We start from the raw sequence: 57,671 nt of genomic DNA on the forward strand, positions 1-57,671 counted from the left end.
CGAACACGGAAGTTAAGCTTTTCAGCGCCGATGGTAGTAGGGGGCTTCCCCCTGTGAGAGTAGGTCGTCGCCGGGCAATTGTTTGAAGTACTCATTCTTTGATGAGTGCTTTTTTATTTATTATTGAATTAATTGGTGAAGATAGGTTTGAAAATGATGATTTAGTGAACATATTTAGTAAGTAGGTTTTTTACATAGGGGGAATGGATATGGGCGAGGCTGTTGGTATGATTTTGACTATCTTTGTTATTAATATATTATACGTGTCGTTGAATACGATTCGGTTGTTAATGACGATGAAGGGATATCGCTATCGTGCTGCTATTGTGAGCGTATTTGAAATTGTGGTGTATATTGTAGCGCTTGGGATGGTAATGAGTAACTTGAATGATATTGCAAATATTGCCGCGTATGCACTTGGTTTTGGTGTTGGTATTGTTGTGGGTATGAAAATTGAGGAGAGGCTTGCGCTTGGTTATATTACGGTGAACGTGATTACGAAAGATTATAACTTGGATTTAGCGAATCAGATTAGAAATGCTGGATATGGTGTGACTAGTTGGCTTGCAAGTGGGCGTGATGGGGAGCGGATGATGCTTGAGATATTGACGCCGCGCAAAAATGAGAATAAATTATACCAGCGTATTATCGCAATTGATGATAAAGCTTTTATTGTTTCTTCGGAGCCAAAGCAAATTTATGGCGGATTCTGGGTGAAACAAGTGCGTGGTGGTGTTAAGAAAAAGTGACTTTCTTCTGGAAGTTGCTTTTTCTTTGGCTGAAATTTGTTTTAAACACGAACATTAATCAATGTATGGATTATATCGTTCGATTTTATGGTTGACTTTGTTGGTGGCTATTGTTAGAATGAACAGGTAGGAATAAATGAAATGATGAGGAGTGGGACGTTCGATGTCTGCACAAATTGGTGTCATTATGGGAAGTACTTCTGATTGGGAAACGATGAGAAAAGCGTGCGAAATATTGGACGAGTTGGAGATAGCTTACGAGAAAAAGGTTGTTTCGGCGCATCGTACCCCGGATTTAATGTTTACATATGCAGAAACTGCGAGAAGTCGTGGTATTAAAGTGATTATTGCGGGTGCTGGAGGTGCTGCTCATTTGCCAGGAATGGTGGCTGCGAAAACAACTTTGCCAGTTATTGGTGTCCCGGTGAAGTCTAAAGCGTTAAATGGACTGGATTCATTATTATCGATTGTTCAGATGCCTGGTGGTGTCCCGGTCGCTACTGTCGCAATAGGTGAGGCGGGTGCGGTAAATGCTGGATTGCTTGCTGCACAAATTTTATCGGTAGAAAATGAGGTAATTGCTAGCCGTTTGGAAAATAGACGTGATACACTAGAAGAAAATGTACTAGAAAGTAGTGATTCTCTTGAGTAAAACGTATTTATTACCAAACAGCACGATCGGAATTATTGGCGGTGGTCAATTAGGTAGAATGATGGCTTTGGCTGCTAAGGAAATGGGTTATAAGGTTATTGTATTAGATCCTACGGTGGATGCTCCTTGTGCGCAAGTCGCTGATGAGCAAATTGTAGCAAATTATACGGATTTAAATGCTTTGAAGGAATTGGCAGAGAAAAGTGATGTCGTGACATATGAGTTTGAAAATGTAGATAATGACGCGCTTCATTCGATTGAAAATAGTGTTAGAATTCCGCAAGGTTCGGAGTTGTTGTCGATTACGCAAGACCGAATTTTGGAAAAGGCGTATTTGGAGTCGCTTAATATTAACTTGGCGCCGTATGCGGTTATTGTGGATCGGGATGATATTGAACAGCATATTAATAGTCTTGGGTATCCAGCGGTTCTTAAAACGACGCAGGGTGGCTATGATGGTAAGGGTCAGTATGTAATTCAGAGTGAAGAGGATATTGATAAGGCTGTGGAGTTGTTGCGCTTTGGGACGTGTGTTCTGGAGGCCTGGATCCCGTTTGAGCGCGAGGTTTCGGTGATTGTTGCTAGAAACTCGGAAGGGCAAATTGAGACTTTCCCTGTGGCTGAAAATGATCATAAAAACAATATTTTACACACGACGGTTGTGCCGGCAGCGCTTGATGAGGAGTCGATTCATGAGGCGGAAGCTATTGCTGTGAAGTTGGCGGAATATCTTCATTTGGAGGGTGTTCTGGCAGTGGAAATGTTTGTGACGGGTTCTGGGGCGATTTATGTGAACGAGTTGGCACCTAGACCGCATAATTCAGGGCATTATACGATAGAAGCTTGTAATATTTCGCAGTTTACGCAACATATTCGGGCAATTGCGGGCTTGCCGCTACTGAAACCGGAGTTATTGCGTCCTGCGATGATGGTCAATATTTTAGGGCAACATGTGGATGGTGTCAATGAGGTTTTAGCGGAGCATCCGGATTGGTTTGTTCATTATTATGGGAAACAAGAGGCGAAGATTGATCGCAAAATGGGCCACATTACGGTGCTTAGTGATAATCCGCTTGTGGAAGTTGAAAAAATGCGCGCGACGCAAATTTGGAGATAATTGGGGGATTTGAGAAACGATGATTGAGAGATATACGAGAGAAGAGATGGGCAATATTTGGACGGAGCAAAATCGTTTTCAGGCGTGGCTGGAGGTTGAGATTCTAGCTTGTGAGGCTTGGGCGGAGCTTGGTGAGATTCCGAAAGAGGATGTAGCGAAGATTCGTGAGAACGCGACGTTTGATGTGGCGCGTATTCAGGAGATTGAGTTAGAGACGCGTCATGATGTTGTGGCGTTTACGCGAAGTGTATCGGAATCGCTTGGTGAGGAACGCAAGTGGGTGCATTACGGTTTGACGTCGACGGATGTTGTGGACACGGCTAACTCGTATATTTTGAAGCAGGCAAATGAGATTTTACGTGCGGATTTGGAACGCTTTATTGAAATTTTGGCGAATAAGGCGAAGGAATATAAACATACGGTTTGTATGGGGCGGACGCATGGTGTGCACGCGGAACCGACGACGTTTGGCTTGAAGTTGGCGCTTTGGCATGAGGAAATGAAGCGCAATTTGGAACGGTTTAATCGTGCGGCTGACGGTGTGGAATTTGGAAAAATTTCGGGAGCTGTTGGGACATATGCGAACATTGATCCGTTTGTGGAGGAATATGTTTGTGAAAAGTTAGGTACGACGCCAGCTCCGATTTCGACGCAGACGTTGCAACGGGATCGTCATGCGGATTATATGGCGACGCTTGCTTTGATTGCGACTTCTGTGGAGAAATTTGCCGTGGAAGTGCGTGCTTTGCAAAAAAGTGAGGTCCGCGAAGTGGAGGAATTTTTCGCGAAGGGGCAAAAAGGGTCTTCAGCGATGCCGCATAAGCGCAATCCGATTGGCTCGGAGAATGTGACGGGGCTCGCTCGTGTGATTCGTGGGCATATGGTGACGGCGTATGAGAATGTGCCGCTTTGGCATGAACGTGATATTTCGCATTCGTCAGCGGAGCGTATTATTTTGCCGGACGCGACAATTTTGCTTGATTATATTTTGAATCGTTTTGGTAATATCGTGAAGAATTTGACGGTCTTCCCTGAAAATATGAAACGTAATATGGACCGTACGTTAGGGCTGATTTATTCGCAACGTGTGTTGTTGACGTTGATTGATAAAGGAATGGCTCGTGAGGAAGCGTATGATACGGTGCAACCTAAGGCGATGGAAGCTTGGGAGACGCAAGTACCGTTTAGAACACTTGTTGAGGCGGAGCCTAAGATTACGGATCGTCTTTCTAAAGAGGAAATTGATGACTGCTTTGATTATAATTATCATTTAAAACAAGTAGATATGATTTTTAACCGCTTAGGGCTGTAAGGAAGGCATCATGAAAAACTATGGAGAATTGGCTAGCTTCATGGTTTTTCATGCTTGATTTCAATCAAAAAGGAGACGATCAAATCGTGGCAAATTTATTGTATGAGGGCAAGGCGAAACGGTTGTTTAGTACGGAGCAGGACGGCGTGTTGCGCGTGGCTTATAAAGACGATGCGACAGCGCTGAATGGTGAGCGTAAGGAGAGTTTTGCGAGTAAGGGGCGTTTGAATAATGAAATAACGTCGCGGATTTTTACTTATCTGAATGATGCGGGAATTAAGAGTCATTTTGTGGAGCAGATTTCGGATACGGAGCAGTTGGTGCGTTCTGTGGAAATTATTCCGCTGGAAGTTGTGGTTCGGAATGTGATTGCGGGAAGTCTTGCGAAACGTCTTGGGGTTCCTGAGGGTACGCCGACAAAGCAGCCGATTGTGGAGTTTTATTATAAGGAAGATGCGTTAAATGATCCGTTTATTAATGATGCGCATGTGCTTTATTTGGAAGCGGCGACTGAGGATGAGATTGCGATTTTGAAGGCGTCTGCGCTTGCTGTGAATGATGCTTTAAAAGAAATGTTTGCGAAAATGAATATTACGTTGATTGATTTCAAGTTGGAATTTGGGCGTGATAAGGACGGTAACATTTTGCTTGCGGATGAGATTTCGCCTGATACGTGCCGATTATGGGATCGGGATACGAATGCGAAGCTGGATAAGGATGTCTTTCGTCGGAATATTGGCAATTTAACTGCAGTTTATGAAGAAGTTTTGAAAAGATTAAAGGAGGTTGTTTGAATGTATAATGTGAAGGTGTTTGTGACGTTGAAGAAAAGTGTGCTTGATCCTCAAGGGGCTGCGGTGATGGGATCGCTGAAAAGCTTGAATTATGGTGAGGTTGAGGACGTGCGTATCGGAAAATACATGGAGCTTCAAGTGGCAAAATCGGATCGTGACATTCACGCGGTCTTAGACGAGATGTGCGATAAGTTATTGACAAACCCAGTGATGGAAGATTATCGCTATGAAATCGAGGAGGCGTAAGGATGAAATTTGCAGTCATTCAATTTCCTGGTTCGAATTGTGATTTAGATATGTTGCACGCGATTCGCGATGTGCTTGGTGAGGAAGCGGAATATGTGTGGCATGCGGAGAATTCTTTGGAAGGATTTGATGCGGTGCTTCTTCCTGGGGGCTTCTCGTATGGAGATTATTTGCGGACGGGAGCTATTGCGAAATTTGCGAATATTATGCCTGAGGTTGTGCGATTTGCGGAGAGCGGGAAACCGGTGCTTGGTGTTTGTAATGGTTTTCAGATTTTGGCGGAGAGCGGCTTGCTTCCAGGAGCTTTGATTCGGAATACGAATTTGCATTTTGTTTGTAAGACAGTCGGTTTGCGTGTGGAAAATGCGGAGACGATGTTTACTTCGGAATATGTGGCAAATCAGGAGATTCAGATTCCTGTGGCGCACGGGGAAGGAAATTATTACTGTGATGAGGCGACGCTTGCGGAGTTGCGGGATAATGGACAGATTGTGTTTACGTATGCGACGGAAAACCCAAATGGGAGTATTGCAAATATTGCTGGGATTACGAATAAGGCTGGTAATGTGCTCGGCATGATGCCACATCCAGAGCGTGCTGTGGAGGATGTTGTTGGCGGAACGGCTGGGCTTGGCGTTTTTAAATCGATGTTGAAGGCTTGGAAGGAGGAACAAGTGCATGCTTAATGTGAATCAGGAACCATCCGCGGAGCAAATTAAGGAGCAGAAAATTTACGAAACAATGGGGCTTAGTGACAGTGAGTACGAACTTGTTTGCGATATTTTAAAAAGAAAGCCGAACTATACGGAGACGGGTTTGTTTTCAGTGATGTGGTCGGAACATTGTAGTTATAAAAATTCCAAACCAGTATTGCGCAAGTTCCCGACGGAAGGTCCGCAGGTGTTGCAAGGTCCTGGTGAGGGTGCTGGTATCGTGGATATTGGTGATGGGCTTGGTGTCGCGTTTAAAGTAGAAAGTCATAATCATCCGTCTTACGTGGAACCGTATCAAGGGGCTGCGACGGGTGTTGGTGGCATTATCCGTGATGTGTTCTCGATGGGCGCGCGTCCGATTGCGATGCTGAATTCGCTTCGTTTTGGCGAGATTGACAATCCGCATACGAAATATTTAGTGAATGAAGTCGTGGCGGGGATTGCTGGATATGGAAACTCGATTGGGATTCCAACGGTCGGCGGCGAAGTGCAGTTTGATCCGTGTTATGCGAAAAATCCGCTAGTCAACGCGATGTGTGTTGGTTTAATTGCAAAAGAGGATATTCAAAAAGGCCAGGCGGTCGGTGTTGGGAATCCGGTAATGTATGTCGGTGCAAAAACTGGACGCGACGGGATTCACGGGGCTACTTTTGCTTCGGTGGAATTTAGTGAAGAAGGCGAACAGCAACGTTCTGCCGTACAAGTCGGTGACCCTTTTATGGAGAAATTATTGCTTGAGGCTTGTCTTGATTTGATTCGTGACCATTCGGATATTTTGATTGGTATTCAGGATATGGGAGCGGCGGGTCTAGTAAGCTCAAGTTCGGAAATGGCTTCTAAAGCTGGTTCTGGTTTGGAATTGATTATGGATGATGTGCCGCAACGGGAAACGCATATGTCGGCATACGAAATGTTGCTTTCAGAATCGCAAGAGCGGATGTTGCTTTGTGTGAAAAAAGGACATGAAGATGAGATTAAGGCATTGTTTGAGCGTTACGGTTTAGAGGCTGTGACGATCGGAACAGTAACGGATGACAAGATGTATAAAATTGTGCATCATGGTGAAGTGGTGGCTAATGTGCCAGTTGATGCGCTTGCTGAGGATGCGCCAGTGTATCATAAACCATCAGCAGAACCACAGAGATATCGCGATTTTCAAGCGGAAGAGGCGTTTGTGCCTGTTGTGACGGATGCTGTGGCGACTTGGAAAGCATTGCTGAAACAGCCAACGATCGCTAGTAAACGCCATATTTATGAGCAGTTTGATTATCAAGTACGGACGAACACGGCGGTGACTCCTGGTTCGGATGCGGCGGTTTTACGTGTTCGTGGGACGAATAAGGCGATTGCAATGACAACAGACTGTAACTCGCGTTATTTATACCTTGATCCGGAAAAAGGTGGCCAAATCGCGGTGGCAGAGGCAGCACGGAATATCGTGTGTTCTGGTGCGAAACCGCTGGCAATTACGGATGGTCTGAATTTTGGTAATCCGGAAAAACCAGAAATTTTCTGGGAGATTGAAAAAGCGGCAGATGGGATTAGTGCGGCTTGTCTAGAGCTTGATACGCCAGTCATTTCGGGGAATGTTTCGATGTATAATGAAACGGATGGAGAAGGTATTTATCCTACGCCAGTCATCGGAATGGTCGGACTTGTGGAAGACGTGGCGCATATTACAACGCAAGGTTTTAAAGCGGCTGGTGATGTAATCTATTTGATTGGCGACACGAAAGCAGAATTTAGTGGTTCTGAACTGCAAAAAATACAACAAGGTAAAATTAGCGGACGGGCGCCAGAACTTGATTTGCAAGTTGAAAAACGCTACCAACAGTTCTTGTTAGCAGCAATTCGTGAAGGTCTCGTTGCTTCTGCACATGATTTAGCAGAAGGTGGGCTGGCTGTTGCTTTGGCAGAATCTTGTTTTGCGAATGGACTGGGCGCGACGGTTGCTGTTCCTTTTGCAAGTGAGTTGTTGTTTAGTGAGTCGCAATCGCGTTTCTTAGTTTCTGTGAAGGCAGAGAACGTTGTGGCTTTTGAAGAATTATTTGAATTTGAGAAATTGACACGTTTAGGTGAAGTTAGCGAATCAGGAGAAATCATTGTTAAGGCCAAGGATACAGAAATTACAACCGAACTTAGTGAACTAAAACAAGTTTGGGAAGGGGCTATTCCATGTCTACTGAAATAAAAGGTTTGAACGAGGAATGTGGGATTTTTGGTATTTGGAATCATCCGAGTGCGGCGCAGATTACGTATTATGGTTTGCATAGTTTGCAACATCGCGGTCAAGAAGGCGCGGGAATCGTGTCGACAGATGGTGTGACGCTAAAAGGACATCGGAATTTAGGTTTGCTTGCAGATGTATTTAAGCACGGCGAATTAGATGATTTGGTCGGCAAGTCGGCGATTGGTCATGTTCGATATGCGACGGCTGGTGGCAAGAGTTTAAGCAACGTACAGCCATTTTTATTCCACTTTCAAAATTCGAGTCTGGCGCTGGCGCATAATGGGAATTTGATTAATGCGAAGACGCTACGCAATGAGCTAGAAGAAGAAGGCGCGATTTTTCAAACGAGTTCGGATACGGAAGTTTTGGCGCATTTGTTGAAGCGTAGCCGTACGGGTTCGCTTTTGGAGGATTTGAAGGTGGCGTTAAACCAGGTCAAGGGTGGTTTTGCGTACATGTTGTTGACGGAAAATGAGTTGATTGCAGCGCTTGATCCGAATGGTTTCCGCCCGCTTTCGATTGGTAAAATTGGTGACGCGTATGTTGTTGCTTCGGAGACGTGTGCGTTTGATACGGTTGGCGCGGAGTTTGTGCGTGATGTGGAGCCGGGTGAGCTGATTATTATTAATGATGAGGGTTTGCATATTGAAAAATTCACGGAAGATGTGAAGCATTCGATTTGTAGTATGGAATATGTGTATTTTGCACGTCCCGATTCGAATATCGCGGGAATTAATGTCCATTCGGCGCGAAAACGGATGGGGAAACGCTTGGCGCAGGAGGCCTTTGTTGAGGCGGATGTTGTGACGGGGGTTCCTGATTCGAGTATTTCAGCTGCGATTGGTTACGCGGAAGAAACGGGTATTCCGTATGAGCTTGGTTTGATTAAGAATCGTTATGTGGCGCGGACGTTTATTCAGCCATCGCAGGAATTGCGAGAGCAAGGTGTGAAAATGAAGCTCTCAGCGGTGCGCGGTGTTGTGGAAGGTAAACGGGTTGTGATGATTGATGATTCGATTGTGCGCGGGACGACGAGCCGCCGAATTGTGCAGTTATTGCGCGAGGCTGGGGCTGCGGAAGTGCATGTTCGGATTGCTTCGCCACCACTTGCTTTCCCGTGTTTTTACGGGATTGATATTCAGACGCGAAATGAGTTGATTGCAGCGAATTATTCGGTGGATGAAATTTGCCATATTATTGGCGCGGATTCATTGACGTATTTGTCGGAGGATGGACTTGTGGAAGCGGTTGGTCGGCCTTATCCGAATGAGCCTTATGGTGGGCTTTGTATGGCGTATTTTAACGGGGATTACCCGACGGAATTATTTGATTATGAGCAGGAATATTTGGCGAGTTTAGAAGCCAAGTCACGTTGAGAGGGGAATTTTGCAAATGGCAGAGAATGCGTATAGTAAGGCTGGCGTTGATGTTGAGGCGGGCTATGAGGTTGTGGAACGAATTCAAAAACATGTGGCTCGCACGAAGCGTAACGGCGTGATGGGTGCAATTGGTTCTTTTGGTGGCATGTTTGATCTGAGTGGTCTTGGTTTGCGGGAGCCTGTGCTTGTTTCGGGAACGGACGGCGTTGGGACGAAGTTATTACTTGCGATTCAAGCGGATAAGCATGACACGATTGGCGTGGACTGTGTGGCGATGTGTGTCAACGATATTCTGGCGCAAGGTGCCGAGCCGCTCTTTTTCCTAGATTATATTGCGACGGGCAAAACGGTGCCACAGAAGATGGAGCAAATCGTGAAGGGTGTTGCGGACGGCTGTGAGCTTGCGGGATGCGCACTTGTTGGCGGTGAGACTGCTGAGATGCCGGACATGTATGGTGTGGATGATTATGATTTGGCCGGCTTTACGGTTGGGGCGGTTGAGAAGGCGGACGTGATTACTGGTGAGAAGGTGGCGGCTGGTGATGTGTTGATCGGCTTGCCTTCGAGCGGGATTCACAGCAATGGCTATTCATTGGTACGCAAAATTTTCTTTAAGCAGCATGATTTTGCGTTGGACGCGGTTTTGCCGGAACTTGGGGGCAAGACGCTGGCTGAGGAATTGCTTACGCCGACGCGGATTTATGTGAAGCCTGTTTTAGAGGTATTGAAAAATGTGACGGTGCACGGGATTTCGCATGTGACGGGTGGCGGGTTTATTGAAAACCTACCTCGTGTTTTGCCGGACGACTTAGCGGTGTCGATTACGCGTGGCGCGTGGCCTAGTTTGCCGATTTTTGATGCGCTGAAGCAGTACGGTGAGCTGGATGCGGATGAAATGTACGGTATTTTCAACATGGGCATCGGCATGGTACTCGTTGTTGCGGCAGAAGACGCAGAGAAAACGCTGGACATTTTGAAAAAACAAGGCGAACAGCCATACCAAATCGGACAAGTTATTCCAAAACAAGAAGCTGCGCAAGTCATCTTTACGGGAGGCGAATGACCAATGAAAATCGCCATTTTTGCTTCAGGGTCAGGAACTAATTTTCAGGCATTAATTGACGATGCAACGATTCGGGATTCCGTGGCGTTGCTCGTCTGCGATAAGCCGGGAGCGCGTGTTTTAGAACGGGCGGAAGCCGCTGGGGTACCAGTCTTTGTTTTTTCACCAAAGACATTTGCGGATAAAGCTGCTTTTGAGCAAGAAATTGTGACGAAATTGCAGGAAACAGGGGTAGAATTTCTTGTTTTAGCTGGATATATGCGATTAATTGGTCCAACTTTACTGAGCGCGTATGAAAACAAGATTATTAATTTGCACCCGTCCTTATTACCTGCCTTTCCTGGAAAAGATGCTATCGGCCAAGCTTTTGCGGCAGACATTTCGAGAACTGGTGTCACAGCACATTTTGTTGATGCTGGCATGGACACAGGACCGATTATTAAGCAGCAAGCGATTTCGATTTCGGAGGCAGATACAATCGATTCACTCACAGCAAAGATACATAAAGTGGAACATCAATTTTATCCAGAAGTTGTAAAAGAATTATTGGGGGGACAAGCATGAAAAGAGCGTTAATTAGTGTGTCAGACAAAACAGGTGTTGTAGATTTTGCGAAATCATTAGTGGGGCTTGGTTTTGAGATTATTTCGACAGGTGGAACGAAGAAGGCGCTTGAGGACAATCAAGTACCGGTGATTGGTATTGAAGAAGTGACCGATTTTCCTGAAATGCTGGATGGTCGTGTTAAAACGCTACATCCCGCGATTCATGGCGGTTTACTTGCTCGTCGTGATGATCCTGCGCATATGCAAGCGATCGAAGCGCACAACATTGCCAAAATCGATTTGGTTTGCGTGAACTTATATCCATTCCAAGAAACGATTGCTAAACCTGATGTGAAGCTAGGTGACGCGATTGAAAACATCGATATCGGTGGTCCTTCGATGCTTCGTTCTGCTGCCAAAAATTACGCGGCGGTAACGGTTGTTGTCGATAGCGCAGACTATGCCCCTGTTTTGGTGGAACTAGAAGGCCATGGCGCGGTAACTTTTGAAACCAATCAGCGCTTAGCGGCGAAAGTTTTCCGACACACGGCAGCTTACGACGCACTCATCGCCGGCTATTTAACGGATATTGTCCAAGAAGAATTCCCTGAAAAAATAACATTGACTTACAATAAAAAACAAGATTTACGCTATGGTGAAAATCCACATCAAAAAGCAGCTTTCTACACAGAACCGCTTGGCACAGTAGCTTCTATTAGTGAAGCGAAACAATTACACGGGAAAGAACTTTCTTATAATAATATTCGCGATACAGACGCAGCATTGCGCATCGCCGCAGAATTTACAGAACCCGTTGCAGTAGCTGTGAAACACATGAATCCATGCGGCGTCGGTGTTGGCTCGACGCCAGAAGAAGCTTATTTGAAAGCATATGAAGCTGATGAAACATCGATATTTGGCGGGATTGTTGCCATTAATCGTGAAGTAGATGCAGCAACTGCTACGCACATGAGTCAAATTTTCCTAGAAATCATTATTGCGCCAAGTTTTTCAGAAGAAGCATTCGCGATTTTGTCTCAAAAGAAAAACATTCGTTTACTCACAGTTCCATTTGCGAAACCAGCTGCGGCGCTTGAAAAAACGTCTGTTCTTGGCGGCTTGTTACTACAAGAAAGTGATGCAGTAACCGAAGAAGTCGCAACATATGAAGTTGTCACCGAAGCGCAGCCAACGGACCTCGAATGGAAAGCTCTAATTGCCCAGTGGAAAGTAGTGAAACACGTGAAATCCAATGCGATTGTGGTCGGTAATGATAAACAAACGCTTGGTATTGGTGCAGGACAAATGAATCGAATTGGCTCAGCCTTGATTGCATTAAATCAAGCAGGCGAGAAAGCACAAGGCGCAGTTTTAGCATCCGATGCCTTTTTCCCAATGGACGATACTGTGGAAGCAGCGGCTAAAGCTGGTGTTAAAGCGATTATCCAACCAGGCGGATCGATCAAAGACAAAGATTCTATCGCGATGGCCAACAAATATGGCATTGCTATGGTTATCACACACGTTCGCCACTTCAAACATTAAAGGAGCGATAAATAATGAAAATTTTAGTTGTCGGCGGCGGCGGTCGCGAACATGCCATCAGCCAAAAATTGCTCGAAAGCCCAAACGTAGAAACCGTATTTTGCGCACCAGGAAACGATGGTATGCGTCAAGATAATGTGGAAGTAACACCAATTCCCGAAAACGATACTGCGGCACTTATCCAATTTGCTAAAGAAAAAGCAATCGATTGGGCAATCGTCGGTCCAGAAGTACCGCTACTTGCAGGGCTAGTGGATGCGTTCGAAGCAGCAGGAATCAAAGCGTTCGGTCCAACACAAAAAGCCGCCTTAATCGAGGGCAGCAAAGACTTCGCGAAACAATTCATGAAAAAATATCATATTCCAACAGCTGATTCAGAAACGTTCACGGACTACGATGCCGCATACAATTACTTACAACAAAAAGGCGTACCAATCGTCATCAAAGCAGACGGTTTGGCGGCAGGAAAAGGCGTTGTTGTCGCTCTAGAAATGGAAGAAGCCGTTCTCGCTCTAAAAGACATGATACAAGACAACAAATTCGGCGAGGCATCAACAAAAGTAGTCATGGAAGATTTTCTAGACGGCGAAGAATTCTCATTAATGGCATTCGTTCGCGGTGAAAAAGTGTACCCAATGGCAATTGCTCAAGATCACAAACGCGCATATGAAGGCGATAAAGGACCAAATACAGGCGGCATGGGCGCTTATTCTCCAGTACCACATATCCCACAAGCCATCGTAGACGAAGCCATCCAAAAAATTCTCCTTCCAGCCGCAAAAGGAATGGTAGCAGAAGACCGTTCTTTCTCTGGAATCTTGTATGCCGGACTTATCGTAACAGCACAAGGCCCAAAAGTAATCGAGTTCAACGCACGTTTCGGTGATCCGGAAACACAAGTCGTTTTACCACGTCTAAAATCCGATTTTGCATTGCTTATTGATGCGCTACTAAACGATACCGAACCCACAATCGAATGGGAAACAGAAGGCGTGACGCTTGGTGTAGTCCTAGCTAGCGCTGGTTATCCAGAAGCTTACGACAAAGGAAATGAAATTACTGGGCTAAAAGACGTCCAATCAAAAGTATTCCATGCCGGCACAAAACAAGATAAATCCGGCGCATTTCTTTCCAATGGTGGGCGCGTCTTACTCGTATCGGAAACAGCAAATTCCATGCAGGAAGCGCAAGAAAAAGTATACAAAGAGATGAAGAAACTTGATAATCCAAATTTCTTTTATCGTATCGATATTGGAACAAAAGCAGTGAAATAAAGAAAGTGTGGTCCGCCTCCAAACGAGAGGTGGACCACACTTTTTATTATGTTAGAAAGCGCCGCCGCCAGAGCCACCGCCGCCTCCACCACTGGAACCGCCGCTGAATCCACCACCAGAACCACTGCTACTGGAAGAACTACTAGCAAGCGCTCCGCTGAATGAACTTTCAAAAGAAGATTGGAAGCTTTGCGCGAAGTCTGCGTTCATGTTGGCATGTGTCGAACCGCTAATCAAGGCGCCACCGTAGTAATAGTAGAGCAGACCAGAATGTTGCACGACTTCTTCTTGTGTAAAGTGAATCGATGCTGCCTTCAATACCTCTTTTGTCAAACCAAGCGAAATCGAATAGGAAAGGTAATGATCCCAAATCGCGATAGAACCAACATCCGCAATGTCCATATTGCCAACATCTTTAATATAGCGCCGGAACGCATGCCATTTCGCAAATTCTTCAGCACCTTCTTGGTTTTTGACTGGAAAAGCAGTCGCCCAGAAAATAAATAAAATCGCAAAGGCAAGAATTCCAACTAAACAAGCAAAAATCGAGAAAGTTTGGCTGTAAATGCTAAAGATGAGAATGACTAAGGCTATAACGATAAGCGTGATAGTAGTCCCAATCAAAGGTTTGCTAGCTTTAGAAGCCGTTGTTTTATCGAAATAATCATACGCCTTCATATCTTTTTTTACACCAGCTTGCCAACTCCGGAAAGAGCTTGAAAAGGCGGTTTTGTTTTTCTTTGCATAGGAATTAATTTCTTTCAATGTTACTTTTTCACCATCGCCAATTTTATCGATGAGCCAAGTCATTAGACGCTTCTCATGCTCTAAAAGTTTGATTGGAGAGGGAATAGGGATTTTTGAAATCGTGTAGGTTGCTTTTTTCTTGTTGCCTGAGACGTCTGGAAGTTCTTCGATTGTTAGTTGCCGTTTGCGCACTAAATCCATAATGGTAGCCACGATATCTGAAGCGCCCAATTTAGAGAAAATCAGTTTATTCATAACAGCAGGAGACATGTCGGTCGGGATGTCATGGAAATACTTATCTTTAAAGACGGTCGTTTTTTTCTTCGTATATTTCAGATGAACAATGCTAACCGTTACTAAAGAAAGCAATAACAATAACAAACCGCCACCATAAAAAATTGTTTTGGAAAGCGTTCGTTTAAAATTAGCTTGATCGGCGAGTTTTGCTTCTTGCGCTTCAATCGATGCTTTTTTGTCAACAGCTTGGATATTTTGATTTATTGCCACAATATTTGTTGGAAAAATGACGTGTGCTTCGACAAACTGCCCTGCCTTCACGTTATCAACATCTAATTTGACCGTTTGGTTATCATGTAAAGAAACATCACCATTAAGCGGACCGTGTGCCCATGCTTGAAGCTCGCCGTCTTGCGTTGCTTTCGGAAGGATAATCGAAATCGCCACGTGATCTAAATCTACTTGCCAGTTCATCCCGACAAGCTTACGATTGAATTCCGCGGTATCATTATAATTTATAATTGCATTCTTCAATGTGTACATATACGTAAATTCCTTTTTTGCCGTTTCAGTCGGTGAAAAAACGCGAATCTTCAAGGTATCGTCTACATAGTGAGATGTGAAAGTACCTGTTTGATCCGTTTTTGCAGACACATAAGGCACACCATCGACACTTACGCGTAGGTCCGTAATATCGGGAAGCCCTGCGGTATCAATGTCCATCGTTGCCCCATTAAAAGACCCATCAAAATCATAGGTAACTTTTTCAGTAATTCGTGCGGTGCCGTCTGGTTGTATTTTCACCGTGTTTTCATAGCTTGGTATCGTGAAGGAACGCTCTGCTGAAACAATACTATGAGGCAAAACAAGAAGGAAAAATAAAAGTGAGAAGAATAAGATAATTTTAGCTTTCATGCTGGAACCCCCTTTATATATAAAATAAGTATATCATATTTGCACACCTTCTTGTTGTGTTATTCACACTAGTACGTTAAAATGGTAAAGAAGAGTCTAATAGTAAAATGGAGGTATACGCATGCAAATAGAAAAATTGCGTGGTGAAGGTCTTGATACGTTTTTTAAAGGGATCTTAGCGCTGGAGAACTTAGAAGAATGTTACGCGTTCTTCGATGATGTATGCACAGTTAATGAAATCCAATCGATGTCTCAACGCTTCCAAGTAGCCAGAATGTTACATGAAGGCAAAACGTACAATGTTATCGAAGCGGAGACAGGAGCAAGTACAGCAACTATTTCGCGTGTAAAACGCTCGCTGAATTACGGCAATGATATGTACGAAGTTGTTTTTGATCGAATGAAAGATAAATAAGGTAGAAATAGAGGCATGTTGTTGTGTCTCTATTTTTTGTTGTAACTAAGGGCAAAGCGTATCAGAGCACTTCATGCCCTAATACGCGTTTTTAAAACGGTAAAACACCAATTGCCGACAAGAAAATCAGGATGATTGCGATTGGGGCAATGTATTTTAGCGATAAGAGCCAAATGAAGAAGGTCTTTTTGCCAAGATTACTGCTTTTGGTGAATTCGTCAAGAAGCAGTTTGCGCGGTAGTCGGAAGCCAACGAATAGTGCGGTAAGCAAAGCGCCTAAAGGTAAGATAATATTAGATGCTACATAATCAATCACTTCAAAAATAGTAAAGCCAAAAATGGTAAAGTTGCTCCACGAACCAAAGCTAAGCGCCGCGGGTATTGCGATAAGTAGTGCGATTCCGCCGATAACCCATGTGGCAAACGTGCGACTTCCAAGTCGTTTAACAAACGGGGCAACAGCTGTTTCTAGCAATGATAGGCTAGATGAAAACGTTGCAATGAAGAACAATACTAAGAAGACGACGAACGCAAAGGAGCCGAAAGATAACCGATTAAAAATCGACGGTAAAACTACAAAAAGAATACCAGAATCCGCATATGGTTCTACGCCAAATGAAAATAATGCTGGGAAAATTGCTACGGCAACGAGCATTGAAATAAGCACGTTGAGCAATGCAATGAAAGCCGAAACCTTCGGAATACTAATGTCATCATTCAAATAAGACCCATATGTTACCATCAATGAAATCCCGACGCTCATTGAGAAGAAGGATTGACCAAGAATGAGAATAATCGTCTTACTATTAATAGCAGAAAAATCTGGCTTTAAGAAATGTGCAAGACCTTCTACCGCATTCGAAAGTGTTAAACTTAGTATTGTTAAAAAAATCAAAAGAATGAAAAGAATTGGAACCGTGATTTTACTAATACGTTCAATCCCTTTGTTCACGCCTTGTAGCACAATAACAATATTGAGCAAGATAAAGATAGCGGCACCAGCAATCGCAGTAGCTGAATTCGCTGTTGTTAAACCGAATTGTAGCGCGAGCTGCCCTTCATCAATATGACTCACAGCCCCAGTCAATGCCTTAATAATATAAGCAATAATCCAGCCGCCGACAATGCTATAAATCGCTAACACCAAAATCGAACCCAACACACCTAATTTTCCGACCCAATTCCAATGTGTTTTTGGTGCAAGTACTTTATATGCACTAATCGCATCTCGCTGTGAAGCCCGTCCAACAATATATTCCCCAATCAAAATAGGTAATACAACGATGAACGTAATAAGTAGAAAAATGATGAAAAAAGAGCCGCCTCCAGCTTTTGAAGCAATATAAGGCATTTTCCAAATAGCTCCAATTCCAATAACAGCCCCGACCGAAGCAAGGGTAAATCCTAATTTTGAACCCCATTGTTCTCTATTAGTATCCATGAGTGACGTCCTTTCCAGTGAATTCGACCACATTTTAGTAATATCATAGCATAGAAAAATTAGGAATGCACCAACTTGAAACAAAGTTAAAGATTTTTATAAAAGGATATTGGAAGTGATGCGGTACGCCCATAAAAATGATATAATGAGAGGTAGCGTTCAAACTATGAGGAACAAATGACAAAAGACAGATTTGTTTTTAGTGATGGAGGGGCTTCTTTGCGACATTTATTTAAGTTAGATCCTGCGAAAACACTTCCCGATGGGGCGGGAGAACGATTGATTCGCTCAGGAACGGACGGTTTTATTATTGGCGGGACAGATGGCTTGAACTTAGAAGCAACGCGGCGCTTATTTCAGGAGTTTGCCAGCTTTGATTTGCCTGTTTTTGTAGAGGTGAGCGATGAAGCGATGGCAATGCCTGGTGCGAGCCAGTATTTGATTCCGATGGTGCTTAACTCGGCGAATGTGAACTGGCTACTTGGCGCGCATCACGAGATGGTGAAAAAGTACGGTGCGTTTATTCCGTGGCCGCATGTTTTGACAGAAGGATATTGTATTTTGAATCCAGATGCAAAAGCAGCACAGCTTTCTGAGGCAAAGACCGATTTAACGGCAGATGATGTAGCGGCTTATGCGAGTATAGCGGAGAACATGTTGCGGTTGCCGATTTTTTATGTGGAGTATAGCGGGTGTTTTGGCGATCCACGAATGGTTCAGGCAGCAAAGTCAGAATTGACCAATACGAAATTATGGTATGGTGGTGGAATTCGCACGGTAGAACAAGCACGGGAAATGGCAGCTATAGCAGATGTGATTGTTGTCGGAAATATTTTGTATGAAGATTTTGAGCAGGCGTTAGCAACGGCAAAAATTGATCGATAGTTTTACTTGCTATCACGTGCTTAAAAAGTTAAAATAAGAACAAATGTTTGTATTGGCGGTGTGAGGATAAAATGCAATTAAATGCGGAAGATTTAGTAAAGGGATTGAATCCACAACAGAAGAAGGCGGTCCAAGCAACAGAAGGGCCTCTATTGATTATGGCAGGAGCCGGTAGTGGAAAAACACGGGTATTAACGCATCGAATTGCGTACTTAATGAAAGAGCGTGGCGTCAATCCGTACAATATTTTGGCGATTACGTTTACGAATAAGGCGGCACGCGAAATGAAGGCTCGGGTTGGCGGGTTGTTAGGTCCAGAGGCAGAATCGATTTGGATTTCAACCTTTCACTCGATGTGCGTACGGATTTTGCGACGCGATATTGAACGAATCGGGTACAATCGCAATTTCACGATTTTAGATGGTGGCGATCAGCTTTCTGTTGTGAAGGGCATTTTGAAAGATAAGAATGTCGATACGAAGAAGTTTGAACCACGCGGGATTTTAGCGGCGATTAGTAATGCTAAGAATGAATTGATGAATGCCGAAGAATACAAGAAAGAAGCGTTTGGTTTTTATGATCAGATGGTTGCGGATGTGTATGTTGAATACGAGAAGAAGCTGAAGAAGAACCAGTCGCTTGATTTTGATGATTTGATTATGGTGACGATTCAGTTGTTTGAACGTGTTCCAGATGTGTTGGAGTTTTATCAACGCAAGTTCCAGTATATTCACGTGGATGAGTATCAAGATACGAACCATGCGCAATATATTTTGGTGAAGTTGCTAGCGGCGCGATTCCGTAATTTATGCGTCGTTGGGGACTCGGACCAATCGATTTATGGCTGGCGTGGTGCGGATATTACGAATATCATGTCGTTTGAGAAAGATTATCCGAACGCGCAAACGATTCTTTTAGAAGAGAATTATCGTTCCACGAAGCGGATTTTGGAAGCAGCGAACCGCGTAATCGAGAACAACAGTAACCGTAAGCCGAAGAATTTATGGACGAATAACGATGAAGGTAAGAAAATTTTCTATCATAAAGCATTGACGGAAAAAGAAGAAGCTTCCTACGTTGTCGGCAAAATTCAAGAAGAAGTTGCGGCGTCTAACCGGCCGTTATCTGATTTTGCGATTTTATATCGTACAAATGCCCAATCGCGTGTCATGGAGGAATTTTTCATGAAGTCGAATATGGCGTATCAGATGGTTGGCGGCACGAAGTTCTATGATCGTAAGGAAATTAAAGATGTGTTGGCGTATTTGCGTCTGATTTCGAATAATGACGATGACATTAGCTTGGCGCGGATTATCAATGTGCCCAAACGCGGTGTCGGTGCAGGTTCGATGGATAAAATCGCCAATGTCGCAGCGGCTTATGATTTGACGGTGTTTGAAGTGTTGGATCGAATTGAAATGGTCGGCTTGTCTGCCAAAATTTCAAAGCAGTTAGTGGAGTTTCACGATTTAATTAAAGGATTCACGCAAATGCAAGATTATTTGTCGGTGACAGAGCTCGTGGAAGAAGTGCTAGAGAAATCGGGTTATCGCGACATGTTGAAAAACGAGCGGACGATTGAGGCACAGACGCGTTTAGAAAATATTGACGAGTTTCTTTCGGTGACGCAGAACTTCGAGAAGGAAAGCGAAGACAAGACGCTGATTAGCTTTTTAACTGATTTGGCGCTTGTAGCCGATGTTGATAAATTGGATGAAGAAGATAAATCGCGCGGTGCGGTGACGTTGATGACGCTCCATTCCGCGAAAGGATTAGAGTTTCCGGTTGTCTTTTTGATTGGGCTAGAAGAAGGAATTTTCCCGCATAGTCGGGCGTTATTTGAAGAAGATGAGATGGAAGAAGAGCGCAGACTTGCTTATGTTGGAATTACGCGGGCAGAGCAAGAATTATTTCTTACGAGTGCTTATTCGCGGACGCTTTACGGGCGGTCGACGGCAAACAAAGAATCGCGCTTTATCGATGAAATTCCGGATAGCTTAATTGAAATGGGACATGAAAACACATTGAAAGAAGTACCATTTGCCAAAACGGCGATGCATAGCAAATCCGTTGTTGGTTATAGCGCATCAGGAGCTGAAAAAGAAGCATGGACGGTTGGCGACAAAGCGAGCCATAAGAAGTGGGGCGTCGGAACAGTTGTTAGCGTGAAAGGGTCAGGAAGCAATATGGAACTTGATATCGCCTTCCCAAGCCCAACTGGCGTGAAACGATTACTGGCGGAATTTGCCCCAATTGAAAAAGTATAAGTAGGTGAAGTGAGAAATGGCTGAAAGAAAACGTTATGAAGAATTAAAAAAGCAGTTGGAGCAGCTTAGCTACGAATATTATGTGGCGGACAATCCGACGGCACCAGACTCGCTTTACGATCAACTTTTGCATGAATTGATTGGTTTAGAGGAGAAACATCCGGATTGGATTACACCAGATTCCCCGTCACAGCGCGTTGGTGGCGAAGTGTTGGCTGGATTTCAGAAAGTAGCGCATGAAACGCCGATGTTAAGTCTTGGCAATGCGTTTAATGAGGGCGATTTAGCCGATTTTGATCGCCGTGTTCGCGATAAAGTAGGCGACGATGTGGCGTACATGTGCGAACTGAAAATTGATGGTTTGGCAGTTTCTTTGCAATACGAAGTTGGAAAATACAAACGTGGCGCAACACGTGGCGACGGAACTGTCGGCGAAGACATTACCTCCAATTTGCGAACCATCCGCTCGATTCCGATGAACTTGCAAGAACCGTTCACCATCGAAGTGCGAGGCGAGGCGTTCATGCCAAAACAGTCATTTCAAAACTTGAACATCAAACGAGAAGAAGAAGGCTTAGAAGTTTTTGCAAATCCGCGAAATGCAGCGGCAGGCTCCTTGCGCCAATTAGACACAAAAATCGCGGCATCGCGTAACTTAGATATTTTTCTATATGCGGTTGCTGATTTTGGTGAAATGGGCGTAGCGACGCATAGTGAAGGCTTGGCTAGACTTGAAAAACTCGGTTTAAAAGTAAACAAAGAACGGCGATTATGTAATTCCTTGGAAGAAATATACGCCTACATTGAAGAATGGACAGCTGGGCGTCAAGATTTGGCGTATGACATTGACGGCATTGTCATCAAAGTCGATAGCCTAGAACAGCAGGCAACACTTGGCTTTACCGCAAAATCACCACGCTGGTCCATCGCATACAAATTTCCAGCAGAAGAAGTGGCAACGAAGCTACTAGACATCGAACTAAATATCGGTCGAACGGGCGTTGTAACTCCAACGGCTGTTCTAGAACCAGTTCGCGTCGCTGGAACTACCGTCGGACGCGCATCTTTGCATAACGAGGACCTCATTCACGAGCGCGATATCCGCATTGGCGACACGGTCCTTATCAAAAAAGCCGGCGATATCATCCCAGAAGTGATTCGGGTGGTAGAAGAAGACCGCACCGAAGCACAACAACCATATCAGATGCCGACACACTGTCCAACTTGCGAGAGTGAACTCGTTCGGCTAGAAGGCGAAGTGGCCTTGCGTTGCATCAATCCAAAATGCCCCGCACAGCTAAAAGAAGGCTTGATTCACTTCGTTTCACGGACGGCAATGAACATCGATGGCCTCGGCGAAAAAGTCGTTGTCCAGCTCTTCGAACAAAAATTAATTACCGATGTTGCCGATTTGTTTTTCCTTTCTGGCGAAAAACTGGTAGAATTAGAGAGAATGGGTGAGAAATCCGTTCAGAACTTATTAGCATCCATCGATAAAAGTCGTTCCAATTCACTAGAAAGGCTACTATTTGGCCTTGGTATCCGTCATGTCGGTGCCAAAGCTGCGAAAGTATTAGCCCAGCATTTTGAAACAATGGACGCTCTTCGCAAAGCCGACCAAGAAGCTCTAATTGAAGTTCCAGACATCGGTGAAAAAATGGCAGACTCCATCGTTGCCTATTTTGAAAACGAAGAAGTGCATGATTTGTTAGCGAAATTAGAAAAAGCCGGCGTAAACATGATTTACACAGGTCCAAAACTAGAAGCAATACCAGAAGAAGCACTTGTTTTTGCAGGTCAGAAAATCGTTCTAACGGGGAAATTAGAACATATGAAGCGTGAGGACGCGAAGGCATTAATTGAAAGCCTTGGCGGAAACGTAACGGGGAGTGTAAGTAAAAACACGGCTGTTGTTGTGGCAGGCAGTGACGCGGGCTCCAAATTGGCGAAAGCAGAGGAATTAGGCATCCCAGTATGGAGTGAGCAAAAACTAATGGAATATTTACCAAACGAAGGTGGTCAAAACAAATGAAAAAATTACTAGCAGTTTCCCTCAGCACCGCGCTTTTACTCGCAGGATGTGCCCCGAGCCTCAATTCGGACGAGCAAGTTGTGCAGAAAAAAGACACGAAACAAGCTGAAACTGGCATTATGACAAAAAATCAAATTTCCGCAGACTATTATAAAACCGTTTTGCCGTACAAAGCGAGTAAATCACGTGGTTTAGTCGTGTCCAACATTAATTCACGCTATGATATTAATGAATTAGAATCTGGTTTAATGCGCGTTTCGCAACAAAACTATTCGCCGGACAATTATTTGTTCCAAGAGGGGCAATATTTAACGACCGAAACATTGACGAAATGGCTCGATCGTTCTAGCGATAAGAACAAAGACGGATTGAACCCGAAAGACAACGGCAAAAGTGGCGATCAACGTGCCCCGATTTATTTGGCGCATATTTTAGAACAAGACTACTTGAAAGAAACCGATAAAAACACAGTTGGACTCGGCGGTATTTCCATTGCTTTAGCGATGAACTCTGTAGACTATTACCAAAAGGTGAAATACGGCGCGACTTATGAGCAAAATATTTCAGACAGCACGTTACTCGCGCAAGGTAAAGAAATGGCTGCAACCGTACTAAGCCGGATTCGCGCAACAAAAGGCTTGGACAGCGTTCCTGTAACCATCGCCATTTACAAACAAGGAAAACGTGACGGCGTTGTCCCAGGTAATTTTATCGCGATGACGACAGCGAACGGTTCGGATCTTGGCAAATGGAAAACAATTGACGAGAAGACATACGTTTTACCATCCGCTGATGCAAAATCGGACCACAAGACAGATAATACTTCTTTTGAAGACTTTAAAGCAGACATCGAGAAATACTATCCGAATTACACAGGTGTTGTTGGACGCGCCCGTTATGAAGATGGCGAAATGGCCGAATTGAACATCGATATTCCATTGCAATTTTACGGGGAAGCCGAAATTATTGGGTTTACGCAGTACGTGACGGATTTAATCGGTAAGCACCTCTCGACAAATGCTGCAATTCAGGTTAATATAACTACAACTGATGGTACCGCCGCGCTGATTACGCGTAAGGCGAACGATAATACACCGACAGCTCACATTTTTGATTGATTTTAGGAAGAAAAGTATCGTTTTAAGACACGATTCGGTACTTTTCTTCTACCAATAAGGAGGAAACATTTTGACAACTATTTCAAAAGAAACAGTAGAGAAAGTGGCTAACTTGGCGCGTTTAGAAGTAAGTGACCAAGAAGCAGAGAAATTTGCTGAACAATTAGGAAATATCATTCACATGGTAGAAAAGTTGGACGAATTAGACACAGCTAATGTGGAACCAACATCACACGCGATTGAAGTATCTAATGTGCTTCGCGAAGACGTGTCGATTCCAGGTTTACCAAGAGAAGAAGTACTAAAAAACGCGCCAGACAAACAAGACGGCATGTTCAAAGTACCAACGATTATGGAAGACTAATGTTAGAAAACTAGGAGGGAATTAATTTGGCATTATTTGAGCATTCAGTAAAAGAATTACATGAAAAGCTTGTAAAAAAAGAAATTGCACCGTACGACCTTGTCAAAGAATCATTTGACCGTATTGATGCTGTAGAAGATAAAGTGAAATCATTCATCACATTAAACCGTGATAAAGCACTAGACATTGCAGAAGAGCTAGGCGACGCTGGAATTGACCCAAATAACATGTTAGCTGGTCTACCGATTGGCATTAAAGATAACATTGTGACCAAGAATTTACGGACAACAGCAGCAAGTAAAATTTTAGAGAACTTCGACCCAATTTACGACGCGACAGTGATGCAGAAATTAAAAGCAGCGCAAGTTATTAACGTCGGAAAAGTAAACTTAGACGAATTTGCAATGGGTTCTTCAACAGAAAATTCGTATTTCCATACAACGACTAACCCTTGGAATCTGAACAAAGTACCTGGTGGATCTTCAGGTGGTAGTGCTGCGAGTGTTGCTGCTGGTGAAGTTTTATTCTCGCTAGGATCAGATACAGGTGGTTCGATTCGTCAACCTGCCGCTTTTTGTGGTGTTGTTGGGATGAAACCTACATATGGCCGCGTTTCTCGTTATGGTTTAATTGCCTTCGCGTCATCACTTGACCAAATTGGTCCGATTACGCGTACAGTCGAAGATAACGCCTACTTACTAGAAGCAATTTCTGGTGTAGATCCGCATGACTCAACGTCTATCGATCAACCAGTAGAGAACTTTGCCGCGCATTTAACGGGCGATATTAAAGGCTTGCGTATCGGTGTTCCAAAAGAATATATTGGCGAAGGCGTGGAACCAGGCGTGAAAGAAGCCGTTCTTAAAGCGTTGAAAACATTAGAAGACTTAGGCGCAACTTGGGATGAAGTATCTTTACCTCACTCCGAATACGGCGTTGCAAGTTATTATATTTTGGCATCTAGTGAAGCATCTTCGAACTTGGCTCGTTTTGATGGCGTACGCTACGGCTACCGTTCTCCAAACGCGCACACACTAGAAGAACTTTACAAGAAAACACGTGCGGAAGGATTTGGCGATGAAGTAAAACGCCGCATTATGCTTGGTACTTTTGCATTAAGCTCTGGTTATTATGATGCGTATTACAAGAAAGGCCAACAAGCACGTACTTTGATTAAACAAGATTTCGCGAATGTGTTTGCGAATTACGATGTTATTATCGGACCAAGTGCGCCAACAGTCGCTTTTGATATTGGCGGTTTGATTCACGATCCGATTACGATGTACCTTAACGACTTATTGACGATTCCAATTAACTTGGCAGGACTTCCAGCGATTTCGGTTCCTTGTGGACTTTCAGAAGGTATGCCAGTCGGCTTGCAAGTCATCGGTAACTACTTCGACGAGAAAACGATTTACCGCGTGGCGCATGCATTTGAACAAGCAACAGAATTCCATAAAGAAAAACCAAGTTTATAAGGGAGGGTGCGACATATGAATTTTGAAACAGTAATTGGGCTTGAAGTCCACGTAGAATTAAAAACCGAATCTAAAATCTTTTCGCCAGCACCTGCTCACTTTGGCGCTGAACCGAATACAAATACAAACGTGGTAGACCTCGGTATGCCAGGCGTATTGCCAGTTTTGAATAAAAAAGCAGTAGAATACGGCATGAAAGCAGCGATGGCCATCAATTGTGAAATCGCGGAACATACGAAATTCGACCGCAAAAACTATTTCTATCCAGATAATCCGAAAGCATACCAAATCTCGCAATTCGACAAACCAATCGGCGAACACGGCTGGATTGACATTGAAGTAAATGGCGAGAAAAAACGTATCGGTGTCACACGTCTTCATTTAGAAGAAGATGCTGGTAAAAATACACATACATCGCACGGCTATTCTTTAGTCGACATTAATCGTCAAGGTACGCCACTTGTAGAAATTGTATCAGAACCAGATATTCGCACAGCTGACGAAGCTTACGCATACCTTGAGAAAATCAAATCCATCATCCAATATACAGGCGTTTCCGACGTCAAAATGGAAGAAGGATCGATGCGCTGTGACGCCAACATTTCCATCCGTCCAGTAGGACAAGAAGCATTTGGTGTAAAAACCGAGCTCAAGAACTTGAATTCATTCAATAACGTCCGCAAAGGAATCGAATACGAAATTAAACGCCAAGCAGAAGTGCTAATGGCTGGCGGCATTATCGAGCAAGAAACACGCCGTTTTGAAGAAGCAACAGGTAAGACAACGTTGATGCGCATTAAAGAAGGTTCCGATGATTATCGTTATTTCCCAGAACCAGATTTAGTAGATTTATACATTGACGACGAGTGGAAAGAACGCATTCGCGCTGAAATTCCTGAACTTCCAGACAAACGTCAAGCGCGCTATGTAGCAGAACTAGGCTTGCCTGCATACGACGCGATGGTTTTAACCTTAACAAAAGAAATGTCCGATTTCTTCGAAGCAACGATTCAAGCTGGCGCAGATGCCAAACAAGCATCGAACTGGTTAATGGGCGAAGTGTCCGCCTACCTAAACGCCGAGCAACAAGAACTTGCCGATACGAAACTAACACCAGACAACTTAGCAGGCATGATTGCGCTTATCGAGAAAGGCACCATTTCATCTAAAATCGCCAAGAAAGTTTTCCGTGAGTTAATAACAAACGGTGGCGACGCAGAAGAAGTTGTCAAAGCAAAAGGACTTGTGCAAATTTCCGATGAAGGCGAACTAAGAACGATTATTTCCGGTATTCTCGATCAAAACGAGCAATCCGTAACCGACTTCAAAAACGGAAAAGACCGCGCTGTAGGTTTCCTAGTAGGCCAAGTTATGAAAGCGACGAAAGGTCAAGCAAACCCAACAATGGTTAACGAAATCCTAGTTGACGAAATGAACAAACGCTAAACAATGAAGTTATTAGAAGCGCCTAGATGGGTTTCTAATAACTTTTTAATAACGATAACAATAGCTTAGAATGGGTTTTTGCAGTAGAATTTGGTATAATGAAAGATGTTCGGTGTGAAAGCACCTATATACTCCAAGTGTTTTTTAGAGAGGACGGAGAATATACTATGCAGAAAAGAGCACGAGTCATTTATAACCCGACATCAGGAAGAGAAATTATTAAGAAAAATCTGGCTGATGTACTGACGATATTAGAAAACGCGGGATATGTAACGAGCTCCCATGCAACAACACCAGAAGAAAACGACGCAAAAAATGAAGCCCGAAAAGCAGTAGAAGACCGCTATGACCTAGTAGTAGCTGCAGGTGGCGACGGGACAATCAACGAAGTCATCAATGGTATTGCCGAGCAAGAATACCGTCCAAAAGTAGGCATCATTCCAACGGGAACCACAAACGATTTCGCCAGAGCACTCAAAATTCCCCGCGATGTCATCAAAGCAACCGAAATCATCGCAAAAGGTGAAAGTGTCGCCATGGACATCGGAAAAGCTAATGACACGTATTTCATCAATATCGGCGGTGGCGGACGCATCACAGAACTAACTTACGACGTTCCTAGCCGTTTAAAAACAATGCTTGGCCAATTAGCCTATTATCTAAAAGGCATCGAAATGCTACCATCTCTGAAAGCAACACGAGTAAGAGTGGAATACGATGATGGCGTTTTTGAAGGCGAAGCAATGTTCTTCCTTCTAGGTTTGACCAACTCCATCGGTGGATTCGAAAAAATCGCTCCAGACGCCAAACTAGACGACGGTAAATTCTCACTAATCCTCGTCAAGAAAGTTAACCTAGCAGAATTCATTCGGTTAGTAACACTAGCCTTGCGTGGCGATCATATCAAAGAACCAAACGTCATTTATGTGAAATCAGAAAAAGTAACAGTACTCTCAGACGACCAAATGTTGATAAATCTAGACGGCGAATTGGGAGGCGAAACTCCAATGACCTTCCAGAATTTAAAACAGCATATTTCCTTTTTCGCCAATGTTGCGGATATTCCAGCAGCGGATTTGAATAATAAACAAGTAGAAATGATAGATTAAGTGGTTAAAACGATAATTCGAATAGGAATTATCGTTTTTTTGTAATAAATAACGGCGATACTGTAATTTTTGTAAACAACTTGTATTAATACGTGATATAGGTTATAATAAGTGAGCAGTAGTTATTTACAAGAAAGTAGGTGTTTGCGACTTGAAGAACAGTCGTGTAAGCCGTTTTATCGTTGCCTTAGTAGCGTGCATCGTTGTTGGTGGTGCAGGTTTTCTTATATTTTGGAATGTAAACGCAGAGGAAGTTATGCCAGAGGTCGACCAGGCAAAGCTATTAGAGAGCAATAAAACATGGATAAAGACCAATACAAGCCTAACAATGGAACCGAATTTGGTCATCCCGATTAAAGGAAATAATACCGTAACGACCATCGCGTCAAACGGTGATTTAATTTTAGATACTACAAACAAAGCTGTTCTAGCGAAAATGGCTACAGTTAATGTGAAATATAAAGATATGAACCGTTTCCGAGTACGCGTATTTGCGAACAAAGTATCCACGGTGATGAACCCAGCCGCTTTCCAATACACGCATGACAATATCGATGGTTTCTTGACAAGCTATTCGATTACGAAAGGGACGCTTGATAAGTCGGCAGGACCGGCTATGAAGCTACAAACGCGTGCGAAGGAGCAGACGTTGAAAGTGAACGAGAAGCTTGAGACAGTGTATTCCAGTGGTTTAGCGGAGAAGGTAGCGCCAATGTTAGATATTGATCCAGAAGTATCCAGTCAATTTTTAGAGGACTCCTTCAATCTGACCTCAGGAGAAGTTGTAACGGCGTATCCTCGCGAACTGCACTATCAATTCAGCACAGAGAAGACATCACTTGCCTTTTTCAAATCTGATAGCGATGAAGAAATCGTCCAACCAGTTGGATTAGAATATGTAATTAAGAAATAGAAGGATGGGTATGCGCTCATCCTTTTTTTTGTTATAATAAAGAGTCGAGAGAAAGGGAGGGCTTAAACGATGGGAGCTCCAGTAAAGAAGAATGATTGCTTAGACGTTGTATTTGAAGATTTAACGCATGACGGTAATGCCGTGGCTAAAATAGATGGGTATCCGATTTTTGTACCACATGGATTACCCGATGAAATCGCCCAAATTAAAGTTTTAAAAACGAATAAGAATTACGGTTTCGGAAAAATTATCGAATTAACAAAAGAAAGTGCGGATCGTGTAACCCCACCATGTTTGGTGTATTCGCAGTGTGGCGGTTGTCAATTGCAGCACTTGAGTTACGATGGACAATTACGCATGAAGCAAAAGCAAGTAGCGCAAGTAATGAAACGTATTGGAAAACAGGATGTAGAAGTTTTGCCGACATTGGGTATGGAAAATCCGTGGAATTACCGTAATAAAGCACAAGTTCCCGTTGGCTTTGTGAACGGTCGATTAGTGGCGGGGTTTTATCAGCAGCGTTCTCACCAAATTATTGATATGAATACATGCCTGATTCAACAAGAAGAAAACAATGAAGTCATTCAGACGGCGCGTGCGATTTTTGCAAAATATCATGTCGAACCCTATGACGAGACGACAAGAAAAGGCGTGCTTCGCCATCTAATGACGCGTTTTGCGACGACGACGGGTGAATTGATGCTCGTTATTGTAACGACAAAACTTAATTTCCCGAACAAAGCAGAGATTTTGGCGGAATTGCAACAGTCGATTCCTGAGTTAACATCACTGGTGCAAAATGTGAATACTGCCAATACAAATGTCATTTTTGGTGAACAAACAGTGGTTTTGGCGGGGCGTGAATACATTATGGATACGATTCATGGCATTTCCTTTGCTATTTCGGCGCGCTCGTTTTACCAAGTTAATCCAGAACAAACGGAAATTTTATATGCGGAAGCATTGAAGTTAGCCGGTTTAACTGGCGAAGAGACGGTGATTGATGCGTATTGTGGTATTGGATCGATTTCGCTGTGCTTGGCAAAAGAGGCAAAACATGTGTATGGTGTAGAAATTGTGCCACAAGCCATTGAAGACGCCCGTGCGAATGCGAAGTTAAACAAGATGGACAATGTTACTTTTGCAGTTGGAAAAGCAGAAGAAGTGATTCCAGATTGGTTTAAACAGGGCATTAAGGCAGATGTGCTCGTTGTCGATCCACCAAGAAAAGGCTGCGATGATGCATTATTACAAACGATTTTGAAAATGAAACCGAAACGTGTGGTATATGTGTCGTGTAATCCGGCGACGTTAGCGCGTGATATGCTGGTGTTGACAGAAGGTGGATATGAGGCGAAAATGGTGCAGCCAGTAGACATGTTCCCGCAGACGACACATGTCGAGTGTGTAACGGTGCTGGAAAGAAAAAACTGCTAGAAATCGTTGGTTTTAAACACTTTTTTAATTTGTTGCTAATCTCGATGTTTCATGCCAAAGCTCATGAGAGAGAGTATATAGACGAATACATAGGAAAACGTCCCTTCATTCTTAGCCAAAGGGACGTTTTCCTATTATATCACGAGCTAGTTTAACAAAAACAAAATCAACAAGATTGTATTCCCAAGAGCAGTGACTAGAGGTCCGACGGTCTTGAATATACTCAACTTGATACCAATAATTCCATCAAATAACTGCACACAAATCATTATCGATGAGAGAACTATCAAGTATGAATCGGACTTAAATAAGAGCAGGCCAATAGCAATTAGAAACAATGAAAAGCTCCTTGAAACCGCGTATTTGGCATTTATCAAGGCTGAATTTTTTGCTTGTTTAGCTTTTATGTATGCTTCCATAGAAAACCCAAAGCTCACAGTAGCGCTGATTAGGGTAAACACCGCACATAGATAATAATAAAGCATACAGAAACCTCCATTTTCGATACAATTGCCTCTTATTTTATTAATTGCAAAACATACTCAAAGTATTCCGAACTCTGCTTATACTGCCGATTCTCTTTGGCAACCGCGGCAAGCTGCTCATAAAGCAAGAGCAACCGTTCACGATTATAAAATTGCTCAAAATAAAGTCGGCAATTATCAGCATATTTTAAAAATGAAGCTTCCTCTTTTCGTTCAAACGCAAGCTGACTCTTGTAAAAAGAGAGGACCATCTGATGCTCAATTGATAACTCTATTTGATTTAGCGTGTCTACATGTTCCTGCAATGTATCAAATGCTGACTGCCGAAAAGCAAGTTCGCAACGATTTAACATAATTTGTGCTTGAAAATAAGCTGCATTATCTGTTCCTGATAGCAATTTCTCTAAATCATCAATCGCGCGCTCAGCCTGTTCGAACTCGTTTTGACGCATTAGAATTTGAATTCGATTCGAAGCGATACTGTGACTATACATAATGGCAATTTCTCCAGTAAACTCAAGGTATTCCTTTGCCTTTTCTAAATAATAAAGCGCTTTCTGCCAGAAATTTTGGTTCGCAAAAGAAACGCTATACATCATATACAACTGCGTTAAATGATAATAAATCCCTTCATAATAGCAGCGGCCAATCGCTTGCTTCAATAATTCTTGCGATGTTTCGGCATCCCCACCATAAATTAGCGCTTCCACCTCAAACTCGAGAAGATTAATCCAAATATCTGAATGTGTATAATTGAACTTTTTTAGTTGCCGACACATTTCTAGTGCTTCTCGCTGGTTATGCTGATTACGGTATTGGCTCATTTTATAAATATATATCGCTTTTTTCAAGACTTCAGGTATCTCTTCATCCAAAAATTGCGGTAAATAAATCGCCAAGTATTGTTCATTACTCATCTGTAGACTTACATCATTTCTAGTTAATCCTACACTTGCTCGAATCAACCGACTAACAAGTTCAATCAATAAGGCTGGGTGCTCAGTGGGAAGCTGGTCAATATTGGTTGAATCACACGCGTTTAATAAAAATTGTTCGATTATCGTTTCTGCATAGTTCACCGTTTCTGCACTACAGTCTTCTGCTGCCAACAAGTACGTTTCATCCACGAATAACCGCTCTGCTAAATGGCTTGCTAAATCTTCTGGCAATGGATAACGCCCAGCTAAAATATTCGATAGATGCGTCGGTGTTATTAGCCCATTTACTAAATCTTTGCGGCTAATCCCGTGAATCTCAGATAAATAATTAATTCGCTCTTTTAACATTTGTATGCCTCCATATCTGTTTTTCCCGTATTTTTGCTCATTAATTACATCATATTCTACCTTATTTTCGGAAATTTGTACAATATCAACCAGTTTTTATACCCACTCAGTCGTTATTTCTGATGGTAATTTTGGCGTAATCATTATAAAACGTTCTTTTCGACAAAATAAAACTGGAAATTGAGGTGTTAATAAGCCCTTTTTCTTCACAGTTTTGTACTTGCTCCAAAGCATTGACCCTCCTTTTTTGCCGTGCTATCCTAAAGGTACCAGCTGGAAAACAACGATGAAGGAGAATGAACGATGAAACTATTTGGTAAAAAAAATGAGACGAAACTTGATCAATTAGACCAGGCAGAAAAAGCAGTAAACAAAGGATTAACGGGCCTATTAACGAAAGCTTTTGTCGGGAAAGAGCAGATGGACCAAATTAATTCTAGTATTCAAAACGCAAAAAATGCAACACTAGCAAGCGAAGGAGCTATTCCAGAAGTGGCGACAGCAACAGTCACTGCCATTCAAGATACGGGACAGCTAGTCAACTACGATCCTATGGTGATTCTTCAATTAAATGTGATGGAACCAGATCGTGAGCCGTATGCATACCGCATGCAAACACTTGTATCCAAATTGCAAATTCCGCGTGTTGGTGACGTCATTCGTTTAGGTGCAAACCCTGCTGATTCAAGTCAATTTGTTTACTTAGGAATATGTGGCTAAATCATGAGTAATTCTTTTAACCATCCACTTACTAAATTGCTCACTACTGTTGGGTGTATCATGCTTTTTGGTAATATGATATATACTTTTTTAATCAACGCAGAGCCGTTTCTGTACTTTAGATCGCCACTTTTTAAAATATTCACTTATGGTGGGGCTGCCTGTATTATAGCGGGTGCGTTCCTTCTTCCGATGGTGTTAAACTTTTTTTCCTTTACGGGGAGGAAAACGGCACCAATAACGAGTGGACGGCTTGTAGAAGCACGCGTTAATAAGTGGAAACTGCTCAATAAAAATAGCAATAATCAACGCGTAGCAGTGGAACTCACGATTCTGCCACCTGACCGAATGGGATATGACATAACGCATAAGCAAGAACTTAACCAAACACAAATCAGCAAATTGCAAAATGGCGCAATGATTCAAGTACTTGTTTCGGCTGCCGATCCTAATACTATTCAGATTCAATAAAGTTTCTGTTGGACAAAATCTGAGTCGAATAAAGCCTCCTATTGTAAATTAAAAACAATGGGAGGCTTTATCATTGCATAAAAAACATACATATACAAGTCAATAAATCTAAGTTAACCTTCGATAGTAAAAACTTTCACAAATTAGCCATAAATAAAGTAATAAACCTCACAATTATATGTGGTGGCTATAGTTTTTTAACTTTGTATATGTGCTAGAATAACGGTGGTAAGGAGGAAGGGAGGGCGAAAAATGTTACTTTAAATCTGCTGAAATAAAATTATTTAGAATAACTCAATAATTAGAAAAAAGGGGTATATTATGCGTAAAATAATCGGAATGTGTGTCATAATGTTAATATTAGTTGGTGTATACAGCTATAAAACAGACGTTCAAGCAGAAGAAGTTGTGACTAAAGAACTTTATACATTAGTAAGACCAGTAGCATTAGACAAGGCTGGTTTGAGTCGAGGGATTTATCATGATCGCCAAGACTTAGGAATTATCATGCCGGCAGGTGAAGAATTAGAAATTAGACAAGTAAACCCGAATTACAAGGATACCGTATCTGGCCGTTTCATCACTGCTGATTCAAAGGAAGATAGTACATTCCAGATCACTTCTTCTTGGGGGAAAATAAAGAATAATTACACAGCAGTACCATTTATTTATACAAGTTTTCGTACAGATGGTAGTAAAGAAAAACCAGTTTTAGAGTATCGTGTAACAAATAAAATGAAAAAGCTACCCATCTATCAAGCGAACAATAACGAAACTGCATTTTTCCAGCTATGGGATAGCCAAGATGCAGAATATGGGCTAGTTTTAAGCGATAAGTTTCAAATGATTGTTCCAAAGAAAGACAAGGAACTGCTACGCAAATTAAAAGACTTCAAGAACATTGATGATGTCATTTCATACTATAACCAAGTAATTACACTCTATTGCAAACTAGACGGTTTGTCCTTGGACGCAAAAGAAGACTACAATCGGGATATTGCAACTAAATTTTTCATCCGAGCGAACAAAAGTGGTGGAGGCTACATGTATTATGGCGGTGAAGAAACCGCTGAAAACAACGATAGTTTAGCTGGTTGGTTGTACAAAGGCTGGGGACCGCTTCATGAAATTGGACACGCTTACCAAGGGCCATTTATGAGTGGGGAAGTTTCCTTAGGTGAGGTATGGAATAATATTTATGCTGCTTCCTTTGAAGAACAATACATGGGAGATGACGTTTTTCAGAAAGGAACAATTTACGGCACATCACTTAAATCAAGAACAAACGAAATGATCCAATCATGGAAGGTGGCCAACTTGCCAATTTCTAAATGGAGTGGATCTTCAAAAGAGCAAACATTGATGGCGATGAAAGAAAAGGCAGGAGATGAGGCGTTTGCTTATTTCAATCAGCAGTATCGTAAATTAACAAGCCAAGCAGACTTTAACGCAGCGGATTATCCTATCTTTCAAGTGCTGAATAAGTTTTATGGTGAGAAGACCAATTTTGACTTCACACCATTTACTGACTCTATCAAAGCACCTGTATCCAACGCTCAAAAAGAACAAAATCGTAGTAAAGATTACAGACCAGTTGCATCGATTGTAGATGTGATTCCTGATAGCAAACGAGAAAGCGTCAAGCAGCAATTAAAACTTAAGACAGATGTTGCCATTGTTGATAACGACCAAATTGCATCGCTAGGTTTAAAAGGAAATGTAACAGTCAATTTCGATATTGCTGATTTTAAAGACATTAAAGGGAAACATTTGAAATTATCAGACGGAAAGAAAATCGTAAAAGATGTGATTATTACCAATCCAACGATGAAGCTAGATAACCTTCCAAATGGTGTTTATACAATTGAAGATATTGTTGGTAACACATCGAATTATAATATGAGTGAACATTATGTATTTGTAAAAGATGCTGAAAATAATTTAAAAGTTACTTTTACAAAAATAACAGGTTACAAGTTGATCGATAGAACAATTGATATTCTTGGTTGTGATTATGTACAAGCTGGGAAGTTAGTAACAGACCTTAAAAATAACAAAGTCATCGTGGATATCATTGCGGAAACACCACATCCACGTTATGAAAACAAAGTGTATTATACTATTGAAATTTTCAATGAAAAGAAAGAATCCGTGTTCAAAAAAGAAATTCAAGGTACTAATGTGACACCTGGAAGTTACCCAGTAGCAGTAAAACCAGGCTATCAAATAAAAATTGTACACGATGAGCCACAACTATTACGAGAAAATGGAGTGACTATTTCAACCACTAATAAAACATTGGTTTACACAGTCACAACAACTGGTTTAGTAAAGAACGATACAATAGGATTAGATAGAACAATTGATATTTTTGGTTGTGATTATGTACAAGCTGGGAAGTTAGTAACAGACCTTAAAAATAACAAAGTCATCGTAGATATTATTGCAGAAACACCACACTGGCGCTATGCGAATAAAGTGTATTATACCGTAGAAATTTTGAATGAAAAACAAGAATCCATTTTTAAGAAAGAAATCGAAGGTACGAATGTGACACCTGGAAGCAATCCAGTTACAGTGAAACCAGGCTATCAAATAAAAATAGTACACGATGAACCGCAATTGTTGAGAGAAAATGGAGTAAATATTCCTACTTCTAATAAAACAGTATTGTACACAGTTACAGAAATGGGACTAGTTAGGAGCGATCTAGTAGATAAATCATCTACGGTTGATAGAATTGCAAAATTAGCAAAAACAATCGATTCTAACGATGGCTACTACGAAACGCGTGGTCAAATTTTAGAAACAATCAATTTATTTCCAGAAGCACAAAAACAAGATTTATTGGAACAATATCAAGAAATTTTACAACCTTTATTAGATAAAAAAGCTGGAACAACAGACTTTATTGGAGATGATTTTCAATTTTCGCTATTAGGTCTTTCTAATAACAAATTTGCAAGTATCGACCTAGATTTAGCAAACAATAAAGCGAAACTTTGGGTACGTAATGGGCAACCACAGTTATACTTTACAAATGCCTATGCAACAATTCAATTAAAAGATGAGTTTGGAAATGTTATTTACTCACAAGACTATATTGGTAACATCAGTAATCCTGCAGATGTAAATAAGACATTTGATGTGAAACCAGGTTATTATATTTCTGTGATGCACAGAGAGGCTGATAGCCGCTTACAGATGAAAAATACAGAATCAAATGAAATTATCCCATCGCAAACGGAAAATCATTTTAAAATCACAGCTACAGGCTTACAAATCGTTAAAAAAGAGGATATTCCAAAACCAACAGAAAATCAAATAAAATATTACGGCCAACAGTACGATTTCTCATTGTACGGTTTAGGTAATAATAAATTTGCAAGCATTGGTTTGGATCTAGCAAATAAACAAGCGAAACTTTGGGTTCGTAGTGGACAACCACATGTGTATTTCCAAGATTCCTATGCGACTATTAAGATTGAGGATGCAACAGGAAATGTTATCTTTACGAAAGACTTTCTCGGTAATGTTGCGAACACGGAGCTAAATAAGACATTACCAATAGAATCAGGTTCTTTGATAACAATTATGCACCGAGAAGCAGCAGAGCGTTTGGCTATTCAAGATGTGACAACAGGATCAAAACTATTAGTTAAACAAACGGTCACATATAAAGTGACTTCGACAGGGCTGCATTTAATCGCAAGTAAATAATATGGCATAGAGTAATTTCAATGGATGGCCTTACTTCGATAGTTATTTGGAGTAAGGCCATTAAATTTGGTAATATAACTCACCCTTTATTCTTCCAAAATGCTTACTCTAGCCGTCTGTGTGCTATAATGAAAACGGATAACAAAAATCAAGGAGGAATCAACCAATGAAAAAATTATTCGATGAAACACATGAATCTGAGGCAAGGTTTTACCGCACGGTTTGGTATGGTTATGTGGAGGGAAATCTTGATGATGCGTTACAAGAGGACATTGTTTCGATTGTAAAAGCGGACTTGGCACAAAAAGCGGATAATCCGCCGACTGCAACGCATTGGGTTTTCTATGGTGGTGCGACGAATAAGGATGCGATTGGCGATACGGTTCGTGCTTCACTCATGATTCGGGAGCGAGACGGGGATTTTGTTTGCCATTATAATATGAGTGATTTTGACTTTGTGATGGCTTTTGATATGGTTGAGGCGTTTAAAGTGCGTCTAGAGAAGCAATTGAACGAATAATAGGTGAGGGAATGGATGTATGATTACAGTTAGTCAGTTATTCTGGTTTATCATTGTTGCCCTTGTGGCTCATCTGCTCGATTTCATACCGAAAGATAAAGGAAGAGGCTGGATTACAACATTTGTATTAGTTTTGCGTATTCTGTGGGCGATTTTCTTGCTGGGTATGAACGTGTGGGCAACTTTGCTTTTAGTTGTGTTCGAAATGAGTATCGTGGTAATTACTTCTATCTGTATTGCTTCTACGATGAGTCAAAAGGAACGGAGCAACGCCAGAAAGAGATTTTAAAAAAGTGGTAATTAGGACACTACATGCTTTTGTGTGGTGTTTTTTAATGTTTTGGAATATCAGGAAATGGATATATGTACATATAGGAAATGGCAAGGGGGCGTTGGGATGAGGGAGCTTCAATTTAAGGAAAAAGTGAACGGATTTCAGTTGCGGTTGCTATCGACGAACTCTGGTATGTATACGCATATTACGATTGTTGCGACGGACGCGGCAGGGCAAAATTTTGAACAAAATACGAAATATATGACGTGTCTCAATCATCCTGAGATAATGCTAAATCGGGCGATGAGGAAGTTCAATCGAAGTAATCCATACGCGATTGTTTTTGACTGGAAGAAGCAGGCGGAAATAATTTTGGATTAGCTGTATAGGACGCAAAAAATACGACGCTGTGCATCTTTATGTAGAGCGTTTTTTACTCTTCAATAAATCGATTTTCAAGCGTCGTTTCTAGGATCATCGTGCTTGTGACATCAGAAAAAGTCATCCATTCGGCAATTAGGAGTTTCATTTCGTTCGTATCTTTGACGGATGCTTTGACAAGGTAGTTGGATTTGCCGAGGACAATGTGAATGTCGGTGATGTTGGGGTATTTTTGTAGTTCGGCTTCGATTTGTGGGGCAGGCCATTTGATATTACTAATTTCACTGAAAAAGGAGATTTGGTGGCCCATTTTTTGATAGGATGGCAAAATTGTGAAATTCTTAATGATACCTTGTTCGGCGAGCTTATCGATGCGTTCTTTCACGCTTGGACGGCTGAGACATACTTTTTGTGAGAGTTCGACAATAGATATGCGAGCGTTTTCGTGAAGTAGCTTGAGTAATTGGCGATCGATTTGATCCATTGGTAGTTCCTCCTTTTTATGAGATGTGGTTCTTTTATTATATAGGAATATCTTGACTTTTTCTATTCTTTTTTTAGGGATTATGAAATTATTTCACATACTTGATGGGGTTTGAATTTAAATAAATACTGTGGTATCAATGTTTTTGGGCGGTTTTTGAAAATACGACCTACAATTTGTGAAATATAGGGGGATATTCTTTCGATTTGTTATACATATTCATGAAAACGCTTCATATTTGTATGTACAGTTTTTGGAACGGGAGTCTATAATAGAGGTGTCTTAAGATGACGCGAAATACACTGGCCGGTGTGAATAAAATAATGATAACGCTTACGTTGTGATTTTGAAGATGAGAAAAGGGGACACTTATGCTAAAAAACAGGTGGAGCAAGTTTGCTGTTTTGTATGTTGGGGCTGTTGCGGTTTCACTGAGTCAGCTGAAAGTCGTGCCGGTTATGAAGCAACTAGCGGCGGAGACGGGGATGCCGATTTCGGACATATCTTGGTTGATGTCGATTTTCACGATTTCGGGGATTTTTCTAGCGATTCCTGGGGCGACTTTGTTGACTAAGTTTGGTGCTAAGCAGTTGGCGGTGTTGCTGATGTGTTGCTTGGCGCTTGGAAATGTGATGGGAGCGCTGACGTCTAATTTTACTGGGCTGTTAATTAGTCGGGCTGTGGAAGGTATTGCGTTTTCGATGATTATTATGGTCGGGATTGTGCTGATTAATTACTGGTTTCCGGAAGAAAAAGCGGGGACGCCGATTGGGACGTTTGGTATTTTTTCGGCGGTGGGGTCGTTGATTGGCATGAATGTGACGTTGCCGATTGTCGAGCAATTAGGGCTAAGAAGTGTTTGGTGGATTTTGGCGGTAATTGCACTTGTTGCGGCTGTGTTGTTTCAAGTATTGCTGGATGGACCGCCGAAGGAAAGTGTTTCAGAGCGCAAGGCGAAAAATGTATCGCTTTTGGAGGCACTGCGAAATGGACGGACATGGTTACTCGCATTGGCGCAAGGCTGTATGGCATTTGTCTTGTTTACTTTCATCACGATTTATCCGCAGTTGTTTACTGATTTTTATGGATTATCTACAGAGAGCGCGAATTTTTATGCGAGTTTGTTTGGGCTTTTTGGGATTCCGTTTGGGGTTGTTGCGGGATATTTGGTGGATCGAACTGGGAAGCCAGAGTTGTTAACGTTTGTCGCCTATATTATGTTGACGTTTTCATGTGTTGCCGCGACGTATTTAAGCAGTGCTTTGTATGTGGTGCAACTCTTCGTTTTATCTGGAAGTGTCGGGCTTGTTTCGTGCATCATTATGATTATGGCTTCGCGGTTTGTGAAACGTAAGGAATTAATTGGTTATAGCGTTTCTTTTATTAACATGATTTACTATATCGGAATTGTTGTAGGAGCGCCGTTCGTTTTAAAAATTATTGAAAAATCGGGTTGGCAAATGGGGATGAATATGCTTTCCATCGTTGCGGGCGTTGGGACAGTATCGATTTTTGTATTGTTGCTGATGAAGCAGCCAGCGCGAGTAGGCCAGCAAGTAATGAAGGGGGAAGAATAAGAATGAGACATTTTGAAGATGGTATTGCATTTGCTAGAAAAAAAGACGAGGAGGACGTGCTTTTTGGGATGCGGAAACGTTTTTGTATTCAACCTGGCGAGCTTTATATGGACGGAAATTCGCTTGGGATGGCTTCTAAAGACGCGAAAGAATCGCTATATCATGTCATTGATCTATGGGAAAAACACGGGATTAATATTTGGGAAGTAGAAAACAGCAAGTACTTTTTATATCAAAATTTTCTTGGGGACCGTGTGGCGAAATTGATTGGGGCAAAGGCGGACGAGGTTACTATTATGACGAACACGACGGTGAACATTCATAAAGGGATTAGTACGTTTTATCATCCAACGAAGGAGCGCTATAAAATTTTGGTGGATGATTTGAATTTCCCGACGGATCGGTATGCGATTGATTCGCAAGTGAAGCTAAAAGGCTATGACCCAAAAGATGCGGTGAAAGTTGTGAAAAGTGCTGATGGGCGTTTGATTGATGAGGATGCGATTATTGAGGCAATGACGGATGATGTTTTGATTTGTTTCTTGCCAGCTGTTTTGTATCGCAGTGCGCAGTTGCTTGATATGGAACGTGTGACGGCGGAGGCGCATAAGCGGGGCATTATTATTGGCTGGGATTTGTGTCACTCGATTGGTTCTGTTCCGCATGATTTCGCTGCGATTGATCCGGATTTTGCGGTTTGGTGTAGTTATAAGTATTTGTCGGCGGGGCCTGGTGCGATTGCTGGTTTCTATATGAATTCGCGTCATTTTGATAAGGAGCCGGGGCTTACGGGTTGGTTCGGGAATAAGAATGAGACGCAGTTTCAGTTGCGACATGAGTTTGATAAAGATCCGACAGCGCATGGCTGGCAAACGGGAACGCAGCCGCTGTTTTCGATGGCACCGATGGAAGGTATTTTGAATATATATGAAGAGGCGGGGATGGAGCAGATTCGCGCGAAATCATTGGATATTACGGCGTATTTGATGTATTTAATTGAGGAGAAGTTGAGCCAGTACGGTTATTCGATTGGGAACCCGCGGGAAGATAGTAAGCGCGGCGGCCATGTCTGCTTGGAACATGAAGAGGCTTATCGTATTTGTAAGGCATTGAAAGAAAACCATGTGATTCCGGATTTCCGTGAACCAAATGTGATTCGGTTGGCGCCTGTTGCCCTCTACATTTCGTATGAGGAAGTCTACAACTTAATTGACATTTTAGCAGAAATTGTCGAAACGAAAGCTTATGAAAAAATGAGCCATGAACGGTCGCTAGTTGTCTAATTTGGAGAGGAGGAATGGGTTATGCGAATCGGGATTCCAAAAGAAATTAAAAATAATGAAAATCGAGTAGCGATTACGCCGGCTGGTGTTTTTAACTTGGTAAAACAAGGTCATGAAGTTGTTGTGGAAGCCGGGGCCGGGCTTGGTTCAAGTTTTCTGGATGAAGAATATGTGGCGGCTGGAGCGTTGATGGAGCGCGATGTGGCGCAAGTTTGGCAGGCGGATATGGTGATGAAAGTCAAGGAACCGCTAGCCGAGGAATTTATGTATTTTCGTGAAGGTCTGATTTTATTTACGTATTTACATTTGGCGGCAGAACCTGCTTTAACCGACGCATTGCTTGAAAAAGGTGTGACGGCTGTGGCGTATGAGACAATGGTTGGCGCGGACGGCTCGTTGCCGCTTTTGACACCGATGAGTGAGGTTGCGGGTCGGATGGCAGCACAAGTGGGCGCGCAGTTTTTGGAGAAGCCGAGATCTGGGAAGGGTATTTTATTATCGGGTGTGCCTGGTGTGGAACGCGGTAAAGTCGTGATTATTGGCGGCGGTGTTGCTGGTGCGAACGCGGCGAAAATTGCGATTGGACTTGGTGCCAGTGTAACGATTTTAGACATTAGTGCGAAGCGATTAGCACAATTGGACGATATTTTTGGCAATGCGATTCAAACGTTGGTTTCTTCTCCGTACACGATTGCTGAAGTTGTACAAAATGCAGATTTAGTAATTGGTGCGGTGCTGATTCCAGGTGCGAAGGCGCCAAAACTAGTGACAGAAGCGATGGTTCAATCGATGAAACCAGGCGCGGTACTTGTAGATATCGCAGTGGATCAAGGTGGTATTTTTGCAACGACAGATAAGGTGACGACGCATGATGATCCAGTTTACACGAAGTTCCGCGTAGTACATTATGCGGTTGCGAACATGCCAGGTGCGGTGCCACGAACTTCCACGATGGCGCTAACAAACGTGACCATTCCGTATGCCGCGCAAATTGCTAAACAAGGAATCACAAAGGCAGCACTCGCGAATCCGACAATCTTAACAGGCATAAACACGTATCAAAAACAAATTACCGTGGAAGCTGTTGCCAGAGATCAAGGGCAGGCGTACACACCAATTCTAGAACTACTTGAAAATGTTTCCGTATAAATGAACAGGCTAGGCGTGGATGAAAGTAAATCCATGTCTAGTTTTTATTTAGTGTCATCATTCGAAATTGTCTAAAATCTGCATTGACAAACGCCCGATTTAGCTATAAGATAAATGCAATAAAACAGAAAGGGTGAAACATCATGGTACAAATAATTAAAAAAGGCTCACCGATTTACGCGATGGACAAAAACAATCGTCCCGTTGCAACAGCAAAAGACGGAGACCGCTTAGTTTTTGAGGCGTACGATTGCTTTGAAGATCAGTTGACAGATGCATACGATGCGTTTGAAAAGCTAGATTGGAACCGCATTAATCCTGCGACAGGCCCCGTTTATGTGGAAGGCGCAGAAGTTGGCGATATTTTAGCCGTGACGATTGAAAAACTAGAAATTGGCGATACGGCGACATTATTTACAGGCCCCGATTCTGGTGTGATGGGTGATGAGTTGACAGAAAATACAATTCGTCGTCTCCCAATTGAAAACGGAGTTGTTAAATTTTCAGAAAACATAGACTTGCCGTTGAATAAAATGATTGGTGTTATCGGAACAGCGCCTGCGGGAGAGGCAGTTTCTTGTGGAACGCCAGATGCGCATGGTGGGAATATGGACTGTAAGGAAATTGGCGAAGGAACGACTTTATTTCTGCCTGTAAATGTGGCGGGGGCGTTACTTGCGATGGGTGATTGTCATGCTGCAATGGGAGACGGCGAAGTTTCCGTTTGTGGCGCTGAAGTACCTTGTGATATAACGGTTACTATTAAAGTTTTCAAAAATAGAGATTGGCCGACACCGTTCTTATTGCGCGACGGTAAGTTAAGTACGATTGCCTCGGCAAAAACGATCGACACGGCAAATATTATGGCGACGAAGCAAATGGTTCATTTCGTGGAAAGCTATACGGAATTAACGAAAGGGGAAGCGATTCATTTACTGTCACTGGCGGGAAATTTGCGAGTATGTCAAATTGTTGATCCCAATAAAACGGCACGGATGGAATTACCACTTGCCTATCTTACAAAATGGAGCGCAGAGGAGCTGAACTAATATGGCACAACCAGAAAAAGGGAGTTTGGAGTCGTTTGGCTACAAGCAAGAATTAAAAAGAACATTAACGTTAAAAGATTTAGTCATATACGGACTTATTTTTATGGTACCGATTGCCCCGTTCGGGATTTATGGAGAAGTAGTAACCGCATCGAAAGGGATGATCGTACTTACATACATGATTGGTATGGTCGCGATGTTATTTACGGCGCTCAGTTATGGCTCGATGTCACGGGCTTTCCCAATCGCGGGATCTGTTTACGCCTATGCTCAACGAGGGATTAATAAAACAGTCGGATTTTTAGCTGGTTGGATGATTTTGCTGGATTATGTCTTTGTACCAGCCGTACTTTATGTCGTATCGGCGAACTCGTTAAAAGCGATTGTGCCTGATGTGCCAGTTTGGATTTGGCTTGTTATCTTTATTTTAGTGAACAGTTGGATTAATATTCGGGGGATTGCATTTACGGCGCGCGCGAATATCGTGTTTCTTGTCGGTGAATTAATTGTCCTAGCCATTTTTATCGCGGTTGGTGTTGTTGCGATTTCGAATGGTGCTGGTGATGGCGTGACAATCAAACCTATTTATAATGCTGCTGACTTCAACTTGCCGTTCGTGATGACTGCGGTTTCTGTGGCCGTGCTGAGTTTCCTAGGTTTTGATGGAATTAGTACGCTAGCGGAGGAAACAAAAGGCGGAAATAAGACGGTCGGAAAAGCGATTTTGTGGGCGCTGATGTTGGTTGGATTCTTGTTCATCATTCAGACGTACATTGCGGCGTTGATTCATCCGGATTATCTCAATTTTGACAATATTGACACGGCTTTTTACCAAATTGCAGGTGAAGCTGGCGGTCCATTCTTGAAAAACACGACAATTATCGCAACGATTCTCTCGTGGGGTTTTGCCAATGCGCTGGCTGCTCAAGCCGCTATTTCACGGATTTTGTTCGGAATGGCGCGCGATCAGAACTTACCGAAGTTCCTCGCAAAAGTGCATCCGCGTTACCAAACACCATACTTAAGCACATTGATGGTCGGTATCGTATCACTTGTTGTTGGCTTGGTTTTTGTTAATGATATCGGAATTCTTTCATCCATCGTAAACTGTGGCGCGTTGACAGCGTTTCTAGTGATTCACGTTTCCGTTGTCTATCATTACATCATCAAAATGAAATCGAAAAACTATTTGCTCCATCTTGTCGTGCCAATCATTGGCTTCCTGATTATTCTGTATGTCATGATTAACTTAGACATTTTGGCAAAAATTATCGGTATTTCGTGGCTTGCAGTTGGGGTCGTGTATTACATTATACTTCGCCTGACTAAGCGCAATACAACGATAAATATGGATTAAAAAAACCTCGGACATTGGCTTTTACAGCGCTGTCCGAGGTTTCTTTTGTGTGAGTAGACTGACGATAATTGTTACGATAACATTGGCTGCTAGCGGTAAGAAACCGATGTTGATATCGCTAATGGCTGTCGGTACGCCAGGAAGAATGGTTGCGAGAGTCATGCTGTAATTGCTAATGAAAATCGTAATCAGAATACCAACGATAATCCCGGCTAGGGCGCCTTGTTTAGTTACCGGATTGCGTTTCATTAAACTGGCAAATAACGAAGGGCAAAGTTGCACAATCAAACTATAGCCGACTTGCAAGATGGCTGCCAGTGCGTTTCCGCCTTGAAAAACGAAAAGACAAGAAATAATCGCTAGAACCGGTAGTAGAAATTTTGAAAGGCGGGCAATTTTTGGATCGGGTGTGTTTGGTTTGTAGCTGTAAATGATGTTTTTCGTGAGCAATGTGGAGGCACTCATGAGTAGCATCGAGCCAGGAACAAGAGCGGTTAGCATTCCTGCGGCGCCAATGATTCCGACGAACCACGGGTCAAATGTTTGAATCGCGAGTTGCAGCAACGCAAGATCGCTTTCATCACCTTCTAATCCCGGGATTTGTAAAACTGCTGCAAGCCCGATAAAAATAACAAATAAGAGCATTAATGTATAAATTGGGCTTATAATCGCGTTTTTCCGGAAGGTTCGTGCATTTTTAGCAGTAAACGTCGATGCAAAAACTTGCGGCCACATGTAGAATCCGAGTACATAAAACAAGACGGTAGAAATAAACCAAGTCACGGTATATGTCGTATGTGGAAATGTGAGTAGTTCAGGCTTCACGGCTTCGATTTGTTCAAACATCGGGCCAATGCCACCGTAATAATGAATCGGGATGTAAATACCCATGAAAACAATGACGGCCAAAATCATGAAGTCTTTAAGAACGGCGATCCACGCAATGCCGCGAATACCTGAAATGACGGAATAAATAATGATGGCAATCGTTCCAACAACGACGGCCGTTTTCATCGGGATAGCGCCATAGGATGTGAGCGAAACGATAATGCCAAGGCCTTTTAGTTGGATGACGACAATCGGGATAATGGCAATCACGCCAACGAGGGCAACAACGACGCCGAGCAGATTACTGTCATATTTTTTAGCAAAGAAATCGGACTGGGAGACAAGGCGATGTTCGTGCGCGTATTTCCAAATAAGTGGTAGTAGGAAATAAGACGTGACGTAAGACAACGCGATGTAAACCATCACATAAACCGCTGAGATACCTTTGGAATAAGCCCAGCCGCTACCACCAAGAAAAGAAAATGTCGTATACACTTCTCCAGCGGTTAGTAAAAAAACAAAAACCGTGTTAAAACTCCGACCGCCAACTGCCCAATTTTCAAGGTTCATTTTTTGTTTTTGACGAGCGCGAATACCAATAGCAATCGTGAGCAGGAAGAAGGCCGTTAAAATTATAAGTGCAATCATTGTTCTTCCCCCTTATTCTGACGATCAAAATGGTAAACAACAGCGAGTGTGGCTGTGGATAAAAGAATGCCTGCTGCAATCCAGAATAAACTAAACGGCATACCAAGAACCATCGGATGAATCTTATTGGCAAACGGTATTCCGGCTAATAGAAATAAAAATGGAATGATAAGCAATAGCTTAACCATAAGTTCCCCTCTTTTCGTTTTGAAAACTGTTTTCATCTTACAATAATCTGCCGCTTTTTTCAATGTGAGAGGACTTTTGATGCTAGATTTGGTAAAATAGCTTTGTACAGTAAATCACAAATGAGGAGGTAACAGAAATGGCAATTAACATGTATTTTGATGATGAGGAAGTTGGTCCAGATCGCAAAACGAGTCATCCGCATTTTGTGGCACATTTTAAATCGGATTTTTATTTCGATTGTTCGGATGAGCAAGCTCCGTTTGGCAGTGATGAAGGTGCAGATGTGTTGGCAGAGTTAGAGGACTTTTTCCAAGACAAGGAAGTGGAGGGGGTTAGTTTATCTGATTTTCCAAGGCATGTGATGGAGGATCAGTGGGAGCTTACTTATTATCCACCGAAAGATATGGACGAAGGCTCGCTTGCGAAACTAATAGCAGAGCACGAAAGAGATGTTTGGATGTCCGACCAAGTTGTACTAGCGACGGCATTTGGACAAATCAAGATTACGGGATATATTATCCCTGAGTTAAAAGATATGGCACATGATGCGCTAGGGCGAATGAAAGCCGTGAATGATGCTTTAGGACGCGAAGATGAATTTGGTTATTACGACAAAATGTTGTATGACTTGATGACCTTTGACAAAACTTATGTATCCGTGTTGCCAGATTTTTGGTGTAAGAGATGCCAGATGTAACATAAGGACAACGACGTGGTAGTACAGGAGGATAAAATTTTTTTGGGGGGATTGACAAACCCTATTGAGTAGGGTAAAATGAAGGAGAGAAAAGACATGAAGTTTGAGCTAACCAGAGAATTTATTTATGTTGATGAATTTGATAGAAGTGCGCAGAAACACGGTTTTACAAGCAGAGATTACTTCCATATCGAGCAGCTACTACTATCAGACCCTAAGAAAGGCACTGTACTACAATTTGCGAATGGCCTCAGAAAGTTGCGTTACGCACCAATACGTCTTAAAAGCGGAAAGAGTGGCGGATTTAGAATCTTTTATGTGGACATTGAAAGCTATAATATCGTTGTGATGATTACGCTGATCAATAAACGAGAGGCGGATAATCTCACCGATGAAGAACTCCGCTATCTTGGTAAGTTTGTCGTTCAGTTAAAGCAACTATATATGAATAAGGAGTGGTAAACATGTCCGAACTATTTGATTCCTTGGAACGCGGTCTGAAACAAGCCGTTGCGCACGCCAATAACACAAAGAAAGCCCGCACTAAAAAAATCGTCATTACCGAGTTGCCGAAATATACAGCAGCTGAAATCAAAGGTTTTCGCCAAAAGATTGAATTAACACAAAGCGCTTTTGCAGAGTTACTAGGCATTTCTACAAAAACAGTAGAAGCGTGGGAAAGTGGTCGGAATAACCCAAACGGTTCCGCGACCCGCTTGTTGCAGTTGATTGACACGAACCCCGAAGTTTTATTACAAGAGTTGACAGAACCGGTTTTGTCGTAAAAGAATAGCTTCAAACAAATCGGCGACAAGCACCCGCATTCTGGGAGTTTGTCGCCGATTTGTTTTTAGTTAATTGACGAAGCTTGTGTTTTTCGCTTTCCAGTCTTCTAGTTTAATGAAAACCCAGAAGGAATAGATGCCTAGTGTGATGATAATGAGGAGTAGCCATTTAATCCAATTGCCGAATAGTCCGAATGCGGAGCCGCTAAAGCGCATGCGTCGGCCTTCGATGACCGTGTGATTGATTTTCCAACCGTAAATCATTGTGAGCGCCCAAGGGTAGCAGATGCCCAGTGTGAATACAGTTACTAGTATACCTAGAATTGTCCATCCGATAAATTGGAGCAATCCGCCATCGAAGAACGATGTCCGCCCGTTTTTTGTTTCGTAAAAGTTATCTGTTGCCATTTTTTAACCACCTTCCAATGTAGTATATTGTACCTTAGAAGAGAGGGATTTGTCGATATTGCCTCTATCTTTCTTGGTTTTTTCGGGGTACAATAAAGATAAATCTAAGAAAATGAGGTTAGTGCATTGTCAGAGAATTTTGTAGATAAGATGGAGAATGGGGAAAAGGCACAGTTTAAGGTGAATCATACGCTAGTTATTTCGAGTAGTTTGCTGTGGATTGCAGTTGGCATATTGTTGTACGTGGTTTTTGATCATATAAAAGCGGTGAATGGGACGGAGAAGTTGATTTTGCTGATCTTTATTGGTTTTATTGTATTGCGGCCGTTATTTCGTTTGCTTAATTTGTCGCCAACGTTGGAGCTTTCGACGGAGGGCATGGCGTATCGTGGGGATTTTCAGGCTTGGGATCATGTGGCGGAAGTGAAGATTTCGACGCCGAAGTTTAAGCTTTTCTCGCAAGGCAAGATGCTTGTATATACGAAGATTAAGGATAAACGTGAAATGGCTTGGGATATCGTTGCGGCAGACGTGAATTTACCGTTACCCGATTTGGAAATGTTGCTTTTGGAATGTATGGATCGTTATAAGACGGAGGAATGATGTTTTTTTAGCTACTTTTTAGGGAACTTAGAAAGTATGTGAAGGAGGTCGTTTTTGATGGGTAAAACATTGTTTACGACAAGTGCAACAGGTGTTGGTGGCCGGACTGGTACGGTGAGTTCGAATGATACGGATTTATCGTTTAAGTTGAGTCGGCCGAAATCATTTCATGGAGAAGGCGGAACGGGAACGAATCCGGAAGAACTTTTTGCTTTAGGGTATGCGGGTTGTTTTGGTAGTGCGTTTCAGTCGGTTGCTCGTAAGGCGAAATCGGATGCGAAGGCGGCCATTACGGTGGCTGTGTCGATGAACGAGGATGACGCGCTTGGTGGTTACCAGTTAAGTATCGCGATTACGGCGGAAGTGGCGGATGCAAGTCTTGAAGAAGCGCAAAAGTTAGTTGATTTGGCGCACGAGATGTGTCCGTACTCGAAGGCAACACGTGGAAATGTGGATGTAACGCTTCATGTGAAAATGAAATAGAAGATACCGTAGTTGGTTTAGAATTCAGTGATTCGTTGAGTTCTAGGCCAGCTATTTTTATATCTACATCTTAAGGTCAGGTGGGCATCGTTTCCTTTTTAGTGTACAATAAGTTCATAGTAAGAAATGGCGTGGAGGTAAAGAGATGAGTGTGATTTTGAAGGCAAAAAATGTGAGAAAAGTATATGGTACAAAAAGTACGCTATTCCCTGCGCTAAATAGTGTAAGTTTGGAAGTACATAAGGGAGAGTTTGTCGGTGTGATGGGGCCTAGTGGTGCTGGAAAATCGACATTATTAAATGTACTCTCAACGATTGATAAAGCGACTTCGGGAAGTATTGTGATTGAAGGGAAAGCCTTTGATACGATGCGCGCGAAGGAAATGGCTGTTTTTAGACGGGATAAGCTAGGCTTTATTTTTCAGGATTATAATTTGTTGGATACGATGACGATTCAGGATAATATCGCGTTACCGTTGTCGCTTTCTAATGTAAAACCGGCGGAAGTGGAGCAACGAGTGCAAGATGTGATGCGGCAGTTCGGAATTTTGGATATGGCGAATAAGTTTCCGAGCCAGGTCTCTGGCGGGCAAAAGCAACGCACGGCTGTGAGTCGGGCGATGGTGACGAATCCGGCGCTGATTTTTGCGGATGAACCGACGGGGGCGCTTGATTCGAAGGCTGCAACGAACCTTTTGGAAAGCTTGGTACAGGCGCAACAGGAACGGCATGCGACGATTATGATGGTGACGCATGATGCGTTTGCGGCGAGTTTTTGTGAACGGATTTTGTTTATTAAGGACGGCGAGATTTTTACGGAAATTTATCGTGGAACGGCAACTCGAAAAGTGTTTTTTCAGAAAATTTTAGATGTGCTGGCGATGTTAGGCGGTGGCTTGGATGACACTATTTAAGATTGCTTTTACGAACATGCGGAAAAATTTTGGACAGTTCGCGATGTATTTAGGGTCGCTAGTTTTGAGTGTGCTGATTTATTTTACGTTTGTGTCGCTGGCTTATAATCGAAGTATTGGTATTATTTTTAAGAAATGGGAGCTTGGTGGGCAAGGGGTCTTTATGGCTGCTGCGTTTGTACTTATTTTCTTTGTGGGATTCTTTGTTTTTTATTCGAGTAATTATTTTACGCGGCGACGGAAGCGGGAATTTGGTTTGTATGCTTTACTCGGTTTGCGTAAGGGGCAGATTGGGCGCATTATTTTTTATGAAAACTTGATGTTGCATTTGGTTGCGGTTGTGTCGGGTATTTTGATTGGTGTTTTCTTTTCCAAATTTTTCTCGATGTTGCTGTTTCGGATTATGGGATTGTCGATTCATAGTGGGTTTACGCTTTCGTTTTCTGCGGTCGTTTCGACGTTTCTTGTGTTTGGTATTATTTTAGTTGTAACGTCGTTGAATGGGTACTGGATTGTGTTTAGGCACAGTATGGTGGAGTTATTTAAGGCTGATGTTCGTGAAAAAAATCCGCCGAAGGGCTCGCTTACGATGTCGATTTTAGGGCTTTTGTTCATCGGTATGGGCTACTTTTTGGCGATGCGACCTGTGGAAGAATCGGTTTTTTGGAACGAAGATTGGTTTTTTTATGAGTTATTATTTATTTTGATTAGTGTGATTTTGGGGACTTGGTTGCTGTTGCGGTTTTTCTTTCCGTATGTGGTGTACCGGTTGTTTAAACGGAAAAGCTTCTTTTATCGGGGGACTAATATTTTAACGGTGACGTGGCTTCGATATCGCTTGAAGAAGACGGCGGGGACGCTTACGATGATTGCGGTGCTTAGTGCGACGACGCTGACGATTATTGGGGCGCTTAGTTCTGTTTATACGAATATTATTTCTTTTGCTGGTGCGTCAAATCCGAATAGTTATCAAACGACTTGGACGACACAGACGGAGCGCAGGGAGATTTATGAGGCGATTGATGAGAGTAAGACGCATTCTCTTATTTATCACGAGCAGGCCGATGTTTATATTGCAAAAGTGATTCATCAGTCGAAGGAGGATCGGGCTGATATTTATCGTCGAATGACTTCTTTTTCGATAATGTCGATGTCGGATTATAATCGATTAGCGCTAAAATTGAATGATAATTTGGAGTCAATCGATTATTTAGCAGATAATGAATCTGTTTATTTAAGTCCTGCTGGCAAGTTTGAGAATTCGAAAAGGCGTGATGAGTGGGTAGGTAAACCGTATGATATGCAGTTCGATGGTGTTGAGCAAATATATCGTATGAAAATTAAGAATGTGTATAATCATACCGTTTTTAATGTGGATACGGTGCATTCGGTGCTAGTAGTGAATGATAATGTGTATAACGCCATTGCTAAGAAGGCGATGCCGAAGCATATTGATATTTTCCAAGTAACAAATCAGGATAAAACGGAACTGCTGGATCAGAAAATTTTAAAGATTTTTGGTGGCGACACGTTTTGGTGGAATGAAAACATATCTAGCTTTTATTCGAATTATCATATGATGAGTACGCTTGTCGGTGTGTTGCTATATATCGGGATGTTTATGGGAATCGTGTTTTTTGCAGCGACGGGGAGTATTATTTATTTCAAGCAAGTGACAGAGGCCGTGGATGAGAAGCCGCGTTTTGAAGTGTTGCAGAAACTTGGTATGAGTCAGAAGGAAATTCGGAAAGTGGTCGCGAAGCAAGTTTTCCCAGTGTTTTTGATTCCGCTTGTTTTGGGGATTTCGCATAGTGTTGCGGCGATGATTGGTTTTTCGACGAACTTATTGTTTAGTGTGACTGGGCCTGTGATGGTGAGTACGACGATTTATACGCTGTTTTTCATTGTTTATTATTTTGTTTGTGTGGATACGTATACGCGAATGGTTTCGACGGGCGACGATTAATCATTGAATGCTGGTGTAATTTTCTGTACAATGAGAAGGGCGAAGGAGGTATGACGATGGTTAAAGTATATATAGTAGAAGATGATATCGTTATTCGTGATACGATTCAGAAGCATTTGTCCAAATGGGGCTTTGAGGTCGCGGTTGTGGCGGATTATAATAATATTTTAAATGAGTTTTTGGAAAATGAGCCACAATTGGTGATTTTAGATGTGAATCTGCCGTATTTTGATGGGTTTTATTGGTGTAATCAGATTCGTGAGGTGTCGAATGTGCCGATTATTTTCTTGTCGTCGCGTGATTCGCGGATGGATCAGATTATGGGCATGAACATGGGCGCGGATTATTATATTGAGAAGCCGGTGGATTTGGATGTGCTGATGGCGCGGATTAATGCGTTGATTCGCCGTACGTATTCGTATGTGGAGCTGGAAGAGCCGAATGTGATGGAGCATAACAATGTGTTCTTGCATATCGATACCAATACGCTGACTTATTTAGATGAGAAAGTCGAACTTACAAAAAATGAATTCTTGATTTTGTATGAGTTATTGAAGCAAAAAGGACATATCGTGAGTCGGGATGAAATTATGCGCGTGCTTTGGGAAGATGAGAGCTTTGTGGATGATAATACATTGACGGTGAACGTGGTTCGGATTCGTAAAAAATTGACAGAGATTGGTCTTGCGGACTTTATTAAGACGAAAAAAGGACAGGGCTACATGATCGAATAAGGGGGTGCTTCATTTGAAAGTTTTAGTTTTTGGAGGAACACGATTTTTTGGTAAGAAATTAGTGATGCGGTTAGTTGCGGCTGGGCATGATGTGACGATTGCGACGCGGGGCAAGACGGAGGATGATTTTGGCGATTCGGTGAAGCGGGTTGTGATGAATCGGGAATCGCGTGAGAATTTGTTTTGCTTGGCGCAGGAAAAATGGGATGTGGTGTATGACAATATTTGTTTTTCACCACAGGATGCGCTTTATGCGATTGCGGCTTTTCAAGATAAGGTTGAGAAATATGTGTACACGTCGTCGTTATCGGTGTATAGTGCGCGTGACCGGGCTTTAGTGGAAACTGATTTTGACCCGTTTTATTATGAGATTGTGACGGGTTCTCGTGAGGATTTCGATTACGGGGAAGGTAAACGTTTGGCGGAAGCGGTATTTTTCCAAAAGGCCGGATTTCCCGTTGCGGCAGTGAGGTTTCCGATTGTGTTAGGCACGGATGATTATACGGGACGTTTGGAGTTTCATGTGGATCATGTGTTGGCAAAAGAGGAAATTGGGATGCCAAATGAAGAAGCGGAAATTGGCTTTATTTCTTCGGATGAAGCGGCGGAATTTCTGGAGTGGATTGGTACGAAGTCGGATTTGACTGGACCGGTGAATGCGGCGAGTGATTCGGTGTATCGTTTGGATGCGCTCATGCGATTGATTCAAGAGGCGACAGGTAAGACGGCGCTTGTGGAAGAAGTGACCGAAGACAATGACGATTCGCCTTTCGGGATTGAAAAAACGTATTATCTTGATAATTCGAAAGCGAGGGCGGCAGGTTTTGTGTTTCAAGATTTGCACGACTGGTTGCCGAAATTAATCGCGCACTATGTCTCTAATAAATGACAGAAAAACAATGATTTTCAGGGTTTTCGACTGGGAATCGTTGTTTTATTTTTATACGTTGGATTGGTGATTTTAGTGTATAATAGAACGATGAACATAAAAATTGAAAAAGGATGTGACGAAGGAATGCTTTCCTTTGAAGAGAAAAAGAATATTTTTGACCAATATACAGAATTAGAGGCACATCCCGTTTCGATGGGGCGGATTAATTATCATTTTCCTGCTAGTGTACGTGAGAAGAAAATTGCAGTGAATCATTTGCATCCAAACGGCAATGCGTTTATTTATGCACCGTTTTTGGATGATGCGGATAAGAATGGTTTTGTGAATGTGCGTGAGGCAACGGAAGCTGAGCTTAAGGAGTTGCTATCTGGTTCGATTTCGTTTTTGAGTACGGATGGTGATGAGTTTGAGGAAGGCTATGAGGAAGCGTTTCGTGATGCGTATCGGACGGTCTTGATTTTGCGCTATGAGAACAAGATGTGGGCGATTTATGCGGATGATCATTTGGAAGCTATTTTCCCATCGCGTGAAGCGGCGGATTCGTATTTGATGGATGAAGGATTTCAGTGATTTAAGGAGGTAAAGTGATGCGGAAGGTAAAGCAGTTACAGGAGCGGGTTGCGGTGAGTGATTTACGTGCTGCAGCGGATGTTGTGATTAAGAATGGCCGAATCGTGAATGTGTTTTCGGGTGAGATTTATGACGGGGACGTTGCGATTAAGAGTGGTTATATTGTTGGAATTGGTGAATTTAATGAGGCAGCGGAGATGATTGACGCGAATGGGCAGTTTATTGTGCCGGGCTTTATTGATGCGCATGTGCATGTGGAGAGTGCGATGGTGCCACCTTCTGAGTTTGCGCGGGTGTTATTGCCAAATGGTGTGACGACGATTGTGACGGATCCGCATGAGATTGCGAATGTGGCGGGTGCAAAAGGCATTGAGTTTATGCTGGATGATGCGGCTACGTCACCGCTTGATATGTATGTGATGCTACCTTCTTCGGTTCCTGCGACGCCGTTTGAACATAATGGCGCGACGCTTGCTGCGAGTGATTTACGCCCACTTTACCAACATGAAAAAGTGATTGGACTTGCAGAGGTGATGGATTTTCCTTCTGTAGCGGCGGGTCACGCGGATATGTTGCAAAAAATTGTAGACGCGGAAAAGCACGGTGGACGAATTGACGGGCATGGTGCTGGGCTTTCCAAGGCGGATTTGAATAACTATTTGGCGGTCGGTATTAGAACGGATCATGAGAGTACGACGGCAGATGAGGCGATGGACCGGTTGCGTGCCGGGATGTTTGTCATGTTGCGTGAGGGTACGGTAGGTCGTGATTTATTGCAAACGTTGCCTGCTGTGACAGCGAAAAATAGTCATCGTTTTTGTTTTTGTACGGATGATAAGTTGATTGATGATTTGTTAGAGGAAGGCTCGATTAATTATAATGTTCGGTTGGCGATTGCTAATGGGATTGATCCTGTGACGGCGATTCAGATGGCGACGATTAATGCGGCGACGTGTCACAAGTTACCGCGAATTGGTGCGGTTGCTGCGGGGTATCAGGCGGATATTTTATTTTTGCGGGACTTGGAGACGGTGACGATTACGAAAGTGATGAAACGCGGACAAGTGGTCGTTGCTGACGGGATTCGTGAGGAGTCTCGGTTTGAGAAGACGGAAGTGCCGTTTGCGTCTCCTGCGATTCGTCATACGTTGACGCTGGCGGATTTGGAGCTGCGATTGGCGAGTGAGAAGGCGAATGTTATTGGGATGCAGCCGAATAGTTTGTTTACGGAGCACTTGGTGGAGCAGATTGTAGCGCGCGACGGAGTTTTTCAGGTTTCGACGGAGAACGATCAGTTGAAAATGGTGGTCGTGGAACGGCATAAAGGAACTGGTTGTGTTGGTGTAGGTATCGTGAAGGGGTTTGGTATTCAGCATGGCGCGATTGCGACGACGGTTGCGCATGATTCGCATAATATTGTTGCGGTTGGATCATCAGATGCGGATATTATGCTTGCGATTCGTCATATTACGGAACTTGGTGGCGGGATTGCTGTTGTTCATGATGGTAAAGTGGCCGCTGATTTGGCGCTACCGATTGCTGGACTTTTGAGTGTGGAGCCGTATGAACAGATTCAGAAGCGATTGGAACTGTTGAATCATGCTTTTCATGATATTAGCGCAGCAGAAGGTTTTGATCCATTTTTGACGCTTTCGTTTTTGACGTTGCCAGTGATTCCGCAGTTGAAATTAACAGACCAAGGCTTGTTTGATTTTAGCCGATTTGGTTTTATTGAAGTGGGGGTTTAGCATGACTTGGTGGAGATATGTACGCGATAAACGCTTTTTCTTGTTGTTTTTTGTGATTGTGATGTTTTTTATTGGTGTTTTGTTGGCGGTTGATCCGAACAGTCAGTTGACGCTTGGCAATATTATTTATTTGTATGTGTTTATGTTGCTATTTTTGGTGGCTTATTTGATTCTTGGTTATTCGTTTAAGCGCACGTATTGGAATGCGATGAAAGAGCTGGTAGATGGGGAAATCGAGGAGAATATTTTAGAGTTATTGCCAAAACCGCGAACGAGTGAGCAGGCGTTTTTCAATGAATTGATGCGCAAAAAGCATTTGGAGGAGCAGCGTGAGATTGCCAAATTGCAAGATAAGCAGCAGGAGTATCATGATTTTATTTTGTACTGGGTGCATGAGGTGAAAACACCGATTGTGGCTAGTAAAATGTTGATTAATAATCCGGATTTGAATGAGCCAGCGACTATTTTTAAAAAGGTCGAAGAAGAGCTGGAATCGATCGATAGACTTGTGATGCAGGCGCTTTATTATTCACGTTTGGACACGTTTGCGAAGGATTATTTTATTCAAGAGTTGGCGCTTAGTCCGGTCATTAAAGATTGTGTGAAACGGCATTCGAAGCTGTTTATTTCGAAGCGGATGAAGCTTGATTTGGCGGATTTTGATGCGGAAGTGCGCAGTGATAGCAAGTGGCTCGGTTTTATTTTGGATCAAGTGATGACAAATGCGCTGAAATATACGAAGCAAGGCGGCGAAATCAAGATTTGGTGCGAGTCTAGTATGGAAAATAGCAAAATTGAGTTACATATTCGTGATAATGGCATTGGAATTAAGGATGAGGATTTACCGCGTGTGTTTGAACAGGGATTCACTGGTGGGACTGGTCGGCAGGAGAAGAAGGCAACAGGAATGGGGCTGTATCTTGCACGGCAAATGTCTGGGAAACTGGGGCATACGATTGAAATTTCGTCTGAGGAAAGTGTTGGTACGGAAATCGTTATTACGTTCCAGCAAAAAGATGATTATTTAC

55 protein-coding genes and 1 rRNA gene (1 of these 56 running past the window's edge) are annotated in these 57,671 nt (G+C 42.6%); 48 read left to right on the top strand and 8 right to left on the bottom strand.

Annotated elements, in window-relative coordinates; translation table 11 throughout:
• From rrf to purD, 14 genes are all read left to right on the top strand, one after another.
• Positions 1-76 (top strand): 5S ribosomal RNA (rrf, locus tag EP57_RS16295); the annotation flags it as partial.
• Positions 77-209: 133 nt separating this feature from the next.
• Entirely contained in the window at positions 210-749 is a 540-nt protein-coding gene (locus tag EP57_RS01315) for a DUF2179 domain-containing protein (protein ID WP_036083471.1), read from the top strand.
• A gap of 163 nt (positions 750-912) precedes the next feature.
• On the top strand, positions 913-1,401 hold the full coding sequence (gene purE, locus EP57_RS01320; RefSeq protein ID WP_036083473.1) for a 5-(carboxyamino)imidazole ribonucleotide mutase: 489 nt from the start codon (positions 913-915) through the stop codon (positions 1,399-1,401).
• A complete protein-coding gene (gene purK / locus EP57_RS01325; RefSeq protein WP_036083474.1) occupies positions 1,394-2,518 on the top strand; it encodes a 5-(carboxyamino)imidazole ribonucleotide synthase in 1,125 nt (374 codons plus the stop codon). Before purE ends, purK begins: the two co-directional genes overlap by 8 nt.
• A gap of 19 nt (positions 2,519-2,537) precedes the next feature.
• Positions 2,538-3,830, top strand: a complete 1,293-nt coding sequence (gene purB, locus EP57_RS01330; protein WP_036083476.1) for an adenylosuccinate lyase — start codon at positions 2,538-2,540, stop codon at positions 3,828-3,830.
• A 50-nt stretch (positions 3,831-3,880) separates the two neighbouring features.
• Entirely contained in the window at positions 3,881-4,624 is a 744-nt protein-coding gene (purC, locus tag EP57_RS01335; protein ID WP_052167476.1) for a phosphoribosylaminoimidazolesuccinocarboxamide synthase, read from the top strand.
• Complete coding sequence (gene purS / locus EP57_RS01340; RefSeq protein ID WP_036083479.1) at positions 4,625-4,870, top strand: phosphoribosylformylglycinamidine synthase subunit PurS; 246 nt, start codon at positions 4,625-4,627, stop codon at positions 4,868-4,870. It begins immediately after the preceding gene.
• A gap of 2 nt (positions 4,871-4,872) precedes the next feature.
• A complete protein-coding gene (purQ, locus tag EP57_RS01345) occupies positions 4,873-5,556 on the top strand; it encodes a phosphoribosylformylglycinamidine synthase subunit PurQ (RefSeq protein WP_036083481.1) in 684 nt (227 codons plus the stop codon).
• The gene (gene purL, locus EP57_RS01350; protein WP_036083483.1) at positions 5,549-7,774 is read left to right on the top strand and encodes a phosphoribosylformylglycinamidine synthase subunit PurL; all 2,226 of its coding nucleotides are present in this window, start codon (positions 5,549-5,551) and stop codon (positions 7,772-7,774) included. The genes purQ and purL overlap by 8 nt, the downstream gene beginning before the upstream one ends.
• Entirely contained in the window at positions 7,759-9,189 is a 1,431-nt protein-coding gene (gene purF, locus EP57_RS01355; RefSeq protein ID WP_036083485.1) for an amidophosphoribosyltransferase, read from the top strand. Before purL ends, purF begins: the two co-directional genes overlap by 16 nt.
• Positions 9,190-9,205: 16 nt before the next feature.
• A complete protein-coding gene (gene purM / locus EP57_RS01360) occupies positions 9,206-10,255 on the top strand; it encodes a phosphoribosylformylglycinamidine cyclo-ligase (RefSeq protein ID WP_036083487.1) in 1,050 nt (349 codons plus the stop codon).
• Between the two features lie 3 nt (positions 10,256-10,258).
• Positions 10,259-10,819 (top strand): phosphoribosylglycinamide formyltransferase, encoded by a 561-nt coding sequence (gene purN, locus EP57_RS01365; protein ID WP_036083490.1) that lies wholly within the window; start codon positions 10,259-10,261, stop codon positions 10,817-10,819.
• Positions 10,816-12,345 (top strand): bifunctional phosphoribosylaminoimidazolecarboxamide formyltransferase/IMP cyclohydrolase, encoded by a 1,530-nt coding sequence (gene purH / locus EP57_RS01370; protein ID WP_036083492.1) that lies wholly within the window; start codon positions 10,816-10,818, stop codon positions 12,343-12,345. Before purN ends, purH begins: the two co-directional genes overlap by 4 nt.
• Positions 12,346-12,359: 14 nt before the next feature.
• Entirely contained in the window at positions 12,360-13,619 is a 1,260-nt protein-coding gene (gene purD, locus EP57_RS01375) for a phosphoribosylamine--glycine ligase (RefSeq protein ID WP_036083493.1), read from the top strand.
• A 51-nt stretch (positions 13,620-13,670) separates the two neighbouring features.
• Here the strand turns inward: purD and EP57_RS01380 are convergent, their stop codons facing one another.
• Complete coding sequence (locus EP57_RS01380) at positions 13,671-15,518, bottom strand: DUF2207 domain-containing protein (protein WP_036083495.1); 1,848 nt, start codon at positions 15,516-15,518, stop codon at positions 13,671-13,673.
• A gap of 121 nt (positions 15,519-15,639) precedes the next feature.
• Between EP57_RS01380 and EP57_RS01385 the strand changes: the two genes are divergently transcribed.
• Complete coding sequence (locus tag EP57_RS01385) at positions 15,640-15,933, top strand: YerC/YecD family TrpR-related protein (RefSeq protein ID WP_036083496.1); 294 nt, start codon at positions 15,640-15,642, stop codon at positions 15,931-15,933.
• 91 nt (positions 15,934-16,024) lie between these two features.
• Here the strand turns inward: EP57_RS01385 and EP57_RS01390 are convergent, their stop codons facing one another.
• The gene (locus EP57_RS01390) at positions 16,025-17,374 is read right to left on the bottom strand and encodes a sodium-dependent transporter (protein WP_036083497.1); all 1,350 of its coding nucleotides are present in this window, start codon (positions 17,372-17,374) and stop codon (positions 16,025-16,027) included.
• Between the two features lie 219 nt (positions 17,375-17,593).
• On the opposite strand from EP57_RS01390, the gene pcrB reads away from it, so the two are divergent.
• The 10 genes from pcrB to rlmD all read left to right on the top strand — a co-directional run bounded on the left by pcrB (position 17,594) and on the right by rlmD (position 30,423).
• On the top strand, positions 17,594-18,259 hold the full coding sequence (gene pcrB, locus EP57_RS01395) for a heptaprenylglyceryl phosphate synthase (RefSeq protein WP_036083649.1): 666 nt from the start codon (positions 17,594-17,596) through the stop codon (positions 18,257-18,259).
• Positions 18,260-18,330: 71 nt separating this feature from the next.
• Positions 18,331-20,526, top strand: a complete 2,196-nt coding sequence (gene pcrA / locus EP57_RS01400; RefSeq protein WP_036083499.1) for a DNA helicase PcrA — start codon at positions 18,331-18,333, stop codon at positions 20,524-20,526.
• A gap of 16 nt (positions 20,527-20,542) precedes the next feature.
• On the top strand, positions 20,543-22,558 hold the full coding sequence (gene ligA / locus EP57_RS01405) for an NAD-dependent DNA ligase LigA (protein ID WP_036083501.1): 2,016 nt from the start codon (positions 20,543-20,545) through the stop codon (positions 22,556-22,558).
• Positions 22,555-23,676, top strand: a complete 1,122-nt coding sequence (locus EP57_RS01410; RefSeq protein WP_036083503.1) for a CamS family sex pheromone protein — start codon at positions 22,555-22,557, stop codon at positions 23,674-23,676. The genes ligA and EP57_RS01410 overlap by 4 nt, the downstream gene beginning before the upstream one ends.
• 70 nt (positions 23,677-23,746) lie before the next feature.
• On the top strand, positions 23,747-24,040 hold the full coding sequence (gatC, locus tag EP57_RS01415; RefSeq protein WP_036083505.1) for an Asp-tRNA(Asn)/Glu-tRNA(Gln) amidotransferase subunit GatC: 294 nt from the start codon (positions 23,747-23,749) through the stop codon (positions 24,038-24,040).
• 26 nt (positions 24,041-24,066) lie between these two features.
• Positions 24,067-25,518 carry an Asp-tRNA(Asn)/Glu-tRNA(Gln) amidotransferase subunit GatA gene (gene gatA / locus EP57_RS01420; RefSeq protein ID WP_036083507.1) on the top strand — a complete coding sequence of 484 codons (1,452 nt, stop codon included), beginning with the start codon at positions 24,067-24,069 and terminating at the stop codon, positions 25,516-25,518.
• A 15-nt stretch (positions 25,519-25,533) separates the two neighbouring features.
• Positions 25,534-26,964: an Asp-tRNA(Asn)/Glu-tRNA(Gln) amidotransferase subunit GatB gene (gene gatB, locus EP57_RS01425; RefSeq protein ID WP_036083509.1), complete on the top strand. Its 1,431-nt coding sequence runs from the start codon at positions 25,534-25,536 to the stop codon at positions 26,962-26,964.
• Between the two features lie 167 nt (positions 26,965-27,131).
• Positions 27,132-28,073, top strand: a complete 942-nt coding sequence (locus tag EP57_RS01430) for a diacylglycerol kinase (protein ID WP_036083511.1) — start codon at positions 27,132-27,134, stop codon at positions 28,071-28,073.
• Positions 28,074-28,224: 151 nt separating this feature from the next.
• Positions 28,225-28,986 carry a hypothetical protein gene (locus EP57_RS01435; RefSeq protein WP_036083513.1) on the top strand — a complete coding sequence of 254 codons (762 nt, stop codon included), beginning with the start codon at positions 28,225-28,227 and terminating at the stop codon, positions 28,984-28,986.
• A 69-nt stretch (positions 28,987-29,055) separates the two neighbouring features.
• Positions 29,056-30,423, top strand: a complete 1,368-nt coding sequence (gene rlmD, locus EP57_RS01440; RefSeq protein WP_036083515.1) for a 23S rRNA (uracil(1939)-C(5))-methyltransferase RlmD — start codon at positions 29,056-29,058, stop codon at positions 30,421-30,423.
• Positions 30,424-30,569: 146 nt separating this feature from the next.
• Here rlmD and EP57_RS17305 read toward each other — a convergent pair whose 3' ends face one another.
• Both EP57_RS17305 and EP57_RS01450 read right to left on the bottom strand, forming a co-directional pair.
• On the bottom strand, positions 30,570-30,908 hold the full coding sequence (locus tag EP57_RS17305; protein WP_036083517.1) for a hypothetical protein: 339 nt from the start codon (positions 30,906-30,908) through the stop codon (positions 30,570-30,572).
• 32 nt (positions 30,909-30,940) lie between these two features.
• Positions 30,941-32,194, bottom strand: coding sequence for a helix-turn-helix domain-containing protein (locus EP57_RS01450; protein ID WP_036083519.1), 1,254 nt, complete (start codon positions 32,192-32,194; stop codon positions 30,941-30,943).
• Positions 32,195-32,497: 303 nt separating this feature from the next.
• Here EP57_RS01450 and EP57_RS01455 point away from each other — a divergent pair, with 303 nt between their 5' ends.
• The 6 genes from EP57_RS01455 (at position 32,498) to EP57_RS01480 (ending at position 38,280) form a co-directional block, all read left to right on the top strand.
• On the top strand, positions 32,498-32,914 hold the full coding sequence (locus EP57_RS01455) for a hypothetical protein (RefSeq protein WP_036083521.1): 417 nt from the start codon (positions 32,498-32,500) through the stop codon (positions 32,912-32,914).
• A gap of 192 nt (positions 32,915-33,106) precedes the next feature.
• Entirely contained in the window at positions 33,107-33,385 is a 279-nt protein-coding gene (locus tag EP57_RS16785) for a hypothetical protein (protein WP_143812846.1), read from the top strand.
• A gap of 321 nt (positions 33,386-33,706) precedes the next feature.
• Positions 33,707-37,105, top strand: a complete 3,399-nt coding sequence (locus tag EP57_RS01465) for a putative mucin/carbohydrate-binding domain-containing protein (protein WP_036083525.1) — start codon at positions 33,707-33,709, stop codon at positions 37,103-37,105.
• 166 nt (positions 37,106-37,271) lie between these two features.
• Positions 37,272-37,625, top strand: a complete 354-nt coding sequence (locus tag EP57_RS01470) for a hypothetical protein (protein WP_036083527.1) — start codon at positions 37,272-37,274, stop codon at positions 37,623-37,625.
• Positions 37,626-37,644: 19 nt separating this feature from the next.
• Complete coding sequence (locus tag EP57_RS01475) at positions 37,645-37,914, top strand: hypothetical protein (protein WP_036083528.1); 270 nt, start codon at positions 37,645-37,647, stop codon at positions 37,912-37,914.
• A gap of 108 nt (positions 37,915-38,022) precedes the next feature.
• Positions 38,023-38,280 carry a hypothetical protein gene (locus EP57_RS01480; RefSeq protein WP_036083530.1) on the top strand — a complete coding sequence of 86 codons (258 nt, stop codon included), beginning with the start codon at positions 38,023-38,025 and terminating at the stop codon, positions 38,278-38,280.
• 52 nt (positions 38,281-38,332) lie between these two features.
• On the opposite strand, the gene EP57_RS01485 is transcribed toward EP57_RS01480, so the two are convergent.
• On the bottom strand, positions 38,333-38,764 hold the full coding sequence (locus EP57_RS01485; RefSeq protein WP_036083532.1) for an Lrp/AsnC family transcriptional regulator: 432 nt from the start codon (positions 38,762-38,764) through the stop codon (positions 38,333-38,335).
• Positions 38,765-39,135: 371 nt separating this feature from the next.
• Between EP57_RS01485 and EP57_RS01490 the strand changes: the two genes are divergently transcribed.
• The 5 genes from EP57_RS01490 (at position 39,136) to EP57_RS01510 (ending at position 45,179) form a co-directional block, all read left to right on the top strand.
• On the top strand, positions 39,136-40,341 hold the full coding sequence (locus EP57_RS01490) for an MFS transporter (protein ID WP_077916742.1): 1,206 nt from the start codon (positions 39,136-39,138) through the stop codon (positions 40,339-40,341).
• Between the two features lie 2 nt (positions 40,342-40,343).
• Positions 40,344-41,624: a kynureninase gene (gene kynU, locus EP57_RS01495; protein ID WP_036083534.1), complete on the top strand. Its 1,281-nt coding sequence runs from the start codon at positions 40,344-40,346 to the stop codon at positions 41,622-41,624.
• Positions 41,625-41,645: 21 nt separating this feature from the next.
• On the top strand, positions 41,646-42,773 hold the full coding sequence (gene ald, locus EP57_RS01500; RefSeq protein WP_036083535.1) for an alanine dehydrogenase: 1,128 nt from the start codon (positions 41,646-41,648) through the stop codon (positions 42,771-42,773).
• A 143-nt stretch (positions 42,774-42,916) separates the two neighbouring features.
• A complete protein-coding gene (locus EP57_RS01505) occupies positions 42,917-43,822 on the top strand; it encodes an acetamidase/formamidase family protein (protein ID WP_036083537.1) in 906 nt (301 codons plus the stop codon).
• A gap of 1 nt (position 43,823) precedes the next feature.
• On the top strand, positions 43,824-45,179 hold the full coding sequence (locus tag EP57_RS01510) for an APC family permease (protein WP_036083538.1): 1,356 nt from the start codon (positions 43,824-43,826) through the stop codon (positions 45,177-45,179).
• Positions 45,180-45,200: 21 nt separating this feature from the next.
• Here the strand turns inward: EP57_RS01510 and EP57_RS01515 are convergent, their stop codons facing one another.
• On the bottom strand, positions 45,201-46,655 hold the full coding sequence (locus tag EP57_RS01515; RefSeq protein ID WP_036083540.1) for a sodium:solute symporter family protein: 1,455 nt from the start codon (positions 46,653-46,655) through the stop codon (positions 45,201-45,203).
• Entirely contained in the window at positions 46,652-46,843 is a 192-nt protein-coding gene (locus EP57_RS01520; RefSeq protein ID WP_036083542.1) for a DUF3311 domain-containing protein, read from the bottom strand. Before EP57_RS01520 ends, EP57_RS01515 begins: the two co-directional genes overlap by 4 nt.
• Before the next feature lie 137 nt (positions 46,844-46,980).
• On the opposite strand from EP57_RS01520, the gene EP57_RS01525 reads away from it, so the two are divergent.
• The 3 genes from EP57_RS01525 to EP57_RS01535 all read left to right on the top strand — a co-directional run bounded on the left by EP57_RS01525 (position 46,981) and on the right by EP57_RS01535 (position 48,326).
• Positions 46,981-47,541 (top strand): hypothetical protein, encoded by a 561-nt coding sequence (locus tag EP57_RS01525; protein WP_036083543.1) that lies wholly within the window; start codon positions 46,981-46,983, stop codon positions 47,539-47,541.
• A 96-nt stretch (positions 47,542-47,637) separates the two neighbouring features.
• Positions 47,638-48,003: a hypothetical protein gene (locus EP57_RS01530; RefSeq protein ID WP_036083545.1), complete on the top strand. Its 366-nt coding sequence runs from the start codon at positions 47,638-47,640 to the stop codon at positions 48,001-48,003.
• Between the two features lie 2 nt (positions 48,004-48,005).
• Positions 48,006-48,326: a helix-turn-helix domain-containing protein gene (locus EP57_RS01535; RefSeq protein ID WP_036083547.1), complete on the top strand. Its 321-nt coding sequence runs from the start codon at positions 48,006-48,008 to the stop codon at positions 48,324-48,326.
• Between the two features lie 69 nt (positions 48,327-48,395).
• Here EP57_RS01535 and EP57_RS01540 read toward each other — a convergent pair whose 3' ends face one another.
• Entirely contained in the window at positions 48,396-48,734 is a 339-nt protein-coding gene (locus tag EP57_RS01540) for a DUF898 family protein (protein WP_036083549.1), read from the bottom strand.
• A 150-nt stretch (positions 48,735-48,884) separates the two neighbouring features.
• On the opposite strand from EP57_RS01540, the gene EP57_RS01545 reads away from it, so the two are divergent.
• From EP57_RS01545 to EP57_RS01585, 9 genes are all read left to right on the top strand, one after another.
• Positions 48,885-49,337, top strand: coding sequence for a hypothetical protein (locus tag EP57_RS01545; RefSeq protein ID WP_052167478.1), 453 nt, complete (start codon positions 48,885-48,887; stop codon positions 49,335-49,337).
• A 57-nt stretch (positions 49,338-49,394) separates the two neighbouring features.
• Positions 49,395-49,820: an Ohr family peroxiredoxin gene (locus EP57_RS01550; protein ID WP_036083551.1), complete on the top strand. Its 426-nt coding sequence runs from the start codon at positions 49,395-49,397 to the stop codon at positions 49,818-49,820.
• 145 nt (positions 49,821-49,965) lie between these two features.
• A complete protein-coding gene (locus tag EP57_RS01555) occupies positions 49,966-50,733 on the top strand; it encodes an ABC transporter ATP-binding protein (RefSeq protein ID WP_036083553.1) in 768 nt (255 codons plus the stop codon).
• Positions 50,720-52,699 carry an ABC transporter permease gene (locus EP57_RS01560; RefSeq protein WP_036083555.1) on the top strand — a complete coding sequence of 660 codons (1,980 nt, stop codon included), beginning with the start codon at positions 50,720-50,722 and terminating at the stop codon, positions 52,697-52,699. Before EP57_RS01555 ends, EP57_RS01560 begins: the two co-directional genes overlap by 14 nt.
• 56 nt (positions 52,700-52,755) lie before the next feature.
• Positions 52,756-53,433 carry a response regulator transcription factor gene (locus tag EP57_RS01565; RefSeq protein ID WP_036083557.1) on the top strand — a complete coding sequence of 226 codons (678 nt, stop codon included), beginning with the start codon at positions 52,756-52,758 and terminating at the stop codon, positions 53,431-53,433.
• Positions 53,434-53,446: 13 nt separating this feature from the next.
• A complete protein-coding gene (locus EP57_RS01570) occupies positions 53,447-54,322 on the top strand; it encodes a Rossmann-fold NAD(P)-binding domain-containing protein (RefSeq protein WP_036083558.1) in 876 nt (291 codons plus the stop codon).
• Positions 54,323-54,448: 126 nt separating this feature from the next.
• A complete protein-coding gene (locus tag EP57_RS01575) occupies positions 54,449-54,895 on the top strand; it encodes a hypothetical protein (RefSeq protein WP_036083559.1) in 447 nt (148 codons plus the stop codon).
• Between the two features lie 17 nt (positions 54,896-54,912).
• Complete coding sequence (ade, locus tag EP57_RS01580; protein ID WP_036083561.1) at positions 54,913-56,643, top strand: adenine deaminase; 1,731 nt, start codon at positions 54,913-54,915, stop codon at positions 56,641-56,643.
• A 1-nt stretch (position 56,644) separates the two neighbouring features.
• Positions 56,645-57,671: the 5' portion of a sensor histidine kinase gene (locus tag EP57_RS01585; RefSeq protein WP_036083563.1), read on the top strand. Its footprint extends 17 nt past the window's final position; 1,027 of the gene's 1,044 nt are visible here — the first part of the coding sequence; it begins with the start codon at positions 56,645-56,647; the stop codon falls past the right edge of the window.

It is taken from the genome of Listeria booriae (genome assembly GCF_000766865.1).
Lineage (GTDB): Bacteria > Bacillota > Bacilli > Lactobacillales > Listeriaceae > Listeria_A > Listeria_A booriae.

What these genes read in the sequence shown, in the direction of transcription:
- EP57_RS01315 (WP_036083471.1), top strand. Translation starts at nt 210, where the DNA reads ATGGGCGAGGCTGTTGGTATGATTTTGACTATCTTTGTTATTAATATA.
- purE (WP_036083473.1), top strand. Translation starts at nt 913, where the DNA reads ATGTCTGCACAAATTGGTGTCATTATGGGAAGTACTTCTGATTGGGAA.
- purB (WP_036083476.1), top strand. Translation starts at nt 2,538, where the DNA reads ATGATTGAGAGATATACGAGAGAAGAGATGGGCAATATTTGGACGGAG.
- purC (WP_052167476.1), top strand. Translation starts at nt 3,881, where the DNA reads ATGCTTGATTTCAATCAAAAAGGAGACGATCAAATCGTGGCAAATTTA.
- purS (WP_036083479.1), top strand. Translation starts at nt 4,625, where the DNA reads ATGTATAATGTGAAGGTGTTTGTGACGTTGAAGAAAAGTGTGCTTGAT.
- purQ (WP_036083481.1), top strand. Translation starts at nt 4,873, where the DNA reads ATGAAATTTGCAGTCATTCAATTTCCTGGTTCGAATTGTGATTTAGAT.
- purL (WP_036083483.1), top strand. Translation starts at nt 5,549, where the DNA reads ATGCTTAATGTGAATCAGGAACCATCCGCGGAGCAAATTAAGGAGCAG.
- purF (WP_036083485.1), top strand. Translation starts at nt 7,759, where the DNA reads ATGTCTACTGAAATAAAAGGTTTGAACGAGGAATGTGGGATTTTTGGT.
- purM (WP_036083487.1), top strand. Translation starts at nt 9,206, where the DNA reads ATGGCAGAGAATGCGTATAGTAAGGCTGGCGTTGATGTTGAGGCGGGC.
- purN (WP_036083490.1), top strand. Translation starts at nt 10,259, where the DNA reads ATGAAAATCGCCATTTTTGCTTCAGGGTCAGGAACTAATTTTCAGGCA.
- purH (WP_036083492.1), top strand. Translation starts at nt 10,816, where the DNA reads ATGAAAAGAGCGTTAATTAGTGTGTCAGACAAAACAGGTGTTGTAGAT.
- purD (WP_036083493.1), top strand. Translation starts at nt 12,360, where the DNA reads ATGAAAATTTTAGTTGTCGGCGGCGGCGGTCGCGAACATGCCATCAGC.
- EP57_RS01380 (WP_036083495.1), bottom strand. Translation starts at nt 15,518, where the DNA reads ATGAAAGCTAAAATTATCTTATTCTTCTCACTTTTATTTTTCCTTCTT.
- EP57_RS01385 (WP_036083496.1), top strand. Translation starts at nt 15,640, where the DNA reads ATGCAAATAGAAAAATTGCGTGGTGAAGGTCTTGATACGTTTTTTAAA.
- EP57_RS01390 (WP_036083497.1), bottom strand. Translation starts at nt 17,374, where the DNA reads ATGGATACTAATAGAGAACAATGGGGTTCAAAATTAGGATTTACCCTT.
- pcrA (WP_036083499.1), top strand. Translation starts at nt 18,331, where the DNA reads ATGCAATTAAATGCGGAAGATTTAGTAAAGGGATTGAATCCACAACAG.
- ligA (WP_036083501.1), top strand. Translation starts at nt 20,543, where the DNA reads ATGGCTGAAAGAAAACGTTATGAAGAATTAAAAAAGCAGTTGGAGCAG.
- EP57_RS01410 (WP_036083503.1), top strand. Translation starts at nt 22,555, where the DNA reads ATGAAAAAATTACTAGCAGTTTCCCTCAGCACCGCGCTTTTACTCGCA.
- gatB (WP_036083509.1), top strand. Translation starts at nt 25,534, where the DNA reads ATGAATTTTGAAACAGTAATTGGGCTTGAAGTCCACGTAGAATTAAAA.
- EP57_RS01430 (WP_036083511.1), top strand. Translation starts at nt 27,132, where the DNA reads ATGCAGAAAAGAGCACGAGTCATTTATAACCCGACATCAGGAAGAGAA.
- rlmD (WP_036083515.1), top strand. Translation starts at nt 29,056, where the DNA reads ATGGGAGCTCCAGTAAAGAAGAATGATTGCTTAGACGTTGTATTTGAA.
- EP57_RS17305 (WP_036083517.1), bottom strand. Translation starts at nt 30,908, where the DNA reads ATGCTTTATTATTATCTATGTGCGGTGTTTACCCTAATCAGCGCTACT.
- EP57_RS01450 (WP_036083519.1), bottom strand. Translation starts at nt 32,194, where the DNA reads ATGTTAAAAGAGCGAATTAATTATTTATCTGAGATTCACGGGATTAGC.
- EP57_RS01455 (WP_036083521.1), top strand. Translation starts at nt 32,498, where the DNA reads ATGAAACTATTTGGTAAAAAAAATGAGACGAAACTTGATCAATTAGAC.
- EP57_RS16785 (WP_143812846.1), top strand. Translation starts at nt 33,107, where the DNA reads ATGGTGTTAAACTTTTTTTCCTTTACGGGGAGGAAAACGGCACCAATA.
- EP57_RS01465 (WP_036083525.1), top strand. Translation starts at nt 33,707, where the DNA reads ATGCGTAAAATAATCGGAATGTGTGTCATAATGTTAATATTAGTTGGT.
- EP57_RS01470 (WP_036083527.1), top strand. Translation starts at nt 37,272, where the DNA reads ATGAAAAAATTATTCGATGAAACACATGAATCTGAGGCAAGGTTTTAC.
- EP57_RS01475 (WP_036083528.1), top strand. Translation starts at nt 37,645, where the DNA reads ATGATTACAGTTAGTCAGTTATTCTGGTTTATCATTGTTGCCCTTGTG.
- EP57_RS01480 (WP_036083530.1), top strand. Translation starts at nt 38,023, where the DNA reads ATGAGGGAGCTTCAATTTAAGGAAAAAGTGAACGGATTTCAGTTGCGG.
- EP57_RS01485 (WP_036083532.1), bottom strand. Translation starts at nt 38,764, where the DNA reads ATGGATCAAATCGATCGCCAATTACTCAAGCTACTTCACGAAAACGCT.
- EP57_RS01490 (WP_077916742.1), top strand. Translation starts at nt 39,136, where the DNA reads ATGCTAAAAAACAGGTGGAGCAAGTTTGCTGTTTTGTATGTTGGGGCT.
- kynU (WP_036083534.1), top strand. Translation starts at nt 40,344, where the DNA reads ATGAGACATTTTGAAGATGGTATTGCATTTGCTAGAAAAAAAGACGAG.
- ald (WP_036083535.1), top strand. Translation starts at nt 41,646, where the DNA reads ATGCGAATCGGGATTCCAAAAGAAATTAAAAATAATGAAAATCGAGTA.
- EP57_RS01505 (WP_036083537.1), top strand. Translation starts at nt 42,917, where the DNA reads ATGGTACAAATAATTAAAAAAGGCTCACCGATTTACGCGATGGACAAA.
- EP57_RS01510 (WP_036083538.1), top strand. Translation starts at nt 43,824, where the DNA reads ATGGCACAACCAGAAAAAGGGAGTTTGGAGTCGTTTGGCTACAAGCAA.
- EP57_RS01515 (WP_036083540.1), bottom strand. Translation starts at nt 46,655, where the DNA reads ATGATTGCACTTATAATTTTAACGGCCTTCTTCCTGCTCACGATTGCT.
- EP57_RS01520 (WP_036083542.1), bottom strand. Translation starts at nt 46,843, where the DNA reads ATGGTTAAGCTATTGCTTATCATTCCATTTTTATTTCTATTAGCCGGA.
- EP57_RS01525 (WP_036083543.1), top strand. Translation starts at nt 46,981, where the DNA reads ATGGCAATTAACATGTATTTTGATGATGAGGAAGTTGGTCCAGATCGC.
- EP57_RS01530 (WP_036083545.1), top strand. Translation starts at nt 47,638, where the DNA reads ATGAAGTTTGAGCTAACCAGAGAATTTATTTATGTTGATGAATTTGAT.
- EP57_RS01535 (WP_036083547.1), top strand. Translation starts at nt 48,006, where the DNA reads ATGTCCGAACTATTTGATTCCTTGGAACGCGGTCTGAAACAAGCCGTT.
- EP57_RS01540 (WP_036083549.1), bottom strand. Translation starts at nt 48,734, where the DNA reads ATGGCAACAGATAACTTTTACGAAACAAAAAACGGGCGGACATCGTTC.
- EP57_RS01545 (WP_052167478.1), top strand. Translation starts at nt 48,885, where the DNA reads ATGGAGAATGGGGAAAAGGCACAGTTTAAGGTGAATCATACGCTAGTT.
- EP57_RS01550 (WP_036083551.1), top strand. Translation starts at nt 49,395, where the DNA reads ATGGGTAAAACATTGTTTACGACAAGTGCAACAGGTGTTGGTGGCCGG.
- EP57_RS01555 (WP_036083553.1), top strand. Translation starts at nt 49,966, where the DNA reads ATGAGTGTGATTTTGAAGGCAAAAAATGTGAGAAAAGTATATGGTACA.
- EP57_RS01560 (WP_036083555.1), top strand. Translation starts at nt 50,720, where the DNA reads ATGACACTATTTAAGATTGCTTTTACGAACATGCGGAAAAATTTTGGA.
- EP57_RS01565 (WP_036083557.1), top strand. Translation starts at nt 52,756, where the DNA reads ATGGTTAAAGTATATATAGTAGAAGATGATATCGTTATTCGTGATACG.
- EP57_RS01575 (WP_036083559.1), top strand. Translation starts at nt 54,449, where the DNA reads ATGCTTTCCTTTGAAGAGAAAAAGAATATTTTTGACCAATATACAGAA.
- ade (WP_036083561.1), top strand. Translation starts at nt 54,913, where the DNA reads ATGCGGAAGGTAAAGCAGTTACAGGAGCGGGTTGCGGTGAGTGATTTA.